The following is a 55,868-nucleotide window of genomic DNA, read 5'->3' on the forward strand; positions in this document are numbered from 1 at the left end:
AAATGCGGCATAGGTGCAAGCCTATCGGGGGTTCGAATCCCTCCCTCTCCGCCACTTAACTACGACGTGCGAAAAACCCTATAAAACAAGGGGCGCCGAGAGCCACCGGATTCGTCGGTGGAGAACCGCAGTGTAGAACCGCGATCGGGCCAGATTGCCATCTTTCGTCGCCTCGAGGAAGCCCCCGATCCCGGTGATCCGCCCGCGCTCAGCCGGGTTCGTCTTCGTCCGCCGCCCCCTCCTCGATCTTGTGGGCCGCCAGTCCGATGCCGTTGTGAGAGCCGCAGCGGCACCGCCAATGCGTTCCCGATTTCAGTTCGTGCGGCCAAAGGGGAAATCTCTCGGAACAGCCCTCGGAAGGACATCCGACCAGGGTCACCTTCGGTTTGAACTCGACCACGCCGCCGGGGTGCGCGACCACCGTGTAGGTCGCCTTGCACTCGAAGCATTCGGCCTCGATTTCGGTCTTGCCGTGCGGAATGCGTTTGCGGACCGGCCGTCGGCAGGCCTCGTTCATGCATTCGGCGAGCAGGGCGAAATCGCCCAGCGTGACGTTGTGGACCGGCGAGCTGAGCACGGCTTCCAGCGTCGCCACGACCGCCTCGCACCTGGACCGCAGTTTCGCCGGATCGGCGATCTTGCCGGTTTCGAGTTGCTCCAGCGAGGGCATGTGCAGATGCGAGCCGATCGCGTCGTAGTGCGTCTTGATGTCCTTGAGGGTGAGCACCTGGTCGGTCCCGAGAGTTTCCATGTTCTCGGCCGGCTTTCCGTATTCGGACTCGATTCCGACGGCGATGGTCGATGTCATTCCGATCGACGGATCGATGTCGACCAGCACGGCCATCAGCTTGCGTGGCTGCCACGTCCTGTATTCTTCCGGCGGAATTTCGTCCTTGAACGCAAGCGCCCGGTCGTAGGTCACCGCCTCCATGGCATCGCGCAGTTCCAGCGCGGCGTAGCGCAGTCGGTAGACATCCAGGGTCGCGAGTTCGGCCTTGGCGCGTGACAAGGATTCTCGCGCCGAGTGCCGATAGTTGGGAAGGCCGATCATCGCTCGAACCGTTCGTTTTGAAACGCCTCAAGCAAGCCTGGCACGATTCGGTCCGACCGTCATGCCGGGGACCTTGTGGCCCGCGCTGCGCCCAAGTCGCATCTGCGGATTCGCGTCGCGGGCGCGCGAGGCCGGCGGAGCGACGATGGACAAACCGTGATATGCCGGATCGATTGTCCGCCCGATCGATCGCCGCGAGCTTCATTTGACCGATACCGAGAAAGACGAAGATGTCCTTCGGCCGTTCGCCGATCTGATCGGCCGCGAATTCATCGAGTTCCTCTTCGATAGGGCGCCCCGCAAAGTGGTGTCCAGAATCGTCAAGTCGATGGACCACTTCGTCAAGGCGCAGAAGCTGGGCGGCACCGACGACGAGATGGGAGTCATAAGATGCATCGCGGGCGAGGAGGAGCTCGTCGTCGCGATCTTCGAATGGCTCAAGCTCAACTCGGACCGACTGCCGGCGCATGGCGATTTCATCGGCAAGTACAAGAACCACCGCGTGAAGCTGGCCTTCTACCCGGTGCTGTCGCAGTTCAGGTCCGTCCTGAGCGACATGATCAGGCACGGCATCACGTTTCCCGGGTTCGAGCAGGTGCTGCTGATGAAGATCGATCCTTCGATCGACGATGGGCGACTTGTCTTGCGGCTGGCCTCGAGCCGACCCGGCGCGGCCGACGCGTCGATCCCGCTCAATCCGTTGAACATATCGGTGTCCCGCGAGGACCTCGATCATGACGAGATCGCCGAGGAGCTCTATCGCGACTTCGAAGAGGAGGTCCGCGAGAACAACGGCATGAGTGTCCGCGAGTTCGTGACTGCCCGGGCCGAGTTTCGCAATCTGCTGCTGTACGCCGGAGACGGAGGGCATCACGCGATGGGCGAAACGCTGTCCGACCTGATGCCGATGTTCAGGAGAACCTACCGGGACTTGCTGTGGACGCTCTGCGTGCTCGTCGGCAACGCGCCGTCGAGCAAGGAATGGGGCTTGGTGAGCCAGTTCATCGACCTCTATCGACGGGTGCTCGTCGAGGCGAAACTGGTGTGAGCTCGGGCCGGTCCGACCGCTCGCAGACGAAGGAGGCGGGTACCGCCATGGGCTGTCACTTCCTGTTGGATCGGAGTCGCTGGACGATGGCGGCGCTGCACCACTTCGAGGCCTGGGAGCGCGAGGAGCGGGAGATCTTTGCGCGGATGGTGCCGCGCGTGACCGGCGAAGGAATCGTTCTCGCCGGCGCCTATTATCGCGTCGCGCGGCATTTTCCGAAGGATCGCCGACAGGCCTTGATCGGCATCATCGAAAGCGTGGTCCCTGTCGAAGGGGCGGCCGAGCGGCGTTTCGACGGATTCGTACGGTCGGTCAGGAGTCTCGCGAAGGGGATGGCGACGGCTCCCGCGGAGGGCGAGCGCGCTCTGAGGCCGATCAGCGGGATGTCCAAATTCCTCTGGTATCGGTTCCCCCTTCACGGCTTCATCTACGATTCTCGCGTGCTTGCGGCCGTGTGCAGCAACGGGCTCACCGTCAGGTTCGATGCGATGATCGACGATTTCGGCGGGCGGCCGTCCGACTCCGGCGAGTGGAATTTCCTGATCGCCGCCGCGAGCTACCGGACTTTCGCTCTGCCTCTTCACGCGCTGGTCGCGGAAGTCTTCGAAGGACTCGGTCTGCAGGCTGAAAGAGCGGCAAGGTTGATCGACACGCTGTTCTGGCTCGAGGGCGGTGCACCCGGCTCGACAAGGCAGCCTGCGGAGGAGGCCGGGCGCCGGACGGCGCGCGAGGTGGGTATTGAAGCATTCCGTCGTTGCGAGCAGACGGTGGCGGATCTGATGCGTCACGCGTGATCCGAAATGTCCCTTCCGTTATTCCTGGCCCTCGGCCGCCGCGCCGGTCGTCGCGCGCGGCCCCTTGGATCCGGAGATCAGGGCCCGCGGAGTGCCGCCGGGCGTGGTCGCCACGACGTTCATCTTCGTCAGTCGACCTTCGTAACCCAAGCCGCAATAGACGGCCGCGCTTCCGGCGATCACGAAAACGAGCGGATCGCTCCTGCGCCGAGCCATCTCATTGGCCCAGGTGTTGCGATCGACGCCTGACGGGGTCGGAACTTCTTCGGGGTGCGTGTGCCATTCGCCGACGAAATTCACGGTTCGACCGCTTGTCTGCCAGGCCGCTAGGGCGGCGCGCTGGTGGCCTGGGTCGCGGCGGACGAAACCGAAGCGGCTACGCCGATCTTGGCGCATGGGTACGGTGCAGTCCAGAATCTCGACATGCGGACCACGATGGCATCCGAGCAATATACCGCCCGCCTCCAGGTTCGATTCGGGAGGCGCGACGAAACGCGTCATCTTGCCGACCACTTCATCCGAGAAGATCACTAGATGACCGCCCGCAAGGAAGATCATTGTCGGACGTTACCGCATGCAGGGCACGTCTCGATACGCTTCGGACTTCCGTCCTTGACGTGATTTGCGCGGTGGCGGTCGAGCGTGATCGACCGCCACTTGGGGCCGGCGCCGCCGTTCGCCCAATCGAGCGCCATATCGCAAATGAGACCCGCCGCAATCGTTGCTCGCGAGACCGGAAACGGAATGTAGTGGGCGTCGCCGCATGCCAGATTGCGTCCCGTCTCGATCTGAACGTCGCTGCGCATGATCTGGAATCTCGGCGGGCCGGCCAGTTCGACTTTCAGGCATTTGAAGCAGGCGAGATCGGGATCGCCGGCAAGGAAGGCGACGGCTGCGGCGCCGTTTCCTTGCAACCAGCCGAACAGGACCGGCGGGAAGTTCGGACGGCCGTTCACGGCGAGTTCGTTGATGGCGATCGACAGCGATTCCTCGCCGGTCGCCTCGATGACCAGGTCTTGCCTGCGAAGAAGGCTGGTGTCGTCCATGATCGAACGGGGAATGCTGGTGATATCGAGATAGGGAAGTTGTTCGCGAAGCAGGTCTGCGCAGCCGTCGGCTTTGTTCCGGTCGAGATACGGCGCTCCGAGCAGATGACGTCCCAGATTAGCGCCCTTCAGCTTGTCGTTGTCGACCAAGGTGAGTGTCCCGCCGCCGGCGCCGGCGCCGCTTTGCGCGAGGTTTTGCGCCAGGAAACCTCCGACCGCGCCGCAACCGACGACCAGTATCCTCCTGCCGGCCAGATTGTTCATCGCACCCATGTTCCTCGAGAAGACGTATTCCTCGTCGACCGGTACGCCGACATAGCCGGAGATCTTCACGGCGCCCTGGATATACTGCAGCGTCTCGCGGAGATGGGCGCGCCGGTTCTTCAGAATTTCCGGCGTCCTGTATGCGGGGGCGATCTCGGCCGACACGAAGAAGCGGCCGTTCGGCGCCGAAAGGCAGATCCACTGCCGATGCCCTTGCGAGCGGGCGAACGCTTCCTCGACCGCGCCGATCGCCGAAGGCGCTGCACCGTTCATCCAGGAATTCAATTCCGCGAGATTCTTGGGTGGCCAGGACTGTTTCGGATCGAACGACAGTGCCGGCACGCGCAGGACGGGACACAGGATTCCCTCGGGATCCTTGCCTCCATTCCACTTGTGCAGGCGGAGAAAGCGGGAGGCGCCGTCGGACACCAAGATCGTTTCGCGGTCGGAACGGCGGTCGAACCTCAGGATCTGGATCTTCGCGTCGCCTTCGAATGTCGGCGGCAGATCCATCAACACGGTGCCGTCGGCCCAATAGGCGCCGAACTCGCCGATCAGATCTTCGTCGAGGCGCCCCCGAACGGCATCCCGCAGCACCTTGTCGGCCTGTTCGAGGCACTGGATGATCGTTTCGGCGGGCCTGTACCTGTCGAGCACGATCGCTTTTCCGTCCAGGTAGCAAAACGTGCCATCCGACCGAAGGACATGCGGAATCTGACCCTTGGACCCGGCTTCGGGATCGACGAGCCGGATGACCGGCGGCGCCACGAAATCGAGGTCCGTCACGGTGATCACCACCGGGATCCTCAATCCCGTTTCGTCTAGGACGCCTCGGTAGCGCAGACCCGAACCCGAGTGATCCCGCACGAACCGGCGTTGGCGTAGCGCGTCGTGAACGCCTCGAACGGACCGCGTCCGCTTGTCAGGCACTTGTGGACTTGCCGACGACGGGAGCGGCCGAGATCCTGCGCTCATGCGATTTCACTTCCGCATGGGCGGCCTTGGTGACGTCGACGAGGTCCGGGCGGCTCGGGATACGCTTGCCGAACAGGCCCTTCAGTCGGGTGACGGCGTCCTGCGGGTCGAAGCATTTCTCGACGATCCAGCCTAGCTCGGCCGCGAGGCCTTCGGCCGCTTCGATCGCTACGCGCCTGTCCTCATCGCCGAGGCGGCAGTCGATCTTCTCATCCGGATCCGTAGGGTTCTCGACGGGGCCGGCCAGCAGCACCGGAAGGCGTCGGGCGACCAGCAGCAGCGCCGCGTCGTCACGCTCGGGGACGTTCGGCCGGCCGAAATCGTCGAACGCCCGCCAGGCGCAGACCATGAGCAGGATCGACGAAACGCGGTCGAGACGAGGCTGGTTGTGGTCGCGCCAGGCCTTCAGGTAGCGGCAGATGCGGCGGAGCCTCTCGCCATAGACGACGACGGCTTCGAGGAACCAGTCGTTGATCTGGCGTGGGTCCGAAGCCACCCAGTCTTCCTCGCGATGAGCCAGCAGCACGCAGTCGGACGGCAGGGCATCCCAGCGGTCGATGCTGTCCGCCCGCGCGTCGAGAGCGCCGTCGAACGTTCTGGCCTGCGCGGCCTTTTCCAGCCGTTCGAACTCGGCATCGGGGATCGCGTAGAGCGGAATGTCGATGTGCGCGTATTCCGATATGACCAGCCGCGCACAGGTCGGCTTCCTGACGAAGGTCCAGCCCTCGGCTTTCGCCAGAGCCTGCAGCGCGCGGTCGACGATGGCGAAGAAGGCGGCTGCGGCGACCGACGGCTTGGCGCCCTGGACGAAAGTCATGGGCAGGTAGGTGCCGTCGTCCAGGTCCATCTGCTGCGGAGGCGTCCAGGCGGGATCGTTGATCGTCCTGTAGGCGAAGCTGCCCTGGGTGAAGAAACGCGGCCGGACCGTGAAGCCGACATCGGCCTTGCTGGCCTTGACGAACTCGCCTCGCAGGCATTGTCGGATCTTCGTCCGCGCCGCCCTCAACTCGGCGTGGCACTCCTCGGTGATCTGCAGATTGCTGAGGAACGACGTTTCGCCGCGGCGGTATAGCAGTCGGGATATGTTGGCCATCGAATCCTTTCCCTCAATGAAACCGAGGGAGGATTTGAGCTGGGCGTCGCCCAAGTCGCACAACCGCGCGGTTAACGAAGTCTACCCTGAGTCGCTAAAATCTTGCAGAACATAAATCGAACATCCATATGGGAAACCGGGATCACCGGTTCAACGGCAGGTCGTGGAATATTGCATTCTGGGGAATTTTGATGACGTTTCAGATACTTGCCCTTAGCGGGGGCGGCTACCGGGGCCTATTCACAAGCGCGATCCTCACGAAGCTCGAAGAGCAGGCGGGAAGGCCGCTCGCAGAATGTTTCGACTTGATTGCCGGCACGTCGATCGGCGGCGTGATCGCCCTCGGCCTGGCCCTCGGCAAGAGTGCCGGATCGATCCGGACGATGTTTCTCGACCACGGCGAGGAAATCTTCACCCGGGGTGAACCGCCCCGGTCGCGGCTGGAGAGGTACAGGGCTCTCTACTCCCAATGGCGTCGTCCCAAATACGACGGCACCGTGCTGCGGGACAGGATCGAGGCCGTCGTCGGCAAGGACACCCGGCTCGGCGACGCCCGGACGCGGCTTCTCATTCCCTCCGTCAACATGACGAAGGGCAGCGTCCAGATGTTCAAGACGGCGCACCATCCGAATTACATGAACGACTACAAGCTGTCGGCGGCGGACGTCGCGATGGCGACCGCGGCGGCCCCGTTGTACTTTCCGATGGCTCGTGTCGAGAACAGCAATTTCATCGACGGCGGCGTGGTCGCCAACGCTCCGGACATGTGCGCCGTCCACGAAGCGGTTCATTTCCTGGATCAGAAGATGGAGGACATTAGCGTCCTCAGCGTCGGCACCACGACGAGCAAGTTCTCGTTGCCGAGCTCGCTCGGCCGGGACTTCGGGCAGAAGCTTTGGCTCGAAAACGGCCGGCTGGTTTCCACCATCCTGTCGTCGCAGCAGCAACTGGTCGACTTCATGCTGAAGCATCAGCTTGGCGACCGGTATGTCAGGTTCGACGAGCAGCCGTCGCACGAACAGACGGCCGACCTCGGGCTGGATCTCGCGACGGCGAGTCGCCGCCAAACTCTGCTCGGCATGGCCGACGGTTGCTATCAGTCGTTGAGCAACAATCCGAAGGTCATCGAGATGCTGGCGTACCGCCGGCCGGAGCCGTCGTTTCATCACTAGACCGCGGGCGGCGACCAGGATGGAAGAGGCCGTCGTCGGAAACCTCGATCGGCGTCACGCCCGACCCTAAAAGCTGAACTCCGTGGCGATGCGATCGAAGACGCCGTCCACCAAAGTGCCGCAGCGTACGCGACGCAGGCTGGCGTCCACCGCGATCCCCTCTCCATGCGGACGCCAAAGCGGTTGAAACTTGTCGGAGGTGGAATTCATGTAGCCGAGATAAAAGTCGCACTGCAGCTTGCCGCGATCGCCGATGAACTCGCGGTAACCGAGGCTCGGATGTCCTCCTGTCCATTGTCCGGCAAACTGCTGCTGATCGGGGAATGTGTAGACTCCGAGCGGACCATATCGACCGGCTTCATGCATGCCCGCATAGGAGGACCGAAGACTGGGAGTGATCTCCTCCGAAAACAGATAGAGTCGGAGGACACCGAGACCGTCGGCCTCGTTGCCCGCGGCTTCTCCGGTGTACTCGTCGTGGCTGTTCCATATCTTGGCGATCAGTGGTCTTGCGGTTCCTTTCGAGCCGTTTTCGACTCTCAGAATTTTGGCCCCCTCATTGAGCCGTCCTGCATGGGTCTTGGCGATCGCGCCGCCCAATGCGACACGGACCTGCTCGGACATTTCGTATGCTTGTTCGGCGGCACTCCGCGCTTCCTTTGCCTTCTCGAGCGCCAATTGAAGCAAGCCATTGAACCTCGGCGCATGTCGTTCGATCGCCGCGCTCAGGTCGTCGTAGAACCGTCCTTCCACGATGCGGGGCCGCCAGGTCGAGGGTGCGGGAGCCGCCTGCGACGCATCAGAGCCCTCGCCGGACCGCGCGCCCTCTGCGATCTCGCCGAAGCGATCGACCAGAAACGCGCGAAGGGCTTCGGCGGAGGCGCGGGCTGCGAACGGCTTGAAGCGGTCATCCTTTTTCGGATCGGCGTGATCCATCACGCCCTTGATCACGATCCATTCCTCGACGCCGCTCGCGCGTGCGACCTCGCCGATCGCCGCCGCTTCCATCTCCAGACCCAGGATAGTGCGCATGCCCATACGCTTGAGCCTGTTCCAGGTCAGCCCATCCTTCACGACCACATTGCCGCTTGCGATCGGTCCGGTCTTGATGGCGAGGGGAAGCGTCAGCGGTGGATCGACGTCCATCACTATCGATCGCTCCACCTCCGCCTTTCCTGCGGCGGTCAAGCGGAGCGCCGATCCGTCGATGCTCAACAAGCCCTGCTTTTCCAGCTCGCCGATGGCCGTCTGCCACTCCCCTGTGCCGAAGTAGCGTTTGCGGGCGGGATGGTTCCGCGGATTGTCGCCGCCGAGAAGGCGTTCGAGCAGCCAATAGCGCGCATCCTGCGCGGTGGGACGACCATAGCTCGGTAGATCTTCCGGCTTCAGGGTCTCCGCTGCTCTCAGCCATCTCGCGGATATCGGAGATTGACGGTGGTCGCCGACGAATCCATCGGCGTCGAGCTTACCTTCGTCGTACTGATAGGCCAGTTCCGATACGACGATGTCACCGAGCGCGAGGTCGCCGGGATTGCCTGCGCAAACGCCGCACATCACCAGGCACTTCGGTTGGAGCCTTTCGACCAGCACCGTCGCGACGTGTCCGGTGCGATTGGCGCCCATTCTGGTCGGCTTGGCGATGGCGACGACGAAGAGAGGAACGTTGTTTCGGAAAAAGACGCCGACCTCATGCGGCGCGCTGGAAATCGTCTTTTGATCGTTCCACTCCCGCACGCCGTCGCCGGTGGTGGAAGCTGCCGAGAACGCCGACTTCGCTGCGTCGAATTCCTCCCGAATTGCCGTGATCAGCACGACATCTACGGCGTAGGTCTTGGGAGCCGCGTTGCGTGCTTTCGCCTTTCGCGTGAGCTCGAAATGTCCCTTGGTCAATTGACTGGTCCAGTAGTTTCCTCTCAACGCCTCAGAGTCTGAATAGAAGCGGAGGATTGCGGCACCTTTGTAAGGGCCCTCGGCGTCGGACCCGATCGCTTTGGGATCGACTTCGTAGAGGTAGTGAAGCACTGGGCTTCCGGACTTTTCGCGACCGAGCTGCGCCAGCAGCGTATGGGAGTCGGATCCCTTCGAATGGACCTCCATACTGATGCGACCGAAATCCTGACGGATTATCGCGGATGCCGTTACCTTTCCTGCGCGCTCCCCACGATGCCAATGGATATCCATCGTCCACTCGCCGGATATGTCGGGCAACGTCGCGTCGCTCGAAGAAGCCGAAAGCGGCGAATCCAACGAGTTGTTGTTCTGGGCCGCGTCTTCGTCGGGTGTCATGGTTCGGCGCTGATTTCCTTGCCGCGGTGGAATACGGCCACGCCGTAGCGGGGGCTGGCCACTCCGGTCGCGATGATGCCCGCCAGCGTCGACCCGAAGAGTGCGGCCACGTAGCGGCCTCCGACGCGACGGATCGGGTCGACGCCGAGACCCGCGACGATGGGCGGAGAGAAATACAGCGACACTCGCGTGAGATCGAGTTCGGGCGACAGGACGTGGAAGCCGTCATGGAGCTCGCTCGTCTGATGGGATATTTCGACGAGGCAGTCGAGCGTGGACCGTCGATCCGGCAGGAAGCGCGTTTGCCTCAGTGGTACGGTGGGCAGGTCGTCGGGCGCAGAACTCACCAGAAGGCCGACCCCTGAAAATGAATTTCCCGCCTCGTCGCGCACTTCGCGTAACAACGTGTGTAGCCGGGAGAGTATCTCTGCCAAGCCAAACCCTCTCTCGTTCGCACTTCAAAGTAGCGCGGGCGTTTGAACGTGGCTACACCCGCTTGCCGCGCCTGCCAACATCGGCATCGCGCAATTCGACGAGATCATCTCTCCAGCTTCGACGTCGGTAGCACGAACTTCGTCGCGAGCGCTTCATCATCGTGCCTCGGAGCGCCAAGCCCGCTCGCGCGTTCGATCATTTCTTCGGATCGCGATATCGGAGTCCGACGCCCTGCCGGCCTTCGAACAGAAATTCGATTCCGTGTTTCTCCAGCGCGCCGCGCAGCTTCGCCATGATGCGTTCCGACCGCGGCTGGTCCGAGTTTTCGAGGCGAATCATCGTCCGGCGGGCAATGCCGGCCTCGTCGGCCAGCTGTTCTTGAGACAGGCCGACCCACGCTCGGGCAGCTCTGATTTGGAAGATGTTAACCACGAATTGGCACTCTTGGTGACAAATTTAGAAGGTCGTGCGATGATGCTTCTACGTTCGAAGCAAGGAGCATCTTATGACCACGTCTCTCGACACTGCACCGCTTGTCTCGCCCGCCGCCATCGCCCGCGCGGCACGCACGGTGATCTCCAACGCCATGGCGGGCGACTTTCCGATCGACCCGGTCATCGGACCGGAATTGTCGAAGTCGTTTTCGATCATCAACAGCGTGGTCAAGCGCCATGGCTTGCTGCTCCAGAAGAGTCTCGCCGACGCGCTCGCGGCGAGCGGCCGCTTCGAGGTTATGACGGAAGTGGCGCTGCCGATTACGGAGGCCGCGAACGACCTGCTGACCTCGCAGAATTCCGATCGTGATCTGGCCAAGATCAAGTTGAAGGCCGATTCGAACACGGTCCGCATGGTGACGGTCGATTTGATCGTTGTCGATACGGAAAGCGGACGGGCTGGGGTGTACGACGTGAAGCGGGGCAACGGAGCGACCGAATCCGGAAGGCGCCGGCCCATCGAGCTTGGCCTGCGTGCCTCTCGCCTGGTGCTGGCATCCTTCCTGTCGAAGCACGGTATGGAGGGTATCAACTCCGTGACGAGCGCGATCATCGACTATTACGGTGGCTCGGGGTTCAGCAAGGAATTGAAGCTGACCCGCGACGAGCTCGATGAACACTTCGGCGTGCCGGTGGTCGAGACGATCGATGCGATGACCGCCGAGCTCAACCGGGCGCTGCTCGACGAGGTTCAGGCCCTGATGATGCCGGCGCTGGCGAATCTGCCCCGAGCCACGAGCAAACGGTCCGACCGTGTCGACTTCGCGGTCGTTCAGGATACGCCGGCCCTGGACGACAAGGCTCGCGAGAACGCCATCGGACGGGTTCTCAATGCCCGCCCGAGCGGCTTCGGACCCTGGCGCACGGTTTAGCCGTCCGGGACGACCACTCACCACCAACGACCTCACACGATCCACATCCGCGAAGGAACGTCAACGCGCCCGCTTCGGCGCGAACGGAGAAGGCATGTCATGAGCAAGAGCAGGAAGCAGAAGTCCCTCAGCGAGTCGGCGGCGGCCATCGCCGCGGCCGGGCCGTACCCCTTCGAGTTGTGGCGGCTGATTCCGGCGGAGGAATTCGACAAGCATCGGAAATACGCCGTCGGAGCCTATCTGGCTACTTGTGCCGCCGGCGACGTCGAGTGGCGCCGGGCGATCGCCGGCGACGAGACGTGCGCGGTCCGCATCGCGCTGCGCATGCAGGTCCCGGACGACATTTCCTACCCGGTGGACGCGAGGATGACGCTGCTGGTCTACGCCGCGCTCAACGGCGGTGCGGCCGCGGCGCTCACGCTGGCCAACCTTCTGCGCCGGATGCCGCTCGACGCTCAGGACAAGAACGTTCTGGCGAATTCTTGGCTCGCTCGCAACGCCCGGATGGCCGCGCAGGATGCCTCGGAGCTCCGTCGGCGTCTCCTGGGCGAGATGTACCACGACAACGGGCTCTGAGAATGACGCGTCAGGTCGACCTCACACGCGGCAGGCACAAACCGCCCCTGCATGAGCGGGCACGTCCGCCACCAGCATAACGCGCCTTTCCCCAGGCGCCATCATGATCCCCATCACCGACGAGAAGACCAACATGCTGACCGACTTTTCCACCCTTCGCACGCGGATCGCCGAAGTCGCGCCGTCCGCAAGCGGCGTCCCGTACGATCTGGAAAGCGCGCCCGACCGGCCGGCGCTGCTCGGTCCCCGCGATGCCGCGTACAGCAAGGAAGACCTCTGAGATGACCGAGCAGATCAAAGCGGCGGCCGAGGCGGAACCGCTGCATCCGGTGGGGCCGCTTGAGCTCGCGGTCTACGGGACCGACTCGCGGTCCGCTCACATCTATCGGAGCCGAACGAAGGCGCGCGCGTCGCAAGCCGAATTGCGCGCAAGCGGCGACGGGGTCGTTCAACCGATCGACGAACGGCGCGAGGCGGGAGAGGCGACGCTTGGATCTGATCGGCCGAAAGGTGGCTTTTCCACGCTCGGCCGGCTTCAGCGTGACGAAGAGGACGAAGAAGACGCGCCCGTCGGGGATGGGGCGGTCGAAGCGCCCACTCCCGGCCGGATCGCCGCCAGGCTCATGCTGGCTGGATTGTTCGACCGCGACCCCGGAGTGCTCGCGGCCTTTGCGTCGGCTGCGCCGGTGATCATCGTCGAGGTGCCGGATGAAGCCATGCACGTGCGCATCGCACGACAATGGAAAGACGTTCTGGACCTCGATTATCTGCGCTTCAAGAAGATGAAGGATTTGACGGACCTGACGTCACGCGAAGATTGCGACGCCATCGAATTCGTGTCCGCCGATCCGATCCAGTCCAAGGAACGTCGAGCTGCCGATGACCGCGCGTTCACTGCCGTGCAACTGGCGCTGCCGATCATCGCTATCGTGCCGGCGGCCGAGGGCTATCTTTCGAAGGTTCTCATCGACGCTGCGACGCACCGGCTTACTCTGCCGAAGATGAGCGCGACCATCATCGAGCGCGTCGTCCGGATCGTGACTGGCCGTCGTGCCGCGGTCGCTTTGCCGGCCGACGCCGCCGCGCGGGTCGGCATGCACGAACTGCTGCTGGCCGTCAGGTTCGATCGTTCCGCCGACGAATGCGTCGCAAATCTTCTGCGCGCCGTCGAAGCGAAGGTCGCGAAGGCCGGCTCGCGCGATCTCTCGCTGGATCAGCTTCATGGCCTCGATGAAGCCGTGGAGTGGGCAAAGAGCACCAAGCTGGATATCGAGGCGTGGAAGCGGAATGACATCTCCTGGGATGCGATCGATGCCGGAATCGTCCTCGACGGTCCTCCCGGCACCGGCAAGACGCTTTTCGCCAAACTGGCGGCGGAATTCTTCGGTTTGCCGCTGGTTGCCGTGACGCTGGCCAAGTGGCAAGGCAGCGGTGAGGGTCATCTTGGACACCTCCTGCGTGCGATGAGGAAGGACTTCGAGGACGCGCGCGCCAGGTCGACCGGAGCCGTTTTCTTCTGCGACGAACTCGATTCGTTCGCCGACCGGGCCACGATCACGCACAATCACAAGGACTATGTCGTCGAAGTCATCAATGCCTTCATCGAGCAGCTCGACGGACTGCAGGGCCGTCGCGGACTGATATTCATCGGAGCGACCAACGACGTCTCGCGCTGCGATCCCGCGATCGTCAGGGCGGGCCGACTGAATCGGATCGTCAGGATCGGTTTGCCGTCGCCGGACGACATCGAGAAGATCATGCGGGTCCGGCTGCGCGGCGATCTCAAGCACGAAGCGATCGGCGAACTCTGCCTGTTGGCGCAAGGGTCGTCCGGAGCCGACATCGAACGCGTCGTGAAGGACGCCCGGCGCTTTGCCCGGCAGGAGGGACGCGCCCTGAGGATCTCGGATCTCCGGCGCGCCGTCCTAGGAGGCGATGACGTCCTGTCGGACGAACTGCTTGCGAGGGTGGCGGCGCACGAAGCGGGCCACATCCTCGTCGCTGTGCTCGACGGTGGTCCGAAGGACATCCACGCCGTCGTCGCCAATCGAGCCGGCTCGGCGGGCTTCGTCGCGGCCAAGGGCCGCCAGCCCGAAGCCGGGACGTTGGCGGAGTATCGCAAGGTTCTGCAAGCCCTGTTGGCGGGACGGGCGGCGGAGGAGCTTCTCTGCGGTGCCGCCGGTGCCGGTAGCGGCGGCGCCCGCGAGTCGGATCTGGCCATGGCCACGCGTATCGCGGCGGCGCTGGTCGGTAGCCTCGGCCATGCGGGCCCTCACCCCCTGCTGTTCGTGGCCGAACGTCATCGCACGGATGCGATCCTGGACAGTGCGTATATGCGAGCCGCGGTTCACCAGGAACTCGCTGCGGCATTCGACGAGGTCAAGCGCGTTCTCGGCTCGCGTCGCACCGCCCTCGAGCAAGTCGCGCTGCGGCTTCGTTCGCGGCTGCGGATCGACGGTTTCGAAGTGGCCGAGATCTTGAAGCGATCCGAGGCGGTCGGCTCGTCGCGAACCGGCGGCCCGCCGTGAATCGTGCCCATCGCACCGCTTCCGAAAGTGCCCAGGGCGGCGCGAGCAATGTTTGAGCATCGAGAAGAATTCGATCGGAGCGACTTTTATGACCAGGAATGCGAAAATCGAACGTGTTCGTGCGAGGCCGGACCCCGCGCTGTGGCGCGACGACGAGTTGATGACGCTCGTCGAGGCGGCCGCCCTGTACTGGCCTGAAGGTCCCTTGACTGAGACTTCCCTGCGGACCGCGGTACGCGATGGTCGTCTTCCCATTTCGCAGATCGCGGGGAAGTTCTTCGTCACGAAGACGGCATTGCGGACATTGACCGTTTGCGAGCCCCTCCGCGAAGACATCCCGGCGCGAACGGCGCCGATCCGCGGATCCGGCGCCGGATATCTCTCGGACCTGGCACGCTTGAGGGAACTTCGGGGGGCGAAAGCGCCGGCAAAGGACGTCGTTCGCGAGACCTGAATTGACACGGTGCCCGCGCGTCCAAGCTCGCTTAGCACTGATGATCTAGCCGACCGTCGAAGGTCACGCCCGCCAGAACGGTTTTCCGTATTCGCGCATCACTTCGCATCGCGTCGCGCCGAAATCGTGAAGTTCCGCATCGGTAAGTTCGAACAGTTCACGACGATCGCTTACCCGCTGTCGCCACAACTTCAGCAGACAGAGCCCTTCCCGAGCGCAGGCGGTCGCACTGCGATGGCCGACCGCCGCGCAGACGATGGGCCCGGACTCATGAGAGGCGGGCGCGCCCAGATCGGCGGCGCCTTGCGAGAGAAGCTGGTCGGGTTGGTGGTCCACGGAACGTGGCATTTGATTGCCTCCATTGTCGCGTCGCTCAAGTCGGCCTTTCTGTCAGTTGATGATCCGACGGTCCGCTGGCGTTGACCGCTCTGATGATCTGCGCGTCGAGCGGCGTCGGTGGCGCGGTCGCAAGCAGATGGTCGACGAACTCGCGCTCGCTCTGCAGGCGAAACGCAGCGTTGTGCCGCTTCTCGAATCCGATAGTCGACCAGGGTTTGCCGCTCAGGCCTGGGATGCCCGACCAGCCGGCGCCTGCTCCGGGCAGCACCTCCACGTAGTCCGGAAGTGCGGCAAGCTTTTGCATGCTTCGGTAGAGAATGCGGGCTCCATCCTTGGCACTTGTGGCGAGTTCAGGCGTGCCGACGCCGCCGACCAGAAGCGTGTGGCCCGTGAGCACGAACCATGGTTCGTCTCCGCGAGCTCGGTCGCTGACGACGAGGCAAATGTGCTCCGGCGTGTGGCCGGGCGTATGCAGGACCTTGGCGGTGACATCTCCGACAAGAATAGCATCGCCCTCGTCGACGCCCAAAAAGGGCACGATCACATCGGCGACGGACGAAAGTACGTAGGCGGCCCCCGTGGCTTCGGCGAGTGCGCTGCCGAACGATACGTGATCGGTATGAACGTGGGTGTCGACCACGAAGGCGATCCGCATCTCGGCTTCCTTCGCCAACCGGAGATAGACGTCGGGGTCGTCGGCGGCATCCACGACCGCGCAGATGCGGTGCACGGAGCAGCCGAGCAAATAGGAAATTCCGACGGGATCGGAGTGGAGGAATTGCAGTAGGACCATAAGCGGCATTCCTCGCGATCTACGACTGGAGACGGTGAGGATCGTTCAGTAGGACCGATCGAAGGCCTTCGACCGCTCCGTCGATTTGTCCGGGCGTCGTCTCGCGCCCGAGGCTGAAGCGAATCGCACCCATGCCGACATCTGGTGCGACACCCATGGCCTGGAGGACCGGCGACAGAGTGACTCGACCGGCATGGCAGGCCGATCCCGTCGATGCGGCGATCTCAGGCAAACGTGCGAGGATGTCGGCACCGGTCCGGCCCGGAAACGATACGTTCAACGTGTTGGGCAAGCGCTCCGAGCTATGTCCGTTGAGGACGACACGGTTGCCGAAGGTTTCCCGTAGGCTGGACCAGAAAATGTCGCGCAACCGCTGCACCGTCGGCATCCCGATCCAGTCCATGGCAGACTTGCAGGCCTCTCCCAGGGCGGCCGCCATAAGGACGCTTTCGGTGCCGGCGCGGCGTCCTCCTTCGTGTCCGGCGCCATGGATCAGCGGCTCGAGCGTCGTTTCGTTGCGGACGTAGAGGGCGCCGACGCCCTTGGGAGCGTAGAGCTTGTGTCCGGCCACCGAAAGGAAATCGACGCCGAGGTTGTCTACGTTGGTCTCGATCTTTCCGACCGATTGGGCCGCGTCGGTATGGAAGCGTATGTCGAATTCGCGCGCGATCGCGCCTATCTCTTCGATCGGTTGGATGGTTCCTGTCTCGTTGTTTGCGTGCATGATGCTGATCAAGATCGTGCGCGAGTTGACGGCGCGTCGAACGAGATCAGGGTCCAATCGACCGGCCCCGTCGACGGGCAGAAACGTCACTTCGGCGCCGAGGCGCTCGAGAAAGGCGAGGGGCTTGAGGACGGCTGGATGCTCGGTGGCTTGGGTGATGATGTGATTGCCTTTGTCCCGGAGCGCGAAGAATGTCCCCTTGATGGCCAGGTTGTTCGCTTCGCTTCCGCCACTGGTGAAGACGATTTCCTTCGGACTCGCGCCGATCAGGGTCGCAACCTGCTTTCTCGCCCGGAAAAGAACTCCTGCTGCTCGGTGCGAGGCCCAGTGCTCGCTCGAAGGATTGCCGAAGAGGTCCCCCAGCAGGGGACGCATCACCGCGGACACCCTGGGGTCGATCGGTGTGCTTGCGTTGTAGTCGAGATATATGCCCGTCATGTCCGATAGACCTCTGCACCGGTCGGGTGCCGCCACATCAGTGGTGTTCTTTCATTGCGACTGCGACGATCGCGCCTGATAGAAAAGTCAGAGCTCCGATGGCGAGGATGGCGGCCGCGAAGCCGAAACGATCGGCGATCAGTCCGGCCGACAGCGCGCCGATCGCATAGCCAAGGTCGCGCCAGAAGCGATAGACGCTCAGCGAGCGCGCGCGCCAACTCGGATGAGAAGCGTCGGAAACCGCCGCGATGAGGCTCGGATAGACCATCGCCGTGCCGAGGCCGAGAAGGACGCTCGCGACGAACCACCAGGCGAACTGTCCCGTCAGTCCGGTGAGCACCAAGCCGGCGGCCTGTACCCACATGCCGCCGACGATGAGGCCCTTGCGGCCCCATCGATCGCTCAGGGGGCCCGTGATCGTCTGTCCGACGCCCCACACCATGGGATAGACCGCCTTCAGGATGCCGACGCGCTCGACGCCGAGTCCCAATGCGGTGAAGTAGAGCGGAAAGATGCCCCAGCTCATGCCGTCGTTGAGATTGTTGATGAGACCGGCCTGCGAAGCCGCGAAAAGATTGCGGTCCTTGAAGGAAGTGAGTGCGAACACTTCGCGGAACGAGAGTTGAGATGGCGGCTTGGCCAGACCGCTCGCCTCCAGACGGACGTGCTGGCGCGTGTCCCGTACCGCCAGAATCGAAAGCGACAGGCCCGCGATGGCGTAGAAGACCCCGAGATAGATCGGCACCGGTCGCAGTCCGTAGCTGCTGGCGAGATAGCCCGTCAGGAAGGCCGTCACGCCGACCGCGAAGTAGCCGGCGAACTCGTTCAGGCCGACTGCGAGGCCGCGCCCCTTGGGGCCGACCAGGTCCACCTTCATGATGACCGTCATCGACCAGGCGAAGCCTTGGCTCAGACCGAGCAGCACGTTAGCCGCCACGATCCAGCCCCAGCTCGGTGCCGCGATGATCATCAGGGGAACGGGAAGGCCTAGCAGCCAGCCGGTGATGAGGACGCTCTTTCGCCCCCAACTGTCGGCGAGCTGTCCGGACACGAGGTTCGCTAGGGCCTTGACGACTCCGAAGCTGATGATGAACGAGCTGATCAGCGTCGTGGACTCGATGTGGAATTGCTCCGAGCCGATCAGGGGCACCACGGTCCGCTCGATGCCCACCATGCCGCCGACGAAGGCGTTGATCAGAACCAGGAGCGAGAACTGCTGCCAGTTCTCCTTCAGACCGAGCCTGGTTCCTGTTTCGGAGTGGGGCGCGCTGGTCATGGCAACTCCGCGGCCAAAGGGCGCCCCGAATTAGTTGCGCGCAGCCACCCCGCCCGTGGAGGCGGGGGCGGAATGTCCTCCAGCATGAAGCCGACGAACTCGGCCTCGTCGTCGATGCGGAACGCTTTGTTGAACCGCTTTTCGAAACCGAGGGTCGACACCGGATTGGCACTCAGGCTTCGTCCGCAGACCGATCCCGCGTAAGCCCCGGGAAGCACCGTCAGATGGTCCGGCAACGACTTCAGGTTCCGAATGCTTCGGAATAGGTCCCTCGCACCCTGTTCGGCGCTCGTTGCCAATTCGGTCCGGCCGACGTCGCCGATCATCAGCGTGTGGCCGGTCGCGACGAACCAAGGATCGTTCGCGCGGGTGCGGTCCGTTACCAGCAGACAGATGTGCTCCGGCGTGTGGCCGGGCGTGTGCATCACCTCGATGACCACGTTTCCGAGCCCGATCTCCTCGCCGTCCTCGACTGGTTGGAAGGGGATCGAGACGTCGGCCTTTGAAGAGAGGATGTATTTGGCGCCGGCCGTGGCCAGCCCAGGCCAGGTCGAGATGTGGTCGGCGTGGACGTGCGTGTCGATGACGTAGTCGATCTTCACGGCCATGGACTCGGCGGCGCTCAGATAGGTGTCCGGATCGGCGAGGGGATCGATGATCGCCGCCGTTCCCTTGCCGCCGCAGCCGACGAGGTAGGAGATTCCGACCGGATCGGTATGCAGGAATTGTCGAAGGATCATGGCTTGCGCTCCGAGGTGTTCGTCGCTAGGAACATTCAATCAATCTGCTGAATGATTATGCGATGAGGCGCGAATGTCAATGCCCCGACCGAAGTCGGTTCTGAGTTCCCTGCGCCCGGCGCTCCCGATCCTGATCGGCGCCTCTGTCATGCTCAGCATGGCGATGGGGCTGCGTCAGAGCCTCGGCATCTTCGTGCCGCCCTTGACGCGCGACATCGGCATCTCGGTCGGGGATTTCACTATCGCGGTCGCGATTCAGAATCTGGCCTGGGGCGCGCTGCAGCCGTTTGTGGGCGCATTGGCGGTGAGGATCGGCTTCCGTCCGCTGATGGTCGGCGGATCGCTGCTCTTCGTCGCGGGTCTCGTCCTGCTCGCGACGGCGCACGGATTGTTGAGTATCGTCCTTGGGGCGGGCGTCGCGATCGGCGCCGCGCTGGCGGCGACCGGTACGGCAATCGCGATGTCGGTGGCTTCGCGAGCCGTGTCGCCTCGACTGCGCAGCACCGTGCTTGGGGTCGTTTCCGCCGCCGGATCGTTGGGATCGTTGTTGGCCGCGCCCATCGGTCAGGCCGCCTCCCAGACGTGGGGTTGGCGCATGGGAGCCGTCACCTTCGTGATCCTGGCGCTCGTCATGCTGCCTACAGCGTGGATGGCCGGCAAGGTCGACGGCGCCTCGGCGCCGGCCGCACCGAGCGGCACCGACGATCGGAGCGCGGGACAGGCGCTCGGAAGCGCGTTACGGCACGTTCCTTTCGTCGTCATGACTCTGGCCTACGCCGTGTGCGGCATGCAGCTCATTTTTCTCACGACGCACCTCCCGACCTATCTGGATGTCTGCGGGATGGATCCGATGCTGTCGGCGGAAGCGCTCAGCCTGATCGGCGGCTTCAACGTTCTGGGCAGCCTTTTTTTCGGCTGGGCGGGCGGACGCTTCAACAAGCTGCTGCTGCTAGGCACCATCTACGTGCTGCGCTCGCTCGGCTTTATCTGGTATTTCCACGTGCTGCCGACGCCGGGAAGCACGCTGGTGTTTGCGGGCATCATGGGTTTCCTGTGGCTCGGCGTGGCGCCGCTGATGCAGGGCTGGGTCGCCCAGACTTTCGGCCTTCGCTGGCAGGCGATGATTTCCGGGATCGCCTTCTTCAGCCACCAACTCGGCAGCTTCGCCGGCGCGTTCGGCGGCGGCCTGCTCTACGATCTGTCCCAGAATTACGACGTGGCGTGGCGGGTCGGCGCGGCGATGGGCATCATCGTCGGCACCATCCAGATTGTCTTCGCGTTCATGGCCGAAGCCCGGTTTCCGCGCCTGGCGACGTAACGACCGGGTTCACGGTCTTGTGCGACAGGCCGGCGATCGCTACATTCAATCAATTCGCTGAATGACGCGATCGAGGATCATGTCGGAAAACGGACCGAAACAATCGATTTACGAAAGTCTCGCCGAAGTGGCTCAGGCGCTCGGTCACGCCCATCGGCTCGAGCTCATCGAGCACATGGCGCAAGGCGCTCGCAGCGTCGAGGAACTTTCGGAACGCGCGAAACTGAGTTTCGCCAACACGTCCCGCCATCTCCAGATCCTTAGGCGGGCGCGCCTGGTCGACACCGAGCGGCGCGGCAAACACGTCCTCTACCGGCTGGCCGGCGACGCCGAAGTGGTCGCCTTGATCAAGTCGCTAGGCCGTGTCGGCGAACGTAACGTCGCCGAAATCGGCCGCGTCGTGACCGACTACTTCCAGGCGCGTGATGCGCTCGAACCGGTATCGCGCGACGATCTCGTCGCGAGGTTGCGCAACGGGCGCGTGACCGTGCTCGACGTCCGCCCCGAAGACGAGTTCGCGCTTGGTCATCTGCCCGGGGCGCTCAATATTCCGTTCGGCGAGCTCGAAAAGCGCCTGACGGACCTTCCGAAGAGCCGCGAGGTCATCGCCTATTGCCGCGGTCCTTACTGCGTCCTGTCCTTCGAAGCCGTCGCCAAGCTCAGGAAGCGCGGCTACAAGATCCGCCGTCTCGAGGACGGCTATCCGGAATGGAAGGCCGCCGGCCTTCCGGTCGAAACGGCCGCCTGACGATTTCGGGGCGCGAACGATGGTCGAGAACATGGATCGCGCGGATGCTGCTTGGCCTATCGTCGACGGCAAGGATCACGACGGCACCTCCGTCTTCAAGCCCGAAGCTCTGCTGCGGGAAGCCCGACGTCAGCGGCGGCTGCAGACCATCGCCGTCCCCGAAATCTGCGTGCTCGATCCCGACGGCGATGTCGTCCGTTACCTCGAGCGGACTGGCATCGGCCGGCAGCACGAAGGCTGGGCCTGCTACCACACCGAACTTCTGGCTTTCGAACTCGACGGCGTGGGCGAGGTCGGGATCTTGGGCTGCGCCGTAGGCGCACCTTTCGCGGTGCTCGTCGCCGAGCAGCTTTTCGCGTCCGGATGCCGCCTGTTGGTCAGCGTCACTTCGGCCGGTCAGATCGTCCCGATGGGACCTACGCCGTACTTCGTCCTGATCGAACGCGCGCTGCGCGACGAGGGGACGAGCTATCATTATCTGCCGGGCTCGACCTTCTCGGAGGCGCCGGATCCGTCGCTTCTCGACCGCGTCGAGCGGGCTGGGCGGTCGCTTCCGGAGAAACTGCATCGGGGCTCGACTTGGACGACGGATGCACCCTATCGGGAGACCGAAGCGGCGATTGCGCGCGCACGCGACTTGGGAACGCTCGCCGTGGAGATGGAGGCTGCGGCCCTCTACGCCTTCGCCTCGACCAGTGGCAACGCTGTCGTCTGCTTCGCGCACGTCACGAATTCCATGGCGCAGACCGAGGGCGACTTCGAAAAAGGCGAGGCCGACGGCGTCAAAGCGACGCTTGCGGTCGTCGCCGCTGCGGCTCGCGGCTGGAGAGGTTAGTCGGCGGCTTCAACAACAGGTTACATGGCCGCCGTTTAGAAGGGCTCCATTTGAAGCACGCCGGGGGCCGGCGCTACGAAGGTTAGTTCGTCGACAATTCCATCGAGCCCGATAGTGAGCCTGAATTCTTCGTCTTTACTTTGCGCCGCAATCATCCTGCTGGCTTTCGTCTTCGGCGCTGCCAAGGCGGAGACGAGCGACGTCGAGACGACCTGGCGCCTGCTCGACTACATCGCCGTCGATTACGCGGGTGCGGTCTCGCACGGTCAGATCTCGAGTCCTTCGGAATATGCCGAGCAGAGCGAGTTTGCTGCGACCGTCAGCAAAAAGCTGGCGGCGCTGCAGCCGAAGCCGGAAAGGCAGGCGCTTCTCGCCGAGGCGGATCGGCTGAAGCAGGCGATCGCCGCCAAGGCCGAACCCCAGCAGGTCGCGGAGATCGCTCACGGCTTGGCGGCCGCACTTCTTGTGGCCTATCCCGTGCCTCTTGCGCCGACCAAAGCTCCGGATCCCGCGCGCGGGGCCGCGCTCTATGGCCAGAACTGCGCCGCCTGTCACGGCCAGGCCGGCGACGGCCATGGTCCGGATGCCGCCAAGCTCGACGCGCCTCCCATCGCATTTACCGACGTCGACCGAGCCCGGCAGCGCAGCATCTTCGGGCTCTACCAGGTCATCACGCAGGGCCTCGACGGTACGGCGATGGCGAGCTTCGACGGGCTGCCGGCCGACGACCGCTGGGCGCTGGCGTTCTACGCCGGCCGGTTTGCCTTTCCGGATGCCGCGGAAGGTGAGCGCATTTGGAAGCAGGATGCTTCGCTCCATCGACTTCTCCCGGATCTCAAGACGCTGGTCGGGACGACGCCTGCCGCGCTTGCCGCCGCGATCGGGCAGGACAAGGCCGATGCCCTCCAGGCCTATCTACGCCGCCACCCGGACGCGGTCGCGCAGCAAGACGGGTCGCTGTCTATCGTCCGCGGACGATTGTCGCAGAGCGTCGATGCGGTCAGGGCAGGTGACCGCAAGCGCGCCGGTGAGTTGGCCCTTTCCGCATATCTCGATGGGTTCGAGCCGATCGAACCGGCGCTGACCGCGAGCGATCGCACGCTCATGGAGCGGATCGAGGGACTGATGGGAGAGTATCGAGCCGCCGTACAGGGCGGCGAGACCGCCGACGCGCTGTCCGATCGCGTGCAGGTCATCGACGGTCTACTGGACGACGCGCAGGCCGCGCTCTCTCCGGACGCCACGAGCTCGGTCTCGACTTTTCTCGGTGCAGCGACGATCCTGCTGCGCGAGGGTCTCGAAGCGCTCCTCATCGTGGTCGCCATGATCGCCTTTCTCCGCAAGGCCGAACGCATGGAGGTCATGCCGTACGTACACGCAGGTTGGATCGGCGCGCTCGTCGCCGGCTTCCTGACCTGGGTCGTGGCGACGTGGGTCATCGGGATCAGCGGAGCGAGCCGCGAACTGACCGAAGGGTTCGGCTCGGTCTTCGCAGCGGTCGTGCTGCTGTCGGTCGGCATCTGGATGCACGGCAAGGCACAGGCCGATCAATGGCAGCGGTACATCCGCGAGAAGATGTCGAAGGCGCTGTCCGGCCGCTCGGCCTGGTTCTTGTTCGTCCTCGCGTTCGTCGTCGTGTACAGGGAGGTGTTCGAGACCATCCTGTTCTACGCGGCTCTCTGGCATCAAGGGAACGGTGGAGCGATCCTCGTCGGCGCGCTCGGCGCCTGCGTCGCGCTGGCGATCATCGCGTGGGCGATGCTGCGCTACAGCCGACGGCTGCCGATCGGCAAGTTCTTCACTTACAGCTCATGGCTGATGGCGGTTCTCACGGTCGTTCTGGCGGGGAAGGGCATCTCGGCGCTGCAGGAGGCCGGCATCGTCGGCATCGCCCCGCTGCACGTGGTGCCGCGCCTGTCGCTGGTCGGACTTTTCCCAACCGCACAGACCGTCGCCGCGCAGATCGCGATGATCGCCGCGCTGACCGTCGGCTTCGCTCTCAATCACCGCAAGTCCGTCTAGGGGCACCAGCAGCGCCTGCAGCCATCGATGCCATGCTCATTGCGCGGCTCTAGTCGTCTTCGTCCTCGTCTTCCCGCATGGATTCTCGAATGGAAGCGTAAGCTTTCGCGAAGACGAGGTTCGTCTTGTCGATGTCCACTTCGATGTATCGTTCCCTTACGATCGCGATGAGCTTCTCGAGATGGATCTTGAGCTGATGCCTTGCTGCGTCGATATCGTCCCACGCGCGCTTCTGCGCGTCATCGACGAGAAGGTCCATGTCTCCCGGACGCCCGAATGCCTGCCGGAAAGGATTGTTTGTGTCCCGATATTGTCCCGAGTGCGAGAGCGTCGCATGTAGCGCCTCAATGAGGCCATCCGTGACCGCCGTTAGGTCGGGGTCGTAGAACAGGAAATCGGATCGCCGGCGCAACTCCTCTACGCCGTCGGACATGAGCGCCGCCGAGTATTCGAGATACGCCGGCATCTGCAGGATGTGGTGATCGAGATGAGCCGTGTTGATGCGATGCAAGAACCAGCGCAGGTTCTCGATGTCACGCGACTTCTTAATTTGCTCCGGAGGTATTTCCTGGAGTTCCCGTGGCCTCTTCGGGTCGTCCGTCACGATCTGAGCTATCGCGGCCTGCGCGAGCTTCCGAAGGTCGTTTTCGTGACTCTTGCGGGCCTTGGCATCCGCCGAGAAATTGAACTTCGAGATGCGGTGGCGGTCGAAATCGAAAGGAAGGTCATCGAGTTCGGCGAGCGCCGTGTTGAAGAGCATGATGATTCTATTCCAGCCGAGCTCGGCGGACGCGATGCCGAGTTCGAAGGTCACGTTGGCGTTCGGAAGGCTCTTGCCCGTCTGCCCGGCGAGCCGGATCACGGTCGTGATGTCGCCGACGAAGATGTCTGATTTGCAGATCTTGTCCGCCAGCGCATAAGGAATATAGGGCGAACCGGACACGTTGCTGGTCGCTTCTTCCAGAACGATGTCCACGGGGTAGTCCTTTTCGACCGCCGACATGGCGGTGCGGATCGCCGCGCGGATCGCTCGCGTCGTGATTTCCTGGTCCAGGTCGCTTTGCCAGGAGAAGAATATCCGGACCGTCTTGCGCGTTTCTGTCATGACCGACTATTTCCCGACGGGGTGTTCCGAACACCTCGGCAATACCGATAGGCCAAGGGATATAGGGGCCTTCGCGGCGGCGGGACAGTCGAAAAATGCGGCCGCTGACCACTCGCTGAGCGACGGCTCTTGCGCCAAAGCTGCCGCTGCGCGATCGGATGCGAAACTAGACTTGGGGTCCGAGGCCGACCACCACCGGATCGCGGCCGCAAGACCTCACGAAGGTGACGAGCTCCGCTGGCGACAGGCCGGTGCTCTCGGTGTTCACCAGCGGATGGAAGTTGACCTGATCGGCGTCGACCAGCGCCTCGTCGATCACGACGGTCACCAGACCCTCGTGATCGTTGATGACGCCGAGCGGCGTCAGCGCGCCGGGCGCGACGCCGAGCACCTCGATCATGCGCTCTCCCGACGCGAAGCCGAGACGCCCGTTCGCGCCGACGAGCGTGTGCAGGGTCTTCAGGTCGAGGTCGCGATCCTCATGGATGGCGAACAGGAATAGGCGCCCCTTCTTGTCTTTCAGGAGCAGGTTCTTCGTGAACGTGCCGGCCATCTGGCCTCGCAGACGTTTGCCTTCCTCGATGGTCGAGTGCGCGGGATACGGTACCGTCGGGGCCGCGATGCCGAGCGACGAGAACCGCTCGAAAAGGCGCGAGCGCGCGTCATCGCTCGATCGGGTGAGGGCGTCGGACATATGGCACTCTCTCTGTTGGTGATCATTCCGCCGGAACCGCGGACGCCGTCCGCCGGCTTCGTTGCCCGAACCAAAGCAGCACCGCGGTCGCGGCGGCCAGCCAGGGCAGCAGGATCAGGTTCAGCGTCTGCCAGCCGAGGGCCTCGAGCAGTGCACCGGCGCTGAAGGAGCAGGCCAGTCCGACGGCGAAGATCGTCATGTCGTTTGTCGCCTGGGCGCGACCCTTTTCCGCGGCCGAATAGGTGGTCGTGAGAAGCGTCGTGCCGCCGATGTAGAGAAAATTCCAGCCGACGCCGAGGAGGAGGAGCGCGCCCGCGAACGATCCGAAGCCGGCACCGGTAAGTGTCATCATGACGTGTCCCGTGAGCAGTCCGACGCCGATCAACATGATGCGCAGGGCGCCGAAACGCGCGATCAGCGAGCCCGTGAAGAACGACGGCAGGAACATCCCGAGCACGTGAACCTGGATCACGGTCGCTGCCGTGGCGAGGTCGTGATGATGGTGTGTCATCGCGATGGGCGTCGCCGTCATCGCGAGTATCATGATGCCGTATCCCGTCGCGGCTCCGAACAGCGCGACGAGATAGGCCGGTTGGGCGACGATCTCGCGCCAGGGACGTCCGGCCCCGCCGTCGACGCTCGCGCCCTGCGGCGTGGGCACGCGCAGCGAGAGCAGCGCTCCGGCGGCGATCAGGGAGGCGATCGAAAGCAACAGGAACGAGCCGACGTATTCCGTCTGCAGCAGATGTCCGCCGACGCGGCCGAGGAACGGCCCCGCGAACGCGGCCACGATGCCGCCGCCGAGAACGAGCGAAATCGCGCGGGGCCGGAAGCGATCGTCGGCGACCTCGCTGGCGGCGAAGCGGTAGAACTGCGCGAAGGCCTGGTAGGCGCCGACGAGGTAGGTGCCGAAGCACAGCAGCGCGAACATGCCGAAGGCGATTCCGAGCGCCGCGAGCGCGCCGCCCGCGCCGCCGAGCAACGCCCCGGTCACGAAGCCCGCACGTCGGCCGACCTTCGTCATCCACATCGAGGCGGGAAACATCACCGTCGCGGTGCCCAGGAACATCGCAGCGATCGGCAGCGTCGCGAATTGGGGCGAGGGCGCGAGCTTCGCGCCGGCGAGGCCTCCGACGGTCATCACCAGGACGGAGGCGGTCTGGAATAGGGCTTGGGCGCCGGCGAGGAGAAGAACCTGCCAGCGCATGGTCGAGGCGGTCATGTCGGACCTACAGGTAACGTTTCAGTCAATCATTCTCTATACTGATTGAATGATGCCCGTAAAGCCCTTATGGCTGTGGACCTCGCAGTTCGGAAGGAACTACATGCCATACGCCCGCGTGCTCGCTTTCGTTACCCTGCTGCTGTCGCTTTGGGTCGGGCTCGTCCCGGCGGGAGCGGCCGGCGTCGCATCGCCCGACCAGGTCTTCCAGATGCGCGCCGATCGGGCCGCGGATGACGGAGTGAAGCTGACCTGGCGGATTGCGCCGGGCCACTATCTCTACAGGGACAAGATCGCCGCGACAGTCGAGGGGCGGCCCGTCAAGGTCGACAGCGTGCCCGGCACGCGCGAAGACGACCCGAATTTCGGGCTGACGGAGATCTATCTGCTGTCCGCCGAAGCGTCGGTGCCGGCGGCGGACCTGCCCGAGAAAGGCAAACTGATTGTCGTCTTCCAGGGTTGTCACAAGGACGTTATCTGCTACCCGCCCGTCCGGAAGGCCGTCGACCTCGAGACATTGATCATCTCGGACGCTGAAGCGACCGATGCCGACTCCGTCCCGAAGCCCGGGCTGGCCGACGGCTTCCGATCCTTCTCCGAAGCCCCGGCCTCGCGCCCGATCTTGCGAAGCGAAGTCGGCTCGCCGAACGACGAGCCGGACAAAGCTTCGGCGGCGACGCTCGCCTCAGGCGGTCTTCTGTCCCAATTGGTCGCGTTTCTCGGTCTCGGCTTGCTGCTGTCGCTCACTCCTTGCGTGTTTCCGATGATCCCTATTCTTTCGGGGATGCTCGCCAGGTCGGGCGAGCAGCTATCGTTGGGTCGCGGTGTCGTGCTTTCGGCGACCTATGTGTTCGCCATGGCGACGGCATACGGTCTGCTCGGCGTGTTCGCCGCCTGGTCCGGCCAGAACCTGCAGGCCGTACTGCAGACGCCAGTGGCGATCGCCGCCATGAGCTTCGCGTTCATCGCGCTCGCGCTATCGATGTTCGGCCTCTACGAAATCCAGCTTCCGCAGTCGTGGACGTCGCGATTGACAGGAGGCGCGAACGGCGGCTCGGTCGGCGGCGCCGCCGTCCTCGGATTCGCCTCGGCGTTGATTGTCGGACCGTGTGTCACGCCTCCGCTCGCCGCCGCCTTGGTTTTCGTGGCTCAGACTGGCGAAGTCGTTCGCGGTTCGCTGGCGCTGTTCGCGCTGGGGCTCGGGATGGGACTGCCTCTGCTCCTGGTCGGCCTTCTGGGCGTCAAAGTGCTGCCGCGCTCGGGTCCGTGGCTTGTCCGCGTCAAGCATCTCTTCGGCTTCGTGTTCGTCGGGCTCGCCATTTGGATGGTCGCTCGGGTCGCTCCTGTTCAATGGGTGGAAGCCGCTTGGGGCGCGTTTTTCGTCGCGGCCGGGGCCTACATCCTTCCCCTCTCCGGAAACGGCGAGAAGCCCGTGACGACCGCGATCGGCTGCCTCGTCGCAGGCTTGTCGGTGATCGGCTACGGCGGGACGCTCGGCTTGGATGCGGCTTTCGGCGATGGTTCTCCGCTGCGCCCGCTCGCGATGCTCGGTGTCGTCGCGCCTCCGGGCGAAGTGGCCGACAGCGCCTTCCGGGTCGTTAAGACTGAAGCCGACCTCGACGAGGCCCTGGGCTTGGCGCGGATTCAAGGCAGACCGGTGATGGTCGACTTCACCGCCGCTTGGTGCGTCGAATGCAAGCTCATGGACCGAGCGGTGTTTTCGCAGGAAGCCGTGCGCGAGAAGCTTCACGACATCCTGCTTGTGCGCGCGGATCTGACCAACTTCGGTCGTAAGAGCCAGGGTCTCATGGATCGCTTTGGCGTGGTCGGACCGCCGACCGTCGTGTTCCTTGACGCGCACGGTAGCGAGATTCGCGACGCCCGCGTCGTGGGCAGCGTCGGCGAGACGGAATTTCTGGACAAAGTTGCGACGGCCCTTCGGTCCTGACCGAGCAGAAGCAAGGAGAGAACGACGTGACGAACGGAATCTCGCGCAAGCAATTCCTGCGACTGGCGGGACTGTCGGCATCTCTGATCGCGATCGACACGGCCAGGGCCGAGGAGGACGCGATCACGGAGGACATGGTCTTCAACGATCCGGAATCTCCGACGAGCGGCAATCCGAAGGGCGACCTCACGATCGTCGACTTCTTCGACTACAACTGTCCCTACTGCAAGAACGGCGAGAAAGCGCTCGACGCCGTCGTCAAGCGGGACGGCAACATTCGCGTCGTCTACAAGGAATTACCGATCCTGTCGCCGACGTCGATCATCGGCGCCCGGCTGGCACTGGCCGCCCGATATCAGGACAAGTATCTGGTGGTGCACGAAGCTCTGATGGACCTGCCTGGCTACAGCGTGCCGCAGGATTTCATGATGGATGCCGTCAGGAAGGCGAACGTCGATCTCCTCCGTCTGAGCCTGGACGAGAAGCGGCACTCCGACGACATCGTGAGGGTGCTCAAGACGAATTTGGCCGTGGCGCAGGCGGTCGGGTTTCAGGGCCTGCCAGCGACGCTGGTCGGCGTCTACAAGGTCAACGAAGCGCTGAACGAGAAGGGGCTGGAGCGCGTTATCGCCGACGCCAGAACCCGTCAGAAGGCCAAAGGCTGACGAAGTCGTCCCCAGCCTCGCGTCATAGCTTCCTGCGCCTCGCGGCCGGCAATTGTGAACATCGACAGCCGCCCTTTTCGTTCGACGCATCCTCGACCCCGTGGTCGATTCATGCCAGGCGCGCAAGCGATCAATCCTCGTCGCGTTTGGCGCCAATGATGATGTCTTCGATGCAATGGCGGGGCCAGACGAGACCTAGCTGGGCGTCGCTTTCGTTTTTCGTGTGGCGTCTTCCGGAATAGACGCCGACGAATTCGGTCCTGAGTGGCGTCGGAGACGGGATCACCTTGTCGCCGTCCACGCGTTGATTCCAAATGCGGCGGATCACGGGCGAACCGGACATGCCGGGCCTCGATGCCGTGTCGACGAGATAATAGCCGGTGCCGATGGCGGCCAAATCGGGCTCGGACGCCATGCTGCCGCGCTTCCAGACGGGATATCCGGGCGGCTCCGGGCCGAACGGGTATCCTAGGACAAAGACCTCGTTCGCGATGCGAGCGGTCAATTCCGTTGCAGCATACCGATTGATCGGATGCAGTTCGAAGATCGCATTGTCGTCGTCATACGGAAGCGGAATAGCGACGACGTCTACCGCGCGGCCGCGCGACGGATGCGTTAGCCAAAGGGGCCTCCCATCATCGTCCCGGATCCTTATGACGTGTTCCTGTTTGAGAAACTGCTGCACCCGTGTGTTGAAGAGCGCTCGGACCACGTTTGGGCGGCCGCCGTGGCCGTGAAGCGACCTGCCGTCCAGGGCATTACGCCCGGTGACGACGTGCCAATTCGTGATGAGATAGTTCTGCGGGCCTTGCTCCCAGATGAAGCCCGTAGCATCGGAAAGATGCGTGCCGTCGAAATACATCGAGAGCGGCGCGGTGACGAGCGAAAATCGGTCGATCTGCGCGGTCATGTGATCCACCCGGTCCTGAGTCGACGATCAAAGCATTCGTCCGTTCGAGCGTCGAGGCGAAATGGCCTCGCCAAGTGCTGCAACTATAGGTATCGTCGGACTTATTTCTCAACAAGGGGCATTGAGAATGGTCGGCGAATTGGCGGGCGACCAACCCCGCAAGAGGATTGCTATATTCCTCGACGGGACGTGGAATACGACGAACGACAACACGAACGTCTGGCGGCTTCGGGCACTTACGGCCCCGGTCGGCGCGGATCTGGTGAGGCAGTCGATCTACTACAATGCGGGCCTCGGGACGCAAGTCGGCAGCAAGGTACGCGGAGGGATGTTCGGTGTCGGCATCGACGACATCCTTCTTGAAACCTATCAATGGCTCGTCGAAAACTACAATGACGGAGATGATATTTTCATCTTTGGGTTCTCCCGCGGATCCTACACGGCGCGCAGCCTGTCCGGCTTCGTCTCCCGCTGCGGTGTGCTGAAACCCGGGGGGCCCCTCTCGATCAGGCAGCTCTACGATCGCTATCGATTGGGATTGTCGGTCCCGTCCATCGAACGCTTGATCAACCACCCCCCGAAGGACCCCACCCTGGAAGAGAGTTGGTTGGTCCGCTATTCGCGCTTCGTGGACATCAAGTTTCTTGGGGTCTTCGATACCGTGGGATCCTTGGGCGTACCTGTCGGCATCAGTCGTTTCAGGAAAAGCCACTCGTTTCTCAATACTAGCCTCCGCACGCCCAACGTCGCTGCCGCCCACGCGCTGGCGATCGACGAGCATCGGCCGGACTTCGCGCCCACCCTGTGGACCCGAAGCGTCCCGAAGGATCCGAATGCCGATCAACCGAGAGCGCCTCGTTCGTTGGCTGAGGCGGAGCAGCGCTGGTTCGTCGGCGCACACGCCAATGTCGGCGGCGGTTACTCGAACGATCTGCTGTCGCAAAGGCCTTTCGCCTGGATGATGAAGCGAGCCGCCGCCCAGGGGCTGTCGTTCCGCAGCGATGTCGATCAATTTTCTCCTACCATTAGGTCGCCGGTCATAGATTCCTATGGAAGCTTTCTCGGTGGCTTCTACAGGTATCTTCAAAGAGAGCATCAACGGTCGATCGGAGCCGACCCCATCGATTCCCGCACCGCGGTCGAAAGCTCGATCAACGAAACGATCGATGGATCCGTCTTCGAGAGATGGCGGAGCGATGAGACGTACCGCCCCAAGAATCTTTCGACGTGGGCCGAAAGGAAGAAGGCGAACCTCACGAACATTTCCGGATCGGTGCGCGCCGACGATCTCTCCCAAGTGCCGAACGATTGAGGCGCGAACGGCGAAGGACCCTGGAGTAGACGAAGTGGAACGAGCATGACTCGATTCGTGGTCGACACGAACTGCCTGCAGGCGGACGAATTGCGCGGCTATCTGCTGGAATCGCCGCGTAACAAGGTTGTCGTTACGCCGTTCGTCGAGCTCGAGATGCTGAAGGGGGATGCCCCCATAAACGTCATCAGGTCCACGGAGGTCCTGGCGGCGCACATGAAGCAAGTCGTCTTGACTAAAGACCCGCTGGAGGTGGTTCGCATCAAGGGACGCCGAAAGGGTATGAAGAAGCGCCTTTCCGGAGGCAAGAGGACCTCGACCTTTCGCAAGTGGAGTAGGCATACGCGTGCACGCGCCGAACGCGGCGACGCTCGAGCGCTGGGTCACATTGATCGCCGGGCGGCCGGCGCGCGGGCGCAGCTCGCTGACATGCGCGAAAATGCGCAGACACTCCAACAGAACATCGATGAAGCGCGGAAACGCTACTCCAAGGAGGAGCTGGAAGCATTCCGGGCTGACAATTTCACGCCGGCGCTGATCGAGAAGATCCGGGTACACGTCATGGAGATGACGCAACAGTTTTTTGAAAATCATCCGGACAAGCCCGATTGGCCGCCCAGGGACGACGTCTTTCACACCTTCACGTTCCGCTTCGCGTTGTGCGCCCGCCTTCACGCGATCTCCGTCATCGCGAACGGTGTTGCCAAGGACGTGGACAAGCTTCCGAACGACTTCATCGATGTAAGCGTCGCGGCCTATGCGACTTGCTTTGATGGTCTCTTGAGCAAGGACAAGTTGACGCAGGATATCTATCGAAGGGCGCGCCTTCTGCTTGACGAAGAGTTTCTCAAGATGCCCGTGTCACGCGACGAGATTCGAACTGTGGGGCGGGCCGGCGGCGCTCAAGCGCCTCGATAAGAGGTTGCTTGTCGATTTCTCGCGCCGGGGTCGAATAGGTCTATCAGCCCTGGTCTTCCTTCTCGCCGGTCGCGACGATCTTCAATGCGCCGTCCGGCAGCGGCCGTTGCAGCGCCTTGGATTCGTCCCAGGGCGCGCGCATCCAGACGTCGTATTCCTCGGCCGTGGTCAGGATCGTCGGCATCGCTTTCGGATGGACGCGACCGACCTCGGCGTTCGGCTCGCAGGTCAGGAACGCGAAGACGTCCGTCGTGATCTCGCCTTCTCTGGCTTTGCGCACGCTGGTCCAATTCGTCCAGAGACCGGCGAAAGCCAGGAGGGGGCGCGATTCGTCCGGAGCGAACCACACCGGCACCTTCTTGCCGTCGATCGTGTCGTATTCGGAGAACGAGGTGAAGGGTACGAGGCAGCGGTTCGCAGGCTCGAGCCACCGTTTCCAGTGTGCGCTCGCGTCCTTCGGGCGCGTTGCGGACGATCGGCGCGGGGTAGTCCGGAAAGATGCCGGGCATCGACGGCAGATTCCCGAGTTTGTGGTTGAGCGCGCCGAACAGGCGCCGGATCGCTTCGACGTTCTTAGTCATCGAATAGAGATTGCACATGCTCAGGCTTCCGGTGAGGCGTGGCTCGGACGCTGTGCCAGTTGCAGCAGCGTGGCGGGCGACCGGCGACCGGCCTTAGCACATCTGCTGCAGCGGAGCCGGCTGGCGAGGTCGTGCACGAAAGTGGTCGACGGATGAGGCAGGGTGGCCAGGTCGACGTCCCGCCGGGTCTTGCATCGGGCGCACTCGATTTCGAGCCGCGGAAAGCCGCCGTTGATCGCCTGGTCGATCGTCGGCGACGGATCGATAGGGCCGCCGTCGGCCCACATCTTCTCGTTCCAGCTCTCGCCGAGCAGTCTGTCGGCCTGGCGGATGAGCGCGGTCCCTTTGCTGCGGGCTTCCTCCGACCGTCTCGCGAGGATCGTCGTCATCGCGCGCGCCTTGCCGAGTTCCTTCGCGAGTGCCTTGCGATCGCCTCCGGAGAGGGGCGCTGGGTGGTGTCGCGGCGCCATCCGCCGTCGATCAGTCGAAGGCCGGCCAGCAGCCGTCCTCTTCGTGCCTTCCGGTCCGCTGCGGGCAGGTGTCGTCGAGCAGTCGCTGCCCGACGTTCTTCCAGACCGCCCGAGGCCCGAACAGTCGCACGGCATCCGCCGTCTGGACCTCGACGATGCGGCCGCAGCGCGTGCAGGACACGCGGAGCACGTGTCGCCCGATGTCGGACAGCGGTCGCGCCCGGATCGGGGGGCTCCGCGTCCCGCCGTCGGCGGCGGCGTCGTTCAGAAGCGCGGCCCAGTATTCTTCGGGAAGTTCTTCGCCCGGGCCGGCGGGCCGGTCCGCCGGCCCGTTTCTGCCGACGGCCGCGGCCATTCGGTCGAACTGCTTGGGTGTCGGCATACGCCAGCTTGCGGGTCGGTCGTTCATGCCGGTATCAGAACATAACATGAACACAAGTCGAGTCGATTCACACTCGACGGCGGCTACCGCTTTGGTCGCGCAGGTCCGCCCGGTCGGCTTCGGCTCCAATCGGCACCGGCTGCGGCGCATTCCGGCGCCGCCGGCCGGCCTCTTCGATCAGGCCGCCAGGCAGATTCGAAGGATGTAGGCTGGCGCCGCGTCCTCCGCGGTGACGGCGCCACCCTCGATCGGGTCCGACCGCGAAGTTGGGGCGGCGGCCTGCTTCGGGACCGGCGACGACGCCATCCACGCGCGAGCTGATCCGGGCTCCGTGCTGGACCCGCCAGGCTCGGGCGCCGGCGGCCTCGGCCTTCCGGTCGGCGCCGGGCGTGCCATGGTCGTGGTGTCGGTCACCCCCGGTCCGGTGGCCGCCGCCGGCGGGGTCCGATCGCCTGCCGGCCCGTCCCGGCCGGGATGATCGCGTCTGGTCGTCTTCACGCTGGATCGGCGCCGCGGAGCTAAAGCATTGAATTATCGATAGAAAATTTAGCCTTCCCAACCTTCCGGCCAGAGGTTGGTTTTGCCTTTTTCCTGCACCATGATACCTTTTTGGCGCGTTTGAACCCATCTGAACCAGTCCGATCGCGGCTTTTCTCGTCTTTTTTCTCCACGGCGCCCCCCGATTTCTTCACGCCGACTCCCCGATTTTCGGGATTTTCCGGAAAACCCGTCCAAATGTGGCAACAACAAGGCACTCTTTCGCGGCGCCGGTGACCGGGCCTCCGACACGACGACGCGCGCCGGCGGTGCCGGCGCGCGTCCATTTCGCAGGTCGATGCTGATTGGATCGAGGCGGTGGCGCTGCGGCCGAAGGCGTCCTCGACGGGTGGCCGTCACCGCGGCCTGGGACCGCCGTGCAGCACGCCGGCGCGGTGCAAGATGGCGAACATCTGAACCATCGGGAGGGTACACCGGTGTTCGTTGACCAGGAGGTCGTGGAACTGTGCGGGCGTCTGGCCGCGCCGCCTAGTCGCGAACATGGTGGGTGCCTTCTCGGTCCAATAGGCTTCCTCGGCGCGCCGCTCCGGCGTCTTCTCCGTCATTTTGCGATCCCTCTCCCAGTTGGCCATAGTGGTGGTTGCGCAACTGAAGAGGTAGGCGGCCTCGGACCGGCGGATCAGGCCGGCGCGGCGCAGGTCGTAGATGCGGTCGAAATGAAGCTGCTTGAGCTCCATCCGGAGCTCCGTCTTCCTGAACTCCGGCCAGGCGACTTGCGAGAGGGCGATGCAGACCGGATCGGTCGACATCGCCGGGGAGGCCGCGGTCGCGGGGCGGTCCTGCGAGATGCGCAGCCTCTGGGTCGCGGCGGCGAGCGTCATGCCGGGAGCGCGGAGGAAGCGGCCCGCGGGACCCTCCAGGGCGTGGTTGTCCTTCAGCACCGCGCGCAGGCGGTCGTGATCGCGGGCGGCATCTTCGACGTGCTCTCGGTGGACTTCGAGATCGACGGCGCGGTCGCGCTGGCCGCACAGGGCGACCACGGCCGCCCGGTCGTCGTCTTCGCCGTCGAACGATCGGTGGAAGAACTCCAGGCAACGGGTCGGGATTGTCGTTCCCGGTATCCCGCATCGTCGGCCCAACGCGGCGAAGGGCGCCTTGATGGAGCCATGATAGAGTTTGCGGCCCTCGTCGCTTACGAATAGCCACGGTCCCGCGTTCTTGGGCCGCAGTTCGATGTAGCGCTGCACGACCGCGATCGCGATCTCGAGAAGGATCGCGGTCCTCGGTCCGGTCGGCGCCGACACCACCACGTTTCCGGCGTTCCAGTCCGCCAGCAGGATATCGCGCGCCCTCTTGGTGCCGATGCGCGCCGTCGCTGCCAGCACCACCAGCGCGGCGGCCATGGCGCCGACCCGCTTGCCCGCGCCGATCGCGGCCCAGGTTTCCGGCTGCAGAAGGAAGATGATGTCGCCGACCGTGAGCCGCGGGTCCTTGCGCCTGCGCGCCGGGCGCGGCTCGGAGTGTGATCGGCGCGGGGGTTTGCGATGTTTGGGCATCTAGGGTCGTGACCTTCCTTGGGTTGTCGCGAGGGCGGCGAGAGCCGCCGTCACGATGGTGACCTCCTCGCCGATCCGGACCGTGGTCGAGGTTTCCGGCCGCGAGATCCGGCTGCTGTCCTGCGTCACCAGGCGCGGACCGGGCGCATGCGGCCCGGAGCGAGGCGGGAGCAGGGACTTGGACATGGCGGGTTCGGCTACTTCAGAGCGTCGCCGCGAGTTCGGCCATCGCGGCCGAGATCGTGCCGACGATCTCCGCCACGGCGGGTGCGTCGAGCCGGCTGTGCGGGTCGAGCAGTTGGGGGAGGGTGATCGTCGCCGGATCCGGCGGTGCCGGCCGGATTCCGAAGGTCGACTCGGCGTTCTTGAGATTGCGATAAGCCTCGTCCAGCACCCTCTCGGTGGTGCCGAAGAAGAAGGATATCTGGGCGAGCGCGAACCCGGCTTCGTGGTAGATCGTGACGCCGCCGTGCTTCAGCTTGTGGCCGGTCGCCTCGATGCCCACTGCGGCGAAGACCTCGGTGATCAGGTCCTGCACCCTGCTGAGCGGCACCGGGTTGCCCGAGCCGTCGTGGACGACGAAGAAGCCCGCCTCATCGACGTCCTCGGAATTGCGCTTGCCCCTGCGACGGTGCGGGGGACGCTGCGTCCAGTTGTTGGCGACACGCATCCGCTCGTCGTCGGCGAACCAGCTTGCGAACAGATCGCGCAGGACGGGGAGCAGCTGCGACGCTTCGCGCGGTTTTCTGGCGTGCCGTTTGCTTTTGCGGCCGTTGCGGTAGATCCAGCCATGGTCGAGGGAGATCCATCCACGGAAGTTGAGCGGCGCCCAGCCCAGCTTGAGGATCTGCTTGAATCGGGTGCCCGTCAGAAAGTACACGATCAGAAAGCGGATCAGCGGGATGTACCGTTCGTATTCCTCGAACGGCCGCCGCGCGAGCACCTCGCGCCACTCTCCGTCGACGAACACTCTCTCGGTGACGAACTGGGTGCCGTCCCAGATGTAGCCCAGGCAGAACATGATGGCGCGCCGCACCTCCTCCCAGGTGAGGCAGATCTTGTCGGCGGTCTTGGCCACGGGCCTGTCGTATTCGATGCGCACGGCCGGGCGGAATTCCCTCACGAACCATGCCAGCGCGACGTTGAAGATCGACAGGTGACCGAGGATGGTCAGGTCCTGGTAGAGCGCGATGGTCCGGCCTTGGGCGTCCTTGCCGCCGCGCTTCTTGGCCGTCAGCCTCATGTCGTCCATGTAGTCCTGGCCGATGTTCTTGGTCATCTGCCCGACCGTGGTGTCCTCGAGCCACTCGATCAGATGCGTGGCGCAGTTGTTCGCATTGGCGAAGCTGGCCCACGGACTCTTCTCGCCTTCGAGACGGGCCTCGTATTCGCGCAGTTCCTTGGCTTCGGGGCTCACGTTCGAAGGGTCGAGGCGCTCGACGTACATCGTGAGAATGGTCGAGAGGCGGATGTCGCCGGGGGCCTTGAGCACCTGCTGCCGGAAGTGACGTTCCTCGGCGTACTTCGTCAGCGCCTTGGCCGCCGCGGGCGGGCACTTCTCCCGATCCTCGAGATCCTCGGTCGTGAGATCGCCAGCATCCAGTTCGGTGCTTTGCTCGACGCGACGGACGGCGAGATTCTGGCGGACCACGATCACGCGCCTGAGGCTGCCGCCCTCGAGAATGTCCTCGCGCACGGCCAAGTAGGGCACCGGCTCGTCGATCAGGTCCAGTTGCTTGAGCTTTTCGAGCACCTCGATCGCCGCTCTGCCCTCCTCCTCGCCGACCGCGAAGATGGCGCGCGCCAACTCGATCTTGCCGGCCTCGATCTCGCGGTGACCCACCAGCGGGAGATGGGCGTCCTTCGGGACTGCGCGCGGTCGGGTCACGGCTTCACCTTCGGATCGGAGTTGGTCGGGGATTCGTCCGGATCCGACGGCGCCGGATCGGTCTTCGTCCGGAAGATTCCGGCGAAGCTTGCGAGCGATTCCGCCGACAGCAGCGTGCCGCCCACTGTGGGCAACTGGACGAAGTCCCAGTTGCCTGCCAGTCCGCCCAGCGGGGCCGGCAGCCTCATGTCCGAGAAGATCCGCTTCCGGCCGCCGGCGTAGTCGATCGTCGCGAAAAGCGCGGTGCCGCCTTCGCTCCACATGATCTGGACGGGGGTACGCGTCGTGGCGAGGACGCCGCTCTCGGAGGCGCCCAGCCGGCGCAGCAACTCCGCCAGTTCCATCCCCAAGGAGTCGAGCGGAGAGGCTTGACCGCGACCACGACCGACGTCGAGCTGATGCGGCAAGGAGCAGAGCCTGGTGGTGACCCTCACGACGGACGCCGGCCGCTGCTGCCTCCCGGCATGTGCGACGAGGATCATCGCGGCATCGGCCCAGACGGCCGACGCCGGCGGCATCCCCGACTTGGCCTGCGGGATGCATCCGGCTTCGAGCATCGGCTTCATGAAGTTTTCGATTTCAGCGCGAGCGCGTCCGAGCGCGTTGGAGACGCTCGAGCGGAAGACGCTCGAGCGGTAGAGCGCCGCTTGCCGTTCGATTGCCTTTTCGGTGTAGCCTTTCACAGCGTGCTCCCTTCGTTCAGGACGTCGCCCAGGCCGACGAGTGAGGACGGCGGGAACGACACGCGTTTCGCCGCCGGCCAGCAGCCGCCGGCGACCGCTTCATCGACGCCGGGGGAGACGTCGCGGTAGCGCAGGCTCGGAGCCCCGGTGTCGCCGAAGTCGATCTTTCCGTAGAGCGCGACGGCGCCGTCGCTGCACGACACCGAGACGGTGGGCAAGCCCAGGGCCCCGGCACGGGGCAGATGGTGGCGCAGCAGGCTGGCGATCTCGCTGCCGAAGGAGTGAGTGACGGCCGGAGCGTCCGCGCTGGAGTCCGGCGGAATCCTTCGCGTCATGCCGACGATGCGCTCCGCGAAGGCGGCGGTTGCCGTGGGCAGCAATTACTGTCCCGCGACGGCGGCGAGCAGGCGCGCGGCGTCGGCCCAGATGGCGATGTCCGCCGGTATGCCCTGGCCGACCATCGGGATGCGGCCGGCTGCGAGCAGGCGGTGGATGGCGACGTCGACGTCGCTCTGTTCGCAGGCGAGCGCGAAGGAAACGCGCCGCCTGAAATCGGGCGCTCGGTAGAGAGCCGACTGTTCTGAGTTCATGTCCTTGTTCATCGGGAGTCGCGCTCCATGGTGCGCAAGATGCGCTCGACCCGGTCGACGCCGAGCGCGGCGATCAGGGCCTTCGTTTCGGGATGGGTCAGCCAGCGTGCAGAGCCATGCTTGATCGGATGACGGAAGCCGTGCGGCCGGGTGCGGCGGGGCAGGCGAGGAAGCTCGAACGCGAGAGGCGGGGCATTTGCGACCACGGCGGCATGCAGGCGCAGGACCTGCTGCACCAGAGTACGGCCGTCGCCGTGGACGCCGTCGTCCTGACCGGGATCCCGTTCCGGCGCCGCGGAGCCGGCGACGGTGTCGGGCTTCGCGGGGCGCGGTCTCTGGGAGGCGTTTGACGTTTGCGGCTTATGCTGATTCACTGAGTGACCTTCTGATTTAGGCGGATGCAATATGCATCTGCTAAATTAGAATGATAGATTATTGATGTGCTAAGAGTCAACTGGAGGGGCTGTGCCCGCGCCAACACCGTTAACGCCCGGTAAAAATTTCGAAGAGTTCCGGGATGAGCTCACTGCCGCTCGGGACGGCGGTCAGCCGTGGTTCGTGCTCGGAGAGCTCTATTCCCAGGCGCTCGCGACGGCCGCCGATGCCGACCTTCCCGCCCTCCGGACCGCGGCCAGCGAGGCGAGCCGCCTGTCGGGCGGGGTCCTGCGCCGCTACGTCGTGCTGCTGAACCGGCTCCGCGCGATCGCCGCTTCCGAAGGTCTCACCCGCGATGCGCTGCTCTCCCGGGTGTTCAATGCGGCGGAGGTCGCGGCGAGGATCTACGATCTCGATCCGGAAAAGGGGATGACCGCCCTGATGGATCTGAAGGCGGGCGCGGTGACCTTGGAAGCGCTGCGCGGCCGCTTGGCAAAAATCCCGGTGGCGGCCGAACCGGAGAAGGAGCCGGAGCCGAAGCGCAAGGCTCCCTCGCCGCAAAGCGTGGCCCGGGGTTTCGCCGTCGTGCGCAGCCGCGAGCTCAAGGCCGGCTTCATGCTGCAGGCTCTGGAGGCGCGCGCGGCCGAGCTCTGGGCGCCCGACGTCGCGCTGCGTCGTCGTCCGGGCACGCGCTTCTACACGTCGCACCAAGGATTCGAAATTGTCGCGGCGGGCACCCCGGTCCGGCGGCTGGGCGGTGTCGAACTGTTCATTCTGGATGGGCAGGAGGAAAGCGAGCTTCGGTACTTCGAAGGGGTTTTTCCGTCCTATCTGGTGCTGGCGACGTTCTACCCGCGCTTCGACCTCGCGTTCTCTCCCTCGACGCCAGACGCTTCGGTGGCGCGCGCCGTCGATCTGCTCGGCCGCTTCGGCGCGCCGTCGATAGGCGTCCTGAGGGTGACCTCGGACGGCGGGGTAGACGTGTTGGTCGAACCGAAGGGGCCCCCCGTCCCCGACCGGACCGCCAGATACGACGTGCTTACCCAGTGATCGACGTCTTCCCGCCGACGTCCGTCGCCGAAGGACGGACGGCCGCGCGAATTTCTAGATCCGATCGGAAAAGCGCTCGAAGGCGGTGATGCGCCGCATGGGCAGCTCGATCTCGCGCCGAAAAATCTCTTGCCGGAGAAAGGCCAGCTCCGGCTCCACGGCTTCCTGATCGCGGTCGACGTACCACGACTTCGGGCTCGCGCCGCCGTCCCCGTTCCAGCGATATCCGCGCGCCTTGAGCTGGTCTTTGACCGCGAACGGAGAGTTTTCGGCCCAGATCCGCCATGTCGGCCGCCGGGCTGCCTGCAGGAGATGGCTCAACCCGGTCCGCCCCGTCTTCGGCAGCGGTGCGGCGAGCAGTTCGATCGCCGCGAGGCAGTCGGAAGCGGCGCGATGCCGGTCGTAGAAGAACCCGGCGCCCATGGCGAGATAGCCCAGCTTCGTGCCTTCGAATCCTTCGCTGGCCCAGTCGACCTGGCTCATCGAGCAGGCCCAGGCCTTGCCCGCGAATGCTTCGCTGAAACGTTCCAGAAAGCGCCGGTCGAACGAGGCGTTGTGGGCCACGACCAGATCGGCCGGCTCGGCGAAGGCCGCGACCTCGGACGGTTCGACGTGCTTGCCTGCCACGTTTTCTTCGCTGATTCCGGTGAGGGCGGTGATCTCGACGGGTATCGCGCAAGCGGGCTGACGGAGCCGATCGAACGCGTCGCCGATCCGGAAGATGCGGCCGTCGATGCCGTACGTGAAGGGCACCATCGCCAACTCGATGATCTCGTCGCGGTCCGGATCGAGGCCGGTGGTCTCGACGTCGACCAAGAGTCCGTTTCGCTTCGGCGATCCGTCGTCCGTCAGCAGGATCGAGCGCGGAACGAGGCGCCGCAGAACGCGGTATTGCCCGGTCGCGCAGAGCGCTTCCGCCATGGCTTCGTGGTCCGGCAAGTTGTCCGCGGCGACCTGGGCCGTCATCTGCTTTGTCCCTTCTTGAGTGCGCGGCGACCCTTGCCACGTCCGGACGGATTTGTCACTTTTGGTGCCAAATCATGCTTAACCGGCCAAGTCGCCTCGATGACCACGATGGCGACGCACATGCCGCCGGCCGTCGCGAGCGAGACATGCGCGCCGACTTCCGTGCCTTTGGGTGCGAGCCGAAAAGCCCGCCGCAGCGCGCCGCCGGACAGGGCGATCTTGGGCGCACCCGGCCCGTCCCGCGTGATTTCGATGTCGTGCCAGCCGACGCGCCCGGTGATGCCGGTGCCGAGCGCCTTCGCGCACGCCTCCTTGGCGGCGAAGCGGCGCGCGAAGAAGCCGGCGGCATCCCGGCGATTTTTCCCGGCGGCGATCTCGTTTGCGGTGAACAGCCGCTCCAAATACCTGATGCCGCGTCGCTTTATCGCGTCTGCGGTGCGTTCGAGTTCGTGGATGTCCGTCCCAACGCCGATGATCAGAGCTCTCTCCTAAATCGGACAATATATGTTTGATTTTCGGACATTGCATGTTATATTGTTTTTCGGAAGGAGATCGCCATGACAGATACCTCTGCCGGTTCCTCACCCACCAAGGTCGCGCCTGCCTATCCTGCAGCGGGAGTCTCGAGCCTGATGCGTGACGAGCTTCTGAACGCCATCCGCAGCACCTACAGACGGAAGGGTCTGCCGCTGCCGCCCGACGACGCCAGCGTCGTCGCCAAACCCATCGAAATCGATTCGCAGCTTGTCGTCGAGACGCTGCAGGTCCTCGACGACATCCTTCCTTTCAAGGTCACCGAGAGCGTGGTGAAGGCCGGCGGCTACGGTTCGATCGAAGCCGCGGTCGCGCATGTGACGGGCCGCGTCGAGAAGAAGTGGAGCGAGCACCATACCGGAGCGAAGACATGAGCGACGAAGCCGAGCGACGACGGCTGGGCGAACGGTTGCGCCAGGCCCGCGAATACGTCGGCTATTCCCAGGACGAGGCCGCCGCCTTCCTCAAGGTGACGCGCACGGCGGTCACGAACATGGAGAACGGCCAGCGCAAGGTCGAGGCGATCGAATTGAAGCGCCTGGCCGAGTTGTTCAGGCAACCCGTCGGCTACTTCACCGGCGAGGACGAGGCCGCGGCCTCGCTGCCGGCCGATGTCGCCCATCTGGCGCGCGCCGCGGCGAAACTGTCGGCGAAGGACCGCGACGAACTCGCCCGCTTTGCGGAGTTCCTGAAGACGCGGTCGGACAGCGGAGATTGACGCATGGCGAGTTACGAAAGCTCGCTTCGCAAGGCATCGCTGGAGGCGGCGCGCCTTCACCGGGATCTCGCGATCCAGGCCCAGACCGTGCACGGCAACGGGCGGGTCGACGTCTACGGCACGATCGCCAGGCTCGGCGTGCCGCTGATGTTCACCCGCCTCGACGGATTGCTCGGTGCCTACTATCGCGAGCCGGCGCCCGGCATTCTGGTGACGACGCAACGCCCCTCGAGCCAGCAGCGCTACACAGCCGCCCACGAACTCGGCCACCACCATCTCGGACACTCGCCCAGCCTCGATGACGAGAACATCCTGCGCAGGGCGCAGCTCCGTCCGTCTTCGCGGGAGGAACTGCAGGAGGCCGAGGCTGAGGCTTTCGCCGCGGCTTTTCTGTTCCCGAGATGGCTGCTCGATTGGCATTGCGGGCGCCAGAACTGGACGGATTCGGACCTCGCCGATCCGACGAACGCCTACCAGCTCGCCCTGCGCGTGGGGATCAGCTACGAAGCGGCGGTCTGGACGATGCATCAGTACGGCGTTTTTGACCGTGCGATCGCGCGCGCTTTGGCGGACATCAAGCTCAAGTCGGTGAAGCAACACCTGCTCAAGGGGTTCGAACCCGCGGACTTCCGCGAGACCGACGTCTGGCTGGTCACCGAGCGCGACGCCGATTGCCGCCTCGACGGCGGTCCCAAGGACCTCTTCGTGGTGAAGCTCACCGAGCACAGCGGTTCCGGCTATCTGTGGCGGATCGACGCCATCGACGGCGAGGCGCTCGCCGTGGTGGCGGACGGTCGGGAGGCGATCGGTGTCGACGAGATCGGCGGCCCTAGCATGCGGCTCATCACGACCGCCGCGCAGGACCGGCGGGCGGGGGAGTTGCGGCTGGCCGAAGCGCGTCCGTGGCAGCCCGGCGTGCCTCTCAACACCTTCGCCGTCCGATACGACCTGTCGGGCGCCGAGCGGCAGGGCTGGTATCGCGATCAGCGGAAGCAGCACCGCCTGGATCTGGAGGCCAAGGCGGCGTGAGCGATATCGTACCTGAGATCGACCTGCGAGCGAACTTCGGACCGGCCCGCGATCAGGGCGCCAGGCCGACCTGCCTCGCCTTCGCCGCGAGCGATGCCCATGCGGCACTGCTCGGACCTTGGCGTCCGCTGTCCTGCGAATTCGCGTTCTATCACGCGCAGCGCCGCGCCGGTCGGCCGCCATCCTCCGGAGCGATCCTGCCGGCGATGCTGCAGGCGTTGCAGCACGACGGCCAGCCGCTCGAGAGCGAGTGGCCGTACCTGGGCGGATTGCCCGCAGACCCCGGCGGCTACGGGCCGCCGACAGTCAAGCAGGTGTTCCGCCGGCGTGGCGAGACGGGTTCTCAAGACTACGACGAGATCGTGCGACGCCTTCGCACCGGCGAGACGCCGGTCGTGCTGCTCACCATCTCCGATCCCTTCTATATGCCGGACGCCGCCGGTGTCGTGGACGGCGTCGGCGGCGACGATCCGGTGCGGCGGCATGCCGTGGTCGCGGTCGGTTATGGCCGCATCGGTGCGGAGGACGCGATACTGGTTCGCAACAGCTGGGGCACCGATTGGGGGCTCCATGGTCACGCCTGGCTACCCAGATCCTATCTCGCGCCGCGCATCACTTGCGTGGCCGTACTCACGGAGGTAGCGGATGTTCCCGCCCCGAATATCGCAGCCTGATTGTGCATCCGCCTGGCTGGAGGCTTCGCGCGTCGTGCACGCGCTTTCCAAGCACGAAGGCCACCACGTCGTGATCGACGTCGCCGACCCGGTCGCGATGTCCTCGGCCGCGACCGCGGTCGTGGGGCAGGTCGACGCCTATCTCGGACAGCACAGCGCCAGTGGGTTTCTGGTCAGGACGGTCGCCAACACGATCTTTCCGCAGGCCACCTACGACCGGCACGGCGCTCCCGCATTCTACGACGTCTACATGCGGCAGGTCTTTCCGCGGCTGAAGAGGTCGTCGAAGGATTGGGGACGCTACTTCGAGCGGATGATCGCGTTCCCTGGCGAGGACGGACCGGTCAATCTTCTCGACGACATGGTGGAGAAGATGAAGCGCAACGTGGCCAAGGACTCGACCTACCGCAACATCTACGAACTCCCGATCTACAATCCGCTGAAGGATGCGAAGGGGTCGCCGCGGGGCGGGCAGTGCCTCAGCTTCATGAGCTTCAAGCTCGACAAGGACCACCGGCTGCTGCTGTCGGCGGTCTATCGGAACCACTACTATACCGAGAAGCTGCTGGGAAACCTGATCGGGCTCGGACGGCTGATGTCCTTCGTCGCGGCGGAAGCGGGCGTCCGTGTCGGCCCCCTGTCGGTGCTGTCCACCCATGCGGAAGTGGACACCGCCGGAGGGAGCCGCGACGAGCTCAAGGCCCTGCACGCGCATTGCGCCGCGCTGCTCGCGGACGAGGCGACGATCGCGGCCTGATCTTCCGCCGGTGCCCTAGAACAGAGAGGCCTGCGCCGTTCGCGGCGCCGCGCTGATGCCGTAGTGCGCCTCCATGCCCGAAATGAACTCCGCCTGTCCGCCGTAGCTCGGATGGCGGACCTTCTGGGCGGGGATGTCGAGATCGTCGAGCGCGATCTGCGCGTCACGACCTATGGCGACGAGCGACTTGGGCTGAAGTGCCTCGAGCAACCAGATCAGAAGCGGCCTGCACGCCAGACGCTCCGCACGGGTGTGGCATCTGTTGGACATGGCATCGTCGGCCTCATGGGGATGGAACGGAAATACGTTCCACAGGAAGACCGGCCGACCCAGGCTTCGGAGCACCTGCCAGATCGTGGTCGCGGTGCGCTCCGCGACGACCGGGCCGCGCGTGGCGCGGGCCAACGGAAGATCTCCGTACAAGCCGCCATGCGCGGGCAGGTGCACTTCGTCGGTCAGCGCCAGTCCGGTCCGCCTTCCGCCGCGGTAACCGAGGTCGCGGGCGATCCAGAAGGAGTCCACCCCGGAGGTCAGCGCGGCTTCGAGCACCAGCGTGAGATTGCGGCGTCTGATCGCGGGCGCATTCGCCCCATCGTGATCCCCGCACGCGTCGGAATAAGGGTTAAAGACGTCGTCGAACTGGCTGTCGGCGAGGCGACGGACGAAGCGTTGGGCGGCGCGGCGATGATCGGTCACTTCGGAGCCTCGAATTCGATGGTGCGTTCGACGAGGTCGATGGTGACCGCGCCGCCACGGTGATATCTCAATTCCCTGAAAATTCGGAAACCTCCGAGAATCGCGCGTTCCCACTGCCAAAGCGGTCGTGCCTCGACTTCGTAGCCGCGTACCAATTCGTGGACGGCCTTCAATAGCCCGTAGTCGAGGCTGTCGACGTTGCGGAAATCGTTGTTTCGGACGCCGTGGCCGAAGATCCAGGTCGAAATGCCTTCTTCGACGATGATGGCGCGGGCGCCGTCCTCGTTCTCGTCGACTTCCGGCCTGCTCTTGCGCTTCAGCTTGAGAAGCGCGCGAAGGGTCGGCGACCAGCCGAGGATCGCGGCGTATGCGAGATGGAAGACGTCATGGAAGCGGTAGTCGTCGGGCTCCAGGCGATTGTCGGTGAGGCGGCTGCCGACGTTGACCCCGTTCAGTTGTTGGACCACGTATGGCCGACCGTCGACGGTGCGTTCGGTGAACACCATCGTGAGCCGCCGCGGAAGCTGCTCCTCGACGGGATAGTCAGCGTCGAAAAGCGGCCCCCAATCGGCATTGTCGGGCCACCGGCCGAGCGTCTTGACGATGTTTCGCCGCGCGGCTTCGTCCAGGCTGACTTCGGCGTCCTCGGCGGCGGCGAGCAGAGCGCGGAAGATCTCGACCAGATCCGCCGACAGCACGTCCCGATTATCTGCGATGCGGCCGCTGCTCCAATCCTCCATCAGGCGCCCCACCTTGCCCGCCAGGGCCAGCAGGCGGTGCTCCACGGCGCCGGAGAAGGTCGCTCCGCCGAACGCCTGGTTCGGCGGCTGCAACTCCACGAAGGTGAGCGCGCCCGTCCTGCCGCGGTAGTCCCAGTCGTCGAGCTTGGCCGGCGTCCGCTGCGCGATCACCGAAAGCGGTAGCTCCGCGCGCAGCGCGGCGTTTGCGAAGTACCATAGGGTATCCCCGAGCTCTTCGAGGACGACGTCGTGGTAGGCGACGAAGGCATCCTTGTCCCGCTGCTTCTTCTTCAGCGCGCTGAGCAGTCCGCCGACCTCGCCGAACAGCCCGAGCAGCACGAATCCGAGGCCCTCGGTGCCCGGCTTGGCGTTCCGGTCGGTCCTGGTCGTGAACTGCTGATATTCGTCGAGCCCCAAGGGGGCGTCGGCATCCTCGAAAAGCGATCCCTGGCGGCGGAGCAACGAAGGGCCGACCGCGCCGCTCACGTCGGGCCCTCTTCGGTCGGGGTCATCGCTCGGCATCTCCGCTTTGACGGGACATCGGTTTTCGGCGCGCCTTCGGTTGTGTGTCCTTCGACAGCCTTGCTATAGTTGAATCGATGTCAAATCGCGCGATTTTTCTTCATCTCACCGACGCTCACGTCTCCGAAGCCGGCGTTCCCCTCGAGAGGGACGACCGGAAGGTCGTCATTCCGGGCGTCGCGCCTGGTCGGCGCGAGGAAGCCCTGGACCAGTTGTTGGCGCGTTTGGCGGAAAATCTCAAGGAAGAAGGGCGGCCTGTGGATGCCCTGATCTTCTCCGGCGACGCGCAGCACCAAGGCGCGGCCGGCGGCCACGAACTGGTCTTCGAACTGCTGATGAAGCATCTCGGACCGGTCGGCGTGACGCCCGGACGCATCGTGGCCACGCCCGGCAATCACGACGTGCCTCGCGACACGCTGCCCGGAAGCGCGGAGCGTTACGCCGATTTCTGCCGGGTGTGGTCCGACGCGGGGTGTATCGTGCCCTGGCTCGACGGCATCGACTCATGGCCCTTGCCTCGGGACGGGATGGACCGGCACCGGCTGCTGGCCGCCGACCGGAGTTGGGCGATCTTTCCGATCAACACCAGCAACTGGTCGCACGTCAGTTCGGTTTTGCCCGAACCTTTGAGGGAGGTCTGGGACGCGATTCCGGACGAGATGGCGAAGGGCGACGCCGAGCGCGCGTCCCGGCTACGTGACCAGCTTCAGTCGCTGGCGCGCTACGACATGGCACGCGTGTCGGAACGGCAGCTCGAGACGCTCCGTGCGATCGTTGCCGACACCGCGGTCCCGAGCCGCGGCCGTCAGTTGCGGATGGCAGCGATGCACCATCACCTTCGTTCGCCCTCGCTCCGGGAAGAGCTGAAGCCGTTCGCGGACATGTCGAACCTCGAACAGGTGCGGGCCTTCCTGCGGGATAGCGGCATGGACGTCGTGGTTCACGGTCACAAACACGAATATGCGGCCTACTTCGACCACATCTACGACTATGACGGCGAGGAAGCCCGTCGCACCTTGGTCGTCTCGGGCGCCACGTTCGACGCGGGGCGCGAAAAGGAAGCGATGCGGCTCCTTACGGTCGAAGGCGTACCCCACACGCCGGAAGTCACGATCCGACCGCTCCCGTTGCCGCGCGCCGGCGCGAAGTGGCAGCCGGGCCAGCCCATCGTGCGACGTCTCTGGATCCAGAAGAGCAGATCCGCGGACCCGGTGGCCGTCGTTCCGACCGCGCCAATCACCGTCGAAGGGTCCGACATCGACGAGGTGTACGTAAGAGCCTGCGCCGCCGCGAGCTCGGATGCGTCTCGGGGCATTTTGATCGTCCATCTCGAACTACCGGACGACGACGGTTCGAAATTGCCGTTGCCGGCGGGATATCCGCTTCCCGAGGCGATGGGGGACGATGAGCGCGGCGAGTGGCTCCGCGATCTGGTGGATTGGTGGCAACGGGACCGGTCTCAACTCGAGCACCGGATTCCCTACATTCACGGCGCGCGTCTGCGCCGATACGGCGGGAAGATCGATCAGATCAAGCGCATCATCGATCTGCTGAAGGAGAAGGAGAGTACGCGGGCGGTCGCCGTGCTCGTCGATCCGTTCAGGGACTTCAGCCCGGCACCGGCAAAGGAAGAGTTTGCCTCGTTCTGCCTCGTCGAATTTCGTCGTCGCACCGGAGACGGCGGTGCGATCGTGGTGGATGCGATCGCGTTCTACCGGGCGCAGGAGTTCGCGCGCTGGTGGCCGATCAACGTCGCGGAGCTCAGGCTTCTGCAACGGGAGATTGGCGTGGCTTGCGGTTTCAGGCCCGGCCGGATCACGACGGTCGCCGCCGACGCACGGACCATCGCCCGGTCGCCCACCCAGGTTGCGATGCCGCTCATCGACCGACTCCTCGATCAGGCGCCCGAGAAGCTACACCTTCTGGCCGACGCCCTGGTGCGCCGATCGGTCCGGAACGACCGCCAAAGGGCCGCGGTGGCGAGCTGGCGGGAGGCTCTCGGCGAGCTTCGCATTGCGGCCAACGCCACTTACAACACCGACGGCATTCCGATCGCCATCGAAGGATTGCGGGCGTTGGCCGCGTATGTGGAGGTGGGAGCCGATGCCGCCGACACGAAAGCCGCGGCCATCGTGACGACGCTGCGGGATCTGGCCGATCAAAACGAAGGATACGAACGCTCCAAACGGGAGCCGGAGGACTTCAAGCGGTGGTCGCGCGGCGCCCTGCAGCGCGTCGCGGAGCTCGAAGCGGTTACCGAAGAGCGCACCAGATGAGGCGGCAGCATCATTCTTGCGGAAGGCGCTGCGCCCATCCCGGGGGAGTTGCGACCACCGTCGATCGGAGCTTACTCGGACGATGACCGGCTTGGGCGAGATCAAGGAAGAATACGGAAGGCTCGCACGTCTGCCTCCGGATGCCGATCGCGCCGCCAAGCAGCGCCGTGGCTACGATTTCGAACGTTTGTTGAATGCGCTATTCTTGGTCGAACGTCTCGACCCGCGGACCAGTTTCAAGCCGGACGGCGAGCAGATCGACGGCTCGATTCATCTCGATGGTCGCATCTATCTTGTCGAGGCCAAGTGGCACGCGGAGCCATTGCCGGCATCGACCCTTTATCAGTTCAAAGGCAAGGTCGACGGTAAGCTCGCCGGTACGATCGGGTTGTTCATTTCCATGTCCGGATACGCGGAGCAGGCCGTGGATGCCCTGGTCCTGGGCAAGGCTCTCAATATCGTCCTGTTCGACCGCCGCGACATGGACGCGGCGATCAACCGTAGGAGCGGCTTCGCGAATATCTTGAAGCTCAAGCTCCGCAAGGCGGCCGAGGAAGGCGTCATCTATTTCCCGACCGAAGGTGAGCTTGTCACGGCCGAGAAATCGCAGGTCGTCGAAATCGACGACCTGCCTTTCGATCAGGCCTCGGGCGGCGCTCCGAGACCGCGGCCCACCGAGGTCCCCGCCACCGACCTTCTGATCGTTTGCGAAGGCGAGACGGACCGCGTCGTGCTCGCGACCTTGGCCGAACGCATACTGCGCGACGAAGGCTCGAGCCGTTCGATCAAAATCGTCGTCGCGATGGGCAAGGTGACCATCCCCAGCGTGGCCAATGCGGTCCATAGCTCGCTTCGTCCGCAGACCAGGATGCTGATCGTGTTAGACGGAGACAACGATGTGGCCCGGACGACCGAGTTGCTGCAGAAGGGCCTCCAATTCGCCGATTGGATCTCCATCGTCCCCAACCCGTCGATCGAAGTGTGGCTTGACGTCGATCCGAGCGCGTCGCGCAAGCGATCGGCGCAATCGCGCATCGAAACGGCCCGCCAGGTCGCCGAGAGGCTGGACATATCGGCCCTTCGAGCGAAAGACGAGCAATTCGCGAAGTTCTACGGCGCCATTCTAGGAGCCTGACCCGCTGCGGCGATGCGGTTCTCGTCGTCAAGAGACCACCGCTCTGCCGACAACGGGAAGAAGGGACGGCTCGCGGCGCCTGGAACGGAAGGCTCACGATGGCTAGGGAGGCAAACGCAAAGATACAGCACTATGTGCCGCAGTATTATCTGCGCGGCTTCGTGAACGAGAGAAAGCAACTCTATGTCGTCGATCGTCCGCGCGCCAAGTTCTTCCGCGTGCCCACGAACAAGGTCGCCGGCGAACTCTATTTCAATCTGGTCACGATCGGTGGGGTCAATCCGTTCGCGGTCGAGGAGGCTCTCTCCGAACTGGAAGGCAAGATCGCTCCGGTTCTCGAAAAGGTCATATCGACCCGTTCGCTGGGAGACGAAAGCGATCGCAACGCGATCATGAATCTCATCGCTTCCGTCACGTTGCGCAATCCGAAGCAGCGGGCTGCGGTCGGCGAGATCTACCGCGGCGCGGGCCAACTCGCAGCGGGCGCGGGTTTGGAGACGAAGGAGAGGTATGCGGAGTTCGTCGCCGCGATGGAAGCGGAAGGACTTCCTGCGCCGGCGTATGAGGAAATGAAAGGGTGGTTCGAAAAGGAGCCGGAATTGTTCAAGCCTCCGGCGCCGGCAAAGGAGTTCAACATTCTGGTCGAGCTCGAGTGGCACGATCCCCTTGTGAAGCTCTACGAAGGCAGGAAATGGCAGATGCTGGTCGCCGCCGACGACTCGGGAGGCTTCGTCACAAGCGATCATCCGGTCTGCTTGAGATGGATGGATGGCCAGGATCACGGCGAGACCTCTCCGGGCTTCGCCGTGCCCGGCACCGAGGTGATTTTCCCGCTATCGCAGAGACTCGCGCTCCTCGGTCGTTTCGAGGGCGAGGAGAGCGTCGTCCCGGCCGACAAGGAGACGGTCGCCGGGATCAACAGCCTGCTCATCGGCAACTGTCACCATCAGGTCTACGGGCGGGATGCGTTGTTCAGCTACAGGCGTGGCCCGAAGAGCGAGGTCTGCAGCGGCGCTCATCTCGACAAGGACGAAGCCTTCCTGGCAAGTGGAAGGGATGCCGAGAGCGGCAAAGTCGTAGCGTTCAGAAGCGAATAGGGAAGTCGCGCGCTGCGCGATCGTGCCGGTTTCGGCGTTCCGGCGAAAAAACCCGGCCTGCACGTTGCCCGCCCGTTGCATTTTAAGTACGATACAACCTCATTTCAGAGGGAAGCAATCGTGTTTATGGATTTTCATCGTCCGCACGGGCGGACCCGTACGTTCATCGTCGTATTTTCGGTCCTTTTCGGCATCGGCGCGCCGATTGCGTCGGCTCAGGAAGCGAAGACGCCGCTGACCACCGACGCGTCGCGCGGCGAGCTCTTCGAACTCATGGGACAGATCGTCGAAGCGCAGACCCCGCCCGGAGAGTTCAGCCAGTTCGCCTTTCGGGCCAATTTCCGCTTCGCCCACGACGCCCTGTGGCGCAATCCCGTGCTCGACGAGGATCCGCGCTCGAACCAGATCTTCGGCATCGATATTTCGCATCACTTGACCGACAAATGTAAGTGCAAGGTCGATTGGGCCTTGCTCGCCGATCAGAAGGTCGCGTTTGCCTATCTCAAGGCCACGCAGGGCGTCAGCTACTACGACCGCTCGTTCGAACCCAATCTCGAGGGCATTCGGGCGCTTCCGGCCGGTAAAAAGGTCGACGTGGGCGCCTTTCACTTCCTTTCCGCCGACGGATCCGGCGAGGACCAGGCGAAGAACTTCCTCGATGTCGTCGGTTCGAAGTTGGGCAAGGACGATCTCACGCCTTCGCTGGACGTGGAATGGGACGTTCGCACCGACGCATCGGGGAAGCTCATTCTCGGACCCGATGGAAAGGCGAAGGATTTTTGGGAAGGTACCGACGGGAGCGTGATCCTTGGCCGTGTTCTCGCGTGGCTGAAAGCGGTTCAGACGCAGACGAAGAAGGTGCCGATCGTGTACACGAACGCGCTCTGGTGGAGGGAACGCATTGGCAAGGCCGGTACGATCGAGCAGTCGCTGTCTCAATATCGGGTTTGGATCAGCGATTTGTCCTCGAAGGGACTGAAGGTCGAAGCACCGTACAACTACAAGGATAAATGGCATCTTTGGCAGTTCAGCTTCACGGCGACGGCCGAAAAGGGAGGCCTACCTCCGGGTCACGCGGTCGACGCCGATGTCTTCGACGGTGATGCCGCGTCGTTCGCCAGCTTGCTCAAGTAGGCGCGCCCATGTCGGAGCGAGGCGGTAGGGGACGCGCGGCTCGTCGAAGCGATCGGTTCGGCTGGCTTGCCGCCACCGCTGTCCTCTGCCTGACGCAGGCGGCGTCGGCCCAGCAGAACGGCGATACGGGGCCTGCGATCTATTCGACGGAGGCACCCGGCGTCGTTCGCATTCACGCGGTCGGCGTGACGGCCGATGGTTCCATGGACGGCGAGGACGGGACGGGCTTTGTCATCAGCCGGAGCGGCTACGTGCTGACGGCGAGCCACGTGATTCCGGACGATGCGAAATACAAGACCTTGATCCTGGGTGGGACGTTGGGGCCCGCGACGGCAGACGCGAAGCCTTCGCGGCTCGAACTGGTCAAGCGGAGCGATTCCTACGACGTCGCCCTGCTGCGGTTCGTCACGCCGCCTCCGGCCCTCACGGTACTCCCGTTGAGGCGGAGCCCGGCGAAGGTGGGCGAGCTGCTCTTCGTGCTCGGTTATCCGCTGGGTCTCCCGGATGCGCACTTTCTGGATGGACGGGTCGGGGCGGTGGCGCAAGATGCCATAACCACGAACGCACTCGTCGATAAGGGCAACAGTGGTGGCCCGGTCGTCGATGCGCGCGGATGCGTGATCGGGATAGTCTACGGCGCGATCACGAGCCGCGAAGGGCAACCCGTCAACGGCATCAAATTCGCGGTGCCGGTGCTCTCGATAAGCGGGATCCTTCCCCCGGACGTATCTTCGACCGCCGCTCGGGAGCCTACCCAAACGTCAGATATCATTCATGTCTCGGATGCTCTCTCCCGGACTCAAGAGGATCATGCGCTGACCGATACCGTGAGATCCTACCACGACGTCATCCCGGCGCGTGACGGATTCGTCATCGAGGAGATCGAGGGAGTAGGGCACGAAAGCCTGAACCCGCCCAGCCTCCAGTTTCCGACGCCGGTCATCTCGCCGGACAAGAAGTCGATGAGCTTCGACTACAGCCTCGTCAGCGGGCCCATCTACGACCAGCGGCGCGGTTGGATCGACATGACGATCGGCACAAGACAGAGGCGTGTCGGCTCCACGCCGGGCGCGGCGCTGGGCGGCTGCGAGTAATCGCAACGAACTCGCCGATCGAGCCGCAAGCGTCCTCGGCGGGCGGGGTGCGGTCTGCCGAAGACGCGTGCGCCCCGTTTGGCTCGTCAGAATTTGATCTTGGGTATCAATTGACCCGGATTGTTGATCACGGAGTTGGGGCCGCCCGTAAGCTGGCCCGGATTGTTGATCACGGAATTCGGTCCGCCAGTAAGCTGACCCGGATTGTTGATCACGGAATTCGGTCCGCCAGTAAGTTGGCCTGGATTGTTGATGACCGAATTCGGTCCACCGAATATCTGCCGCGGGTTGTTGATGATGGAGTTCGGACCACCGGCGAGTTGGGAGGGATTGTTGAATACCGAGTTCGGCCCGCCGAATATCTGGGCGGGATTGTGAACTACCGAATTGGGCCCGCCCGCGATCTGGCCGAACGTACGTGCGACCCAACCGTTCCTTCCGACCAGGTCATTGTTGTCTCCGAAGCAGCCGTCACTGCCACCGAATCCGTGCTGGAAGCACTTCTGCAATTCCCTGGCGGTCCATCGGCTGACCATGCATCCGCCCGCCGCATAAGGCTGACCGCCCGTCGTCACGACGCATTGGACAGCGATCTGTTGTTCCGGATTGAGGCTCATATTCAAATATCGGGTGCCGGCGCATGTGGCGAATTGCTGGAAGTCCGCCCCCGAATCCGCCGCGCATTCGACGGCGACGGCCTGTTCCTTCGTCAATCTCGAGCCGATGAAGTTCTTGGCGGCACAGGTCGCGAACTCCGACGTGTCGTTGGCGTCGGAAGCACAATCCAGAAGTTGCCTCTGCTGCGGCGTCAGATGGTTTCCGACGATGGAGCTGGCGCATGAAATGAAGTCATCCTCTTCGCCGCCGGATTTCATGGCGCAATTCGCCAGGATGCGTTGGTCGCTGTTCAGCGTGATGCCCGCCTTCGCTGCGGCACACTGCGCGAAATCCGCCTGTGTCCTCGACGAAACCGCGCAATCGAGGACCGAGTGGTCGCGTTGCTGTAGGATGACTTGAGCTCCCGTGCATTCCACGAAGCCGGCGACATTGGCCCCGCGAGCTTGAGCGCAGGCGACGGCGATTTCTTGCGACGACGCGCCCGGCCGGAGCGGCGTGATGCCGGGACCGGCTGGACCGCCCGGAGGGGGCTGGAAGGAGGCGACCGGCGGAGGCATCGGCGGCGGGGGAGGAAGTGGCGCAACCATTGGGCCGGGAAGAGGCATGATGGCCGGCGGGGGCATGGGGTGCGTCATGATCCATTGTTGGACCTGCGCGCACGGGCCAGGCCCCAACGGGCCCGCGCATATCGGACCTTGCGGCCCGTTTCC

The 55,868-nt window shown here is 64.2% G+C and carries 57 protein-coding genes and 1 pseudogene (1 of these 58 running past the window's edge); 28 read left to right on the forward strand and 30 right to left on the reverse strand.

Features of this window, described 5'->3' with window-relative positions:
* Positions 1-208: 208 nt before the first annotated feature.
* On the reverse strand, positions 209-1,009 hold the full coding sequence (locus Q0L57_RS05065; RefSeq protein WP_296738956.1) for a hypothetical protein: 801 nt from the start codon (positions 1,007-1,009) through the stop codon (positions 209-211).
* A gap of 247 nt (positions 1,010-1,256) precedes the next feature.
* Here Q0L57_RS05065 and Q0L57_RS05070 point away from each other — a divergent pair, with 247 nt between their 5' ends.
* Positions 1,257-2,099 (forward strand): hypothetical protein, encoded by an 843-nt coding sequence (locus Q0L57_RS05070; protein ID WP_296738959.1) that lies wholly within the window; start codon positions 1,257-1,259, stop codon positions 2,097-2,099.
* A gap of 86 nt (positions 2,100-2,185) precedes the next feature.
* Positions 2,186-2,893, forward strand: a complete 708-nt coding sequence (locus tag Q0L57_RS05075) for a hypothetical protein (RefSeq protein ID WP_296738962.1) — start codon at positions 2,186-2,188, stop codon at positions 2,891-2,893.
* A gap of 18 nt (positions 2,894-2,911) precedes the next feature.
* Here the strand turns inward: Q0L57_RS05075 and Q0L57_RS05080 are convergent, their stop codons facing one another.
* The 3 genes from Q0L57_RS05080 to Q0L57_RS05090 are packed head-to-tail and all read right to left on the reverse strand — an operon-like array spanning position 2,912 to position 6,271.
* Positions 2,912-3,451, reverse strand: a complete 540-nt coding sequence (locus tag Q0L57_RS05080) for a Mov34/MPN/PAD-1 family protein (protein ID WP_296738965.1) — start codon at positions 3,449-3,451, stop codon at positions 2,912-2,914.
* On the reverse strand, positions 3,448-5,178 hold the full coding sequence (locus tag Q0L57_RS05085) for a ThiF family adenylyltransferase (protein WP_296738968.1): 1,731 nt from the start codon (positions 5,176-5,178) through the stop codon (positions 3,448-3,450). The genes Q0L57_RS05080 and Q0L57_RS05085 overlap by 4 nt, the downstream gene beginning before the upstream one ends.
* Positions 5,126-6,271, reverse strand: coding sequence for a CBASS cGAMP synthase (locus Q0L57_RS05090; protein WP_296738971.1), 1,146 nt, complete (start codon positions 6,269-6,271; stop codon positions 5,126-5,128). Before Q0L57_RS05090 ends, Q0L57_RS05085 begins: the two co-directional genes overlap by 53 nt.
* A gap of 191 nt (positions 6,272-6,462) precedes the next feature.
* On the opposite strand from Q0L57_RS05090, the gene Q0L57_RS05095 reads away from it, so the two are divergent.
* Positions 6,463-7,443, forward strand: a complete 981-nt coding sequence (locus Q0L57_RS05095) for a CBASS cGAMP-activated phospholipase (protein WP_296738974.1) — start codon at positions 6,463-6,465, stop codon at positions 7,441-7,443.
* 66 nt (positions 7,444-7,509) lie between these two features.
* On the opposite strand, the gene Q0L57_RS05100 is transcribed toward Q0L57_RS05095, so the two are convergent.
* The 3 genes from Q0L57_RS05100 to Q0L57_RS05110 all read right to left on the reverse strand — a co-directional run bounded on the left by Q0L57_RS05100 (position 7,510) and on the right by Q0L57_RS05110 (position 10,596).
* On the reverse strand, positions 7,510-9,729 hold the full coding sequence (locus Q0L57_RS05100) for a hypothetical protein (protein ID WP_296738978.1): 2,220 nt from the start codon (positions 9,727-9,729) through the stop codon (positions 7,510-7,512).
* The gene (locus Q0L57_RS05105; RefSeq protein WP_296738981.1) at positions 9,726-10,163 is read right to left on the reverse strand and encodes a hypothetical protein; all 438 of its coding nucleotides are present in this window, start codon (positions 10,161-10,163) and stop codon (positions 9,726-9,728) included. Before Q0L57_RS05105 ends, Q0L57_RS05100 begins: the two co-directional genes overlap by 4 nt.
* A 196-nt stretch (positions 10,164-10,359) precedes the next feature.
* Positions 10,360-10,596 (reverse strand): helix-turn-helix transcriptional regulator, encoded by a 237-nt coding sequence (locus Q0L57_RS05110; RefSeq protein WP_296738984.1) that lies wholly within the window; start codon positions 10,594-10,596, stop codon positions 10,360-10,362.
* A 73-nt stretch (positions 10,597-10,669) separates the two neighbouring features.
* Here Q0L57_RS05110 and Q0L57_RS05115 point away from each other — a divergent pair, with 73 nt between their 5' ends.
* From Q0L57_RS05115 to Q0L57_RS05135, 5 genes are all read left to right on the forward strand, one after another.
* Positions 10,670-11,530, forward strand: coding sequence for a hypothetical protein (locus Q0L57_RS05115; RefSeq protein WP_296738987.1), 861 nt, complete (start codon positions 10,670-10,672; stop codon positions 11,528-11,530).
* A gap of 99 nt (positions 11,531-11,629) precedes the next feature.
* Positions 11,630-12,106, forward strand: coding sequence for a hypothetical protein (locus Q0L57_RS05120; RefSeq protein WP_296738989.1), 477 nt, complete (start codon positions 11,630-11,632; stop codon positions 12,104-12,106).
* A gap of 103 nt (positions 12,107-12,209) precedes the next feature.
* Positions 12,210-12,386: a hypothetical protein gene (locus Q0L57_RS05125; protein WP_296738992.1), complete on the forward strand. Its 177-nt coding sequence runs from the start codon at positions 12,210-12,212 to the stop codon at positions 12,384-12,386.
* 1 nt (position 12,387) lies between these two features.
* A complete protein-coding gene (locus tag Q0L57_RS05130; protein ID WP_296738995.1) occupies positions 12,388-14,634 on the forward strand; it encodes an AAA family ATPase in 2,247 nt (748 codons plus the stop codon).
* Positions 14,635-14,686: 52 nt separating this feature from the next.
* Positions 14,687-15,088 carry a hypothetical protein gene (locus Q0L57_RS05135; protein ID WP_296738998.1) on the forward strand — a complete coding sequence of 134 codons (402 nt, stop codon included), beginning with the start codon at positions 14,687-14,689 and terminating at the stop codon, positions 15,086-15,088.
* Between the two features lie 63 nt (positions 15,089-15,151).
* Here the strand turns inward: Q0L57_RS05135 and Q0L57_RS05140 are convergent, their stop codons facing one another.
* The 5 genes from Q0L57_RS05140 to Q0L57_RS05160 are packed head-to-tail and all read right to left on the reverse strand — an operon-like array spanning position 15,152 to position 19,398.
* Positions 15,152-15,436 (reverse strand): hypothetical protein, encoded by a 285-nt coding sequence (locus Q0L57_RS05140; protein WP_296739002.1) that lies wholly within the window; start codon positions 15,434-15,436, stop codon positions 15,152-15,154.
* 25 nt (positions 15,437-15,461) lie between these two features.
* Entirely contained in the window at positions 15,462-16,220 is a 759-nt protein-coding gene (locus tag Q0L57_RS05145; RefSeq protein WP_296739004.1) for an MBL fold metallo-hydrolase, read from the reverse strand.
* Between the two features lie 19 nt (positions 16,221-16,239).
* Positions 16,240-17,382 carry a cysteine desulfurase family protein gene (locus Q0L57_RS05150; protein WP_296739007.1) on the reverse strand — a complete coding sequence of 381 codons (1,143 nt, stop codon included), beginning with the start codon at positions 17,380-17,382 and terminating at the stop codon, positions 16,240-16,242.
* A 37-nt stretch (positions 17,383-17,419) separates the two neighbouring features.
* Entirely contained in the window at positions 17,420-18,658 is a 1,239-nt protein-coding gene (locus tag Q0L57_RS05155; RefSeq protein WP_296739010.1) for an MFS transporter, read from the reverse strand.
* On the reverse strand, positions 18,655-19,398 hold the full coding sequence (locus Q0L57_RS05160) for an MBL fold metallo-hydrolase (RefSeq protein ID WP_296739013.1): 744 nt from the start codon (positions 19,396-19,398) through the stop codon (positions 18,655-18,657). Before Q0L57_RS05160 ends, Q0L57_RS05155 begins: the two co-directional genes overlap by 4 nt.
* Before the next feature lie 79 nt (positions 19,399-19,477).
* Here Q0L57_RS05160 and Q0L57_RS05165 point away from each other — a divergent pair, with 79 nt between their 5' ends.
* The 4 genes from Q0L57_RS05165 (at position 19,478) to Q0L57_RS05180 (ending at position 24,321) form a co-directional block, all read left to right on the forward strand.
* Positions 19,478-20,716, forward strand: coding sequence for an MFS transporter (locus tag Q0L57_RS05165; RefSeq protein ID WP_296739016.1), 1,239 nt, complete (start codon positions 19,478-19,480; stop codon positions 20,714-20,716).
* Between the two features lie 79 nt (positions 20,717-20,795).
* A complete protein-coding gene (locus Q0L57_RS05170) occupies positions 20,796-21,464 on the forward strand; it encodes a metalloregulator ArsR/SmtB family transcription factor (protein ID WP_296739019.1) in 669 nt (222 codons plus the stop codon).
* Positions 21,465-21,483: 19 nt separating this feature from the next.
* Positions 21,484-22,299 (forward strand): nucleoside phosphorylase, encoded by an 816-nt coding sequence (locus Q0L57_RS05175; protein ID WP_296739022.1) that lies wholly within the window; start codon positions 21,484-21,486, stop codon positions 22,297-22,299.
* Between the two features lie 114 nt (positions 22,300-22,413).
* The gene (locus Q0L57_RS05180) at positions 22,414-24,321 is read left to right on the forward strand and encodes a cytochrome c/FTR1 family iron permease (RefSeq protein WP_296739024.1); all 1,908 of its coding nucleotides are present in this window, start codon (positions 22,414-22,416) and stop codon (positions 24,319-24,321) included.
* A gap of 49 nt (positions 24,322-24,370) precedes the next feature.
* Here the strand turns inward: Q0L57_RS05180 and Q0L57_RS05185 are convergent, their stop codons facing one another.
* From Q0L57_RS05185 to Q0L57_RS05195, 3 genes are all read right to left on the reverse strand, one after another.
* The gene (locus Q0L57_RS05185) at positions 24,371-25,426 is read right to left on the reverse strand and encodes a hypothetical protein (protein WP_296739027.1); all 1,056 of its coding nucleotides are present in this window, start codon (positions 25,424-25,426) and stop codon (positions 24,371-24,373) included.
* A gap of 166 nt (positions 25,427-25,592) precedes the next feature.
* Positions 25,593-26,120, reverse strand: a complete 528-nt coding sequence (locus Q0L57_RS05190; RefSeq protein ID WP_296739030.1) for a prolyl-tRNA synthetase associated domain-containing protein — start codon at positions 26,118-26,120, stop codon at positions 25,593-25,595.
* A 22-nt stretch (positions 26,121-26,142) separates the two neighbouring features.
* Positions 26,143-27,342, reverse strand: coding sequence for an MFS transporter (locus tag Q0L57_RS05195; protein ID WP_296739034.1), 1,200 nt, complete (start codon positions 27,340-27,342; stop codon positions 26,143-26,145).
* Between the two features lie 103 nt (positions 27,343-27,445).
* Between Q0L57_RS05195 and dsbD the strand changes: the two genes are divergently transcribed.
* Positions 27,446-29,290, forward strand: a complete 1,845-nt coding sequence (gene dsbD / locus Q0L57_RS05200; protein WP_296739037.1) for a protein-disulfide reductase DsbD — start codon at positions 27,446-27,448, stop codon at positions 29,288-29,290.
* Between the two features lie 26 nt (positions 29,291-29,316).
* Positions 29,317-29,955 (forward strand): DsbA family protein, encoded by a 639-nt coding sequence (locus Q0L57_RS05205; RefSeq protein ID WP_296739040.1) that lies wholly within the window; start codon positions 29,317-29,319, stop codon positions 29,953-29,955.
* A gap of 130 nt (positions 29,956-30,085) precedes the next feature.
* Here the strand turns inward: Q0L57_RS05205 and Q0L57_RS05210 are convergent, their stop codons facing one another.
* A complete protein-coding gene (locus Q0L57_RS05210; RefSeq protein ID WP_296739043.1) occupies positions 30,086-30,865 on the reverse strand; it encodes a serine protease in 780 nt (259 codons plus the stop codon).
* A 127-nt stretch (positions 30,866-30,992) separates the two neighbouring features.
* On the opposite strand from Q0L57_RS05210, the gene Q0L57_RS05215 reads away from it, so the two are divergent.
* Together Q0L57_RS05215 and Q0L57_RS05220 are read left to right on the forward strand one after the other, a co-directional pair.
* Positions 30,993-32,177 (forward strand): DUF2235 domain-containing protein, encoded by a 1,185-nt coding sequence (locus tag Q0L57_RS05215; protein ID WP_296739046.1) that lies wholly within the window; start codon positions 30,993-30,995, stop codon positions 32,175-32,177.
* A gap of 45 nt (positions 32,178-32,222) precedes the next feature.
* Entirely contained in the window at positions 32,223-33,095 is an 873-nt protein-coding gene (locus Q0L57_RS05220) for a hypothetical protein (RefSeq protein WP_296739048.1), read from the forward strand.
* 43 nt (positions 33,096-33,138) lie between these two features.
* On the opposite strand, the pseudogene Q0L57_RS05225 reads toward Q0L57_RS05220, so the two are convergent.
* The 3 genes and pseudogenes from Q0L57_RS05225 to Q0L57_RS05235 form a co-directional block, all read right to left on the reverse strand.
* Positions 33,139-33,694, reverse strand: a pseudogene (locus tag Q0L57_RS05225) (SOS response-associated peptidase family protein).
* Between the two features lie 2 nt (positions 33,695-33,696).
* Positions 33,697-34,146, reverse strand: coding sequence for a hypothetical protein (locus Q0L57_RS05230; protein WP_296739051.1), 450 nt, complete (start codon positions 34,144-34,146; stop codon positions 33,697-33,699).
* A gap of 10 nt (positions 34,147-34,156) precedes the next feature.
* On the reverse strand, positions 34,157-34,555 hold the full coding sequence (locus Q0L57_RS05235) for a hypothetical protein (RefSeq protein WP_296739053.1): 399 nt from the start codon (positions 34,553-34,555) through the stop codon (positions 34,157-34,159).
* A 202-nt stretch (positions 34,556-34,757) separates the two neighbouring features.
* Here Q0L57_RS05235 and Q0L57_RS05240 point away from each other — a divergent pair, with 202 nt between their 5' ends.
* On the forward strand, positions 34,758-35,006 hold the full coding sequence (locus Q0L57_RS05240) for a hypothetical protein (protein WP_296739057.1): 249 nt from the start codon (positions 34,758-34,760) through the stop codon (positions 35,004-35,006).
* A gap of 415 nt (positions 35,007-35,421) precedes the next feature.
* On the opposite strand, the gene Q0L57_RS05245 is transcribed toward Q0L57_RS05240, so the two are convergent.
* The 6 genes from Q0L57_RS05245 to Q0L57_RS05270 all read right to left on the reverse strand — a co-directional run bounded on the left by Q0L57_RS05245 (position 35,422) and on the right by Q0L57_RS05270 (position 40,117).
* Positions 35,422-36,582: a hypothetical protein gene (locus Q0L57_RS05245; protein WP_296739060.1), complete on the reverse strand. Its 1,161-nt coding sequence runs from the start codon at positions 36,580-36,582 to the stop codon at positions 35,422-35,424.
* A gap of 202 nt (positions 36,583-36,784) precedes the next feature.
* The gene (locus Q0L57_RS05250) at positions 36,785-38,470 is read right to left on the reverse strand and encodes a hypothetical protein (protein ID WP_296739062.1); all 1,686 of its coding nucleotides are present in this window, start codon (positions 38,468-38,470) and stop codon (positions 36,785-36,787) included.
* On the reverse strand, positions 38,467-39,153 hold the full coding sequence (locus Q0L57_RS05255; protein ID WP_296739065.1) for a hypothetical protein: 687 nt from the start codon (positions 39,151-39,153) through the stop codon (positions 38,467-38,469). The genes Q0L57_RS05250 and Q0L57_RS05255 overlap by 4 nt, the downstream gene beginning before the upstream one ends.
* The gene (locus Q0L57_RS05260) at positions 39,150-39,533 is read right to left on the reverse strand and encodes a hypothetical protein (RefSeq protein WP_296739068.1); all 384 of its coding nucleotides are present in this window, start codon (positions 39,531-39,533) and stop codon (positions 39,150-39,152) included. Before Q0L57_RS05260 ends, Q0L57_RS05255 begins: the two co-directional genes overlap by 4 nt.
* Positions 39,534-39,755 carry a hypothetical protein gene (locus Q0L57_RS05265; protein ID WP_296739071.1) on the reverse strand — a complete coding sequence of 74 codons (222 nt, stop codon included), beginning with the start codon at positions 39,753-39,755 and terminating at the stop codon, positions 39,534-39,536.
* The gene (locus tag Q0L57_RS05270; protein ID WP_296739072.1) at positions 39,752-40,117 is read right to left on the reverse strand and encodes a hypothetical protein; all 366 of its coding nucleotides are present in this window, start codon (positions 40,115-40,117) and stop codon (positions 39,752-39,754) included. Before Q0L57_RS05270 ends, Q0L57_RS05265 begins: the two co-directional genes overlap by 4 nt.
* 91 nt (positions 40,118-40,208) lie before the next feature.
* On the opposite strand from Q0L57_RS05270, the gene Q0L57_RS05275 reads away from it, so the two are divergent.
* Positions 40,209-41,168, forward strand: a complete 960-nt coding sequence (locus tag Q0L57_RS05275) for a hypothetical protein (RefSeq protein ID WP_296739075.1) — start codon at positions 40,209-40,211, stop codon at positions 41,166-41,168.
* Between the two features lie 54 nt (positions 41,169-41,222).
* Here the strand turns inward: Q0L57_RS05275 and Q0L57_RS05280 are convergent, their stop codons facing one another.
* A complete protein-coding gene (locus Q0L57_RS05280; RefSeq protein WP_296739078.1) occupies positions 41,223-42,134 on the reverse strand; it encodes a 3'-5' exonuclease in 912 nt (303 codons plus the stop codon).
* Positions 42,131-42,613 (reverse strand): holo-ACP synthase, encoded by a 483-nt coding sequence (gene acpS, locus Q0L57_RS05285; RefSeq protein WP_366940871.1) that lies wholly within the window; start codon positions 42,611-42,613, stop codon positions 42,131-42,133. Before acpS ends, Q0L57_RS05280 begins: the two co-directional genes overlap by 4 nt.
* 78 nt (positions 42,614-42,691) lie before the next feature.
* Here acpS and Q0L57_RS05290 point away from each other — a divergent pair, with 78 nt between their 5' ends.
* Genes Q0L57_RS05290 through Q0L57_RS05310 form a run of 5 tightly spaced genes read left to right on the forward strand, consistent with a single transcriptional unit; the run spans position 42,692 to position 45,846 of the window.
* On the forward strand, positions 42,692-43,042 hold the full coding sequence (locus tag Q0L57_RS05290; protein WP_296739080.1) for a hypothetical protein: 351 nt from the start codon (positions 42,692-42,694) through the stop codon (positions 43,040-43,042).
* Positions 43,039-43,386, forward strand: coding sequence for a helix-turn-helix transcriptional regulator (locus tag Q0L57_RS05295; RefSeq protein WP_172646891.1), 348 nt, complete (start codon positions 43,039-43,041; stop codon positions 43,384-43,386). The genes Q0L57_RS05290 and Q0L57_RS05295 overlap by 4 nt, the downstream gene beginning before the upstream one ends.
* A 3-nt stretch (positions 43,387-43,389) precedes the next feature.
* Entirely contained in the window at positions 43,390-44,415 is a 1,026-nt protein-coding gene (locus tag Q0L57_RS05300; protein WP_296739085.1) for a protease inhibitor I42 family protein, read from the forward strand.
* Positions 44,412-45,089: a C1 family peptidase gene (locus Q0L57_RS05305; protein ID WP_296739088.1), complete on the forward strand. Its 678-nt coding sequence runs from the start codon at positions 44,412-44,414 to the stop codon at positions 45,087-45,089. The genes Q0L57_RS05300 and Q0L57_RS05305 overlap by 4 nt, the downstream gene beginning before the upstream one ends.
* A gap of 34 nt (positions 45,090-45,123) precedes the next feature.
* Positions 45,124-45,846, forward strand: a complete 723-nt coding sequence (locus Q0L57_RS05310) for a hypothetical protein (RefSeq protein WP_296739091.1) — start codon at positions 45,124-45,126, stop codon at positions 45,844-45,846.
* Positions 45,847-45,861: 15 nt separating this feature from the next.
* On the opposite strand, the gene Q0L57_RS05315 is transcribed toward Q0L57_RS05310, so the two are convergent.
* A complete protein-coding gene (locus tag Q0L57_RS05315; RefSeq protein WP_296739094.1) occupies positions 45,862-46,542 on the reverse strand; it encodes a uracil-DNA glycosylase in 681 nt (226 codons plus the stop codon).
* Positions 46,539-47,768, reverse strand: coding sequence for a nucleoside triphosphate pyrophosphohydrolase family protein (locus Q0L57_RS05320; protein ID WP_296739097.1), 1,230 nt, complete (start codon positions 47,766-47,768; stop codon positions 46,539-46,541). Before Q0L57_RS05320 ends, Q0L57_RS05315 begins: the two co-directional genes overlap by 4 nt.
* 113 nt (positions 47,769-47,881) lie before the next feature.
* Here Q0L57_RS05320 and Q0L57_RS05325 point away from each other — a divergent pair, with 113 nt between their 5' ends.
* From Q0L57_RS05325 to Q0L57_RS05345, 5 genes are all read left to right on the forward strand, one after another.
* Entirely contained in the window at positions 47,882-50,080 is a 2,199-nt protein-coding gene (locus Q0L57_RS05325) for a metallophosphoesterase (protein ID WP_296739099.1), read from the forward strand.
* 91 nt (positions 50,081-50,171) lie between these two features.
* Positions 50,172-51,215, forward strand: a complete 1,044-nt coding sequence (locus Q0L57_RS05330; RefSeq protein ID WP_296739102.1) for a TOPRIM nucleotidyl transferase/hydrolase domain-containing protein — start codon at positions 50,172-50,174, stop codon at positions 51,213-51,215.
* A gap of 98 nt (positions 51,216-51,313) precedes the next feature.
* Positions 51,314-52,312, forward strand: coding sequence for a DUF4238 domain-containing protein (locus Q0L57_RS05335; protein ID WP_296739105.1), 999 nt, complete (start codon positions 51,314-51,316; stop codon positions 52,310-52,312).
* A gap of 75 nt (positions 52,313-52,387) precedes the next feature.
* Positions 52,388-53,446: a GH25 family lysozyme gene (locus Q0L57_RS05340; protein WP_296739108.1), complete on the forward strand. Its 1,059-nt coding sequence runs from the start codon at positions 52,388-52,390 to the stop codon at positions 53,444-53,446.
* Positions 53,447-53,454: 8 nt separating this feature from the next.
* The gene (locus Q0L57_RS05345; RefSeq protein WP_296739111.1) at positions 53,455-54,540 is read left to right on the forward strand and encodes a serine protease; all 1,086 of its coding nucleotides are present in this window, start codon (positions 53,455-53,457) and stop codon (positions 54,538-54,540) included.
* Between the two features lie 86 nt (positions 54,541-54,626).
* Here the strand turns inward: Q0L57_RS05345 and Q0L57_RS05350 are convergent, their stop codons facing one another.
* Positions 54,627-55,868, reverse strand: the 3' portion of a protein-coding gene (locus Q0L57_RS05350; protein WP_296739114.1) for a hypothetical protein. 84 nt of this gene lie beyond the right edge of the window; the window shows 1,242 of its 1,326 coding nt (coding positions 85-1,326); its start codon lies off the right edge, out of view; it ends in the stop codon at positions 54,627-54,629.

It is taken from the genome of Mesorhizobium sp., from assembly GCF_024509055.1.
Taxonomy (GTDB): domain Bacteria; phylum Pseudomonadota; class Alphaproteobacteria; order Rhizobiales; family Rhizobiaceae; genus Mesorhizobium.

Excerpts from the sequence above, each read along its gene's own strand:
- Q0L57_RS05075 (WP_296738962.1), top strand. The coding sequence starts at position 2,186 with ATGGCGGCGCTGCACCACTTCGAGGCCTGGGAGCGCGAGGAGCGGGAG.
- Q0L57_RS05080 (WP_296738965.1), bottom strand. The coding sequence starts at position 3,451 with ATGATCTTCCTTGCGGGCGGTCATCTAGTGATCTTCTCGGATGAAGTG.
- Q0L57_RS05085 (WP_296738968.1), bottom strand. The coding sequence starts at position 5,178 with ATGAGCGCAGGATCTCGGCCGCTCCCGTCGTCGGCAAGTCCACAAGTG.
- Q0L57_RS05090 (WP_296738971.1), bottom strand. The coding sequence starts at position 6,271 with ATGGCCAACATATCCCGACTGCTATACCGCCGCGGCGAAACGTCGTTC.
- Q0L57_RS05095 (WP_296738974.1), top strand. The coding sequence starts at position 6,463 with ATGACGTTTCAGATACTTGCCCTTAGCGGGGGCGGCTACCGGGGCCTA.
- Q0L57_RS05100 (WP_296738978.1), bottom strand. The coding sequence starts at position 9,729 with ATGACACCCGACGAAGACGCGGCCCAGAACAACAACTCGTTGGATTCG.
- Q0L57_RS05115 (WP_296738987.1), top strand. The coding sequence starts at position 10,670 with ATGACCACGTCTCTCGACACTGCACCGCTTGTCTCGCCCGCCGCCATC.
- Q0L57_RS05120 (WP_296738989.1), top strand. The coding sequence starts at position 11,630 with ATGAGCAAGAGCAGGAAGCAGAAGTCCCTCAGCGAGTCGGCGGCGGCC.
- Q0L57_RS05125 (WP_296738992.1), top strand. The coding sequence starts at position 12,210 with ATGATCCCCATCACCGACGAGAAGACCAACATGCTGACCGACTTTTCC.
- Q0L57_RS05130 (WP_296738995.1), top strand. The coding sequence starts at position 12,388 with ATGACCGAGCAGATCAAAGCGGCGGCCGAGGCGGAACCGCTGCATCCG.
- Q0L57_RS05140 (WP_296739002.1), bottom strand. The coding sequence starts at position 15,436 with ATGCCACGTTCCGTGGACCACCAACCCGACCAGCTTCTCTCGCAAGGC.
- Q0L57_RS05145 (WP_296739004.1), bottom strand. The coding sequence starts at position 16,220 with ATGGTCCTACTGCAATTCCTCCACTCCGATCCCGTCGGAATTTCCTAT.
- Q0L57_RS05150 (WP_296739007.1), bottom strand. The coding sequence starts at position 17,382 with ATGACGGGCATATATCTCGACTACAACGCAAGCACACCGATCGACCCC.
- Q0L57_RS05155 (WP_296739010.1), bottom strand. The coding sequence starts at position 18,658 with ATGACCAGCGCGCCCCACTCCGAAACAGGAACCAGGCTCGGTCTGAAG.
- Q0L57_RS05160 (WP_296739013.1), bottom strand. The coding sequence starts at position 19,398 with ATGATCCTTCGACAATTCCTGCATACCGATCCGGTCGGAATCTCCTAC.
- Q0L57_RS05165 (WP_296739016.1), top strand. The coding sequence starts at position 19,478 with ATGCCCCGACCGAAGTCGGTTCTGAGTTCCCTGCGCCCGGCGCTCCCG.
- Q0L57_RS05170 (WP_296739019.1), top strand. The coding sequence starts at position 20,796 with ATGTCGGAAAACGGACCGAAACAATCGATTTACGAAAGTCTCGCCGAA.
- Q0L57_RS05175 (WP_296739022.1), top strand. The coding sequence starts at position 21,484 with ATGGTCGAGAACATGGATCGCGCGGATGCTGCTTGGCCTATCGTCGAC.
- Q0L57_RS05185 (WP_296739027.1), bottom strand. The coding sequence starts at position 25,426 with ATGACAGAAACGCGCAAGACGGTCCGGATATTCTTCTCCTGGCAAAGC.
- Q0L57_RS05190 (WP_296739030.1), bottom strand. The coding sequence starts at position 26,120 with ATGTCCGACGCCCTCACCCGATCGAGCGATGACGCGCGCTCGCGCCTT.
- Q0L57_RS05195 (WP_296739034.1), bottom strand. The coding sequence starts at position 27,342 with ATGACCGCCTCGACCATGCGCTGGCAGGTTCTTCTCCTCGCCGGCGCC.
- dsbD (WP_296739037.1), top strand. The coding sequence starts at position 27,446 with ATGCCATACGCCCGCGTGCTCGCTTTCGTTACCCTGCTGCTGTCGCTT.
- Q0L57_RS05210 (WP_296739043.1), bottom strand. The coding sequence starts at position 30,865 with ATGACCGCGCAGATCGACCGATTTTCGCTCGTCACCGCGCCGCTCTCG.
- Q0L57_RS05215 (WP_296739046.1), top strand. The coding sequence starts at position 30,993 with ATGGTCGGCGAATTGGCGGGCGACCAACCCCGCAAGAGGATTGCTATA.
- Q0L57_RS05220 (WP_296739048.1), top strand. The coding sequence starts at position 32,223 with ATGACTCGATTCGTGGTCGACACGAACTGCCTGCAGGCGGACGAATTG.
- Q0L57_RS05230 (WP_296739051.1), bottom strand. The coding sequence starts at position 34,146 with ATGGCGCCGCGACACCACCCAGCGCCCCTCTCCGGAGGCGATCGCAAG.
- Q0L57_RS05235 (WP_296739053.1), bottom strand. The coding sequence starts at position 34,555 with ATGAACGACCGACCCGCAAGCTGGCGTATGCCGACACCCAAGCAGTTC.
- Q0L57_RS05245 (WP_296739060.1), bottom strand. The coding sequence starts at position 36,582 with ATGCCCAAACATCGCAAACCCCCGCGCCGATCACACTCCGAGCCGCGC.
- Q0L57_RS05265 (WP_296739071.1), bottom strand. The coding sequence starts at position 39,755 with ATGAACAAGGACATGAACTCAGAACAGTCGGCTCTCTACCGAGCGCCC.
- Q0L57_RS05280 (WP_296739078.1), bottom strand. The coding sequence starts at position 42,134 with ATGACGGCCCAGGTCGCCGCGGACAACTTGCCGGACCACGAAGCCATG.
- Q0L57_RS05290 (WP_296739080.1), top strand. The coding sequence starts at position 42,692 with ATGACAGATACCTCTGCCGGTTCCTCACCCACCAAGGTCGCGCCTGCC.
- Q0L57_RS05295 (WP_172646891.1), top strand. The coding sequence starts at position 43,039 with ATGAGCGACGAAGCCGAGCGACGACGGCTGGGCGAACGGTTGCGCCAG.
- Q0L57_RS05300 (WP_296739085.1), top strand. The coding sequence starts at position 43,390 with ATGGCGAGTTACGAAAGCTCGCTTCGCAAGGCATCGCTGGAGGCGGCG.
- Q0L57_RS05325 (WP_296739099.1), top strand. The coding sequence starts at position 47,882 with ATGTCAAATCGCGCGATTTTTCTTCATCTCACCGACGCTCACGTCTCC.
- Q0L57_RS05335 (WP_296739105.1), top strand. The coding sequence starts at position 51,314 with ATGGCTAGGGAGGCAAACGCAAAGATACAGCACTATGTGCCGCAGTAT.
- Q0L57_RS05345 (WP_296739111.1), top strand. The coding sequence starts at position 53,455 with ATGTCGGAGCGAGGCGGTAGGGGACGCGCGGCTCGTCGAAGCGATCGG.